This window comes from Mycolicibacterium sp. CBM1 (genome assembly GCF_054073305.1).
On record NZ_JBSXPP010000009.1, the window covers coordinates 115,343 to 173,013 of the forward strand.

Sequence of the window (57,671 nt, forward strand, 5' to 3'; positions counted from 1 at the left end):
ATCTGTACTACGGCTCCAAGGAGGAGCTGTTCGGTGCCTGCCTGAGCCGCGAACTGAGCCGCTTCATCGAGGCGGTGCGCGAGGACATCGACCTCAAGCAGAGCCCGCACGAGCTGTTGCGCAGCACCATCCTGTCGGTGTTGCGCTACATCGACGCCAACCGCGCGTCGTGGATCGTGCTCTACACCCAGGCGACCAGTTCACAGGCGTTCGCCCACACCGTGCGCGAGGGCCGCGAGAAGATCATCGACATGGTGGCCCGGCTGCTGGAGGCGGGCACCCGTCATCCCGAGCCGGACACCGACTTTCACATGATGGCGGTCGCGCTGGTGGGTGCCGGTGAGGCCGTCGCCGCCCAGGTCAGTGCCGGCGACGCCGACGTCGACGAGGCCGCCGACATGTTGATCAACCTGTTCTGGCGAGGCCTCAAGGGCGCACCGGCCGACAAGGAAGCCTCCCCGGCCAGCGCGCCGTGACGCGCGGTTACAGCCTGCGCATCGTCGCGGTCAGGTGCGGGTAACCCTTGGCCATGTTGCGCAGCACCAGATCCCAGCCGTCGGCCACCCGGTCGAGATAGAGCCCGGTGCTGGCCGGCAGCACCACCGGCTTGCCGAACTTCACCGCATACCGCACGGCGTCGGGCAGCTGGCCGTCGATATTGGCCAGAACCGCTGCTGCACTGAACATCCCGTGTGCGATCACAGTGGGGAAGCCGAACAGTTTGGCGCCCACCACATTGGTGTGGATGGGATTGTGGTCACCGCTGACCGAGGCGTAGCGACGGATCTGGCCCGGCGTGACGCGCAGGATCGCGTTGGGCGGCGGCAGTTTCGGCCGTTTGGGGGGCTCGGGTTTGGGCTCGCCGGACAACGCCGTGCGCTGCTGGTGCAGGAAGGTGGCGACCTGATGCCAAGCGAGGTCGTTGCCGACGCTGACCTCGGTGACCAAGTCGACCAGTAGGCCCTTGCGGTGCTCACGCAGATTCTCGGCGTGCACGGCGATGCCTACGGTATCGGTGACCGCGATCGGCCGGTAGCGGGTGATGGTGTTCTCCACGTGCACCGCGCCCATTGCCGGGAACGGGAAGTCGAACGAGGTCAGCAGCGCCATCACGGTCGGGAAGGTCAGCGCGAAGGGGTAGGTCAGCGGAACGGTGTCGCCGAACCGCAGTCCGGTGACCGCCGTGTACTCGGCGACATTGACCCGGTCGATCGCCAGGTCTTCGACGCTCAGCGTGCGGCTGGGCAGGCTGCCGCCGCGCGGGACGAACGGCAGCGTGCCGGCCACCGCGCGCAGCATGTTGCGCAGGCCGCTGGGTTGTCCGGTCATCTAGGCCCCCAGCATGGCTTGGCCGCACACCCGGATCACGTTGCCGGTCACCGCATTCGACGCTGGGCTGGCGAAGTAGGCGATGGTCTCGGCGACGTCGACGGGCTTGCCGCCCTGGTACAGCGAGTTCAGCCGGCGGCCCACCTCGCGGGTGGCCAGCGGAATGGCCGCCGTCATCGCGGTCTCGATGAAGCCGGGAGCGACGGCGTTGATGGTGATGCCCTTGTCCGCCAGTGCTGGAGCGAGCGCCTGGGTGATACCGATCATGCCGGCCTTGGTGGTCGCGTAGTTGGTCTGGCCGCGGTTGCCGGCGATCCCGGCCATCGACGACAATCCGATGATCCGCCCGCCGTGGCCGATGCTGCCGTTTGTGACGAGACCCTCGGTGAGGCGTTGCGGGGCAAGAAGATTGACGGCGATGACGGCGTCCCAACGGCCGTCGTCCATGTTGGCCAGCAGCTTGTCGCGGGTGATACCGGCGTTGTTGACCAGGATGTCGGCCGTGCCGCCGTGGTGCTCGCGCAGATGCTCGGTGATCGTGTCCACCGCGTCGGGCGCGGTGACGTCGAGCGGCAGGGCGGTGCCGCCCACCTTGGCGGCCGTCTCGCCCAACGCGTCACGGGCCTGTTCGACGTCGATAGCCACGACCTTGGCGCCATCGCGTGCGAACACCTCGGCGATGGTGGCGCCGATGCCGCGGGCAGCGCCCGTCACGATGGCGACCTTGCCGGCCAGCGGCTTGTCCCAGTCCGCGGGTGGGCTGGAGTCGTCGGCGCCGACGTAGAACACCTGCCCGTCGACATAGGCGGACTTGCCCGACAGAATGAAACGCATCGTCGACTCCAGGCCTGTGACAGCCGGTTTCGCTGCCGGGGACAGGTAGGCCAGCGCGACGGTGGCTCCGTGGCGCAACTCCTTGCCCAGGGAACGGGTGAACCCCTCGAGTGCGCGCTGGGCGATGCGCTCGTCGGTGGTGGCGGCCTCGTCGGGGGTGGTGCCTACGACGACGACCCGGGCTGAGGGGCCGAGGTTGCGCAGCAGCGGGGTGAAGAACTCGTAGAGCTCGCGCAGTCCAGCCGGTTCGGTGATGCCGGTGGCGTCGAAGACCAGCCCGCCGAACGAGTCGGCCCATCGTCCGCCGAGGTTGTCGGCGACGAGGGCGTAGTCCTCGGCTAGCGCCGCGCGAAGCGGCTCGACGACGCGGCCGGCGCCGCCGATCAGCAGGGAACCGGCCAGCGGCGGCTCACCGGGCCGGTAACGCCGCAGCGTTTCCGGCTGTGGGATGCCGAGTTGCTTGGCCAGCAACGATCCGGGGGCGGAGTTGACGATCTGGGAGAAGAGGTCGGACGCCACGAACGTGCCTTTCGGGTGTGCGGTTCGGGTGGATCGGGAACGAACTTACTCCAGAGTAAGGAGCGTGCGTAGTATGGGTTGGTATACCCATCTCACACCGACGACAAAGCGGAGATTGACGTGGCCTCTACCAGTTCATACAGCCGTCGGGTCGCCGTCCTGGGCGGCAACCGCATCCCGTTCGCGCGCTCGGACGGCGCCTACGCCGAAGCGTCGAACCAGGACATGTTCACCGCGGCCCTCGGCGGGCTCGTCGACCGCTTCGACCTGGCCGGCGAGCGGCTCGGGGCGGTGATCGGCGGCGCGGTGCTCAAGCACAGCCGCGATTTCAACCTGATGCGGGAGAGCGTGCTCGGCAGCCGGCTCTCGCCGTACACCCCGGCGATCGACCTGCAGCAGGCCTGCGGAACCGGCCTGCAGGCGGCCATCGCCGCGGCCGACGGGATCGCTGCGGGCCGTTACGAGGCCGCCGCCGCCGGCGGGGTCGACACCACCTCCGACGCCCCGATCGGGCTCGGCGACAACCTGCGCCGCACCTTGCTCGGGCTGCGCCGGGCCACATCGAACGCCGACCGGCTCAAGCTCGTCGGCAAGTTGCCCGCCTCGCTGGGCATCGAGATCCCCACCAACGGCGAGCCCCGCACCGGGCTGTCGATGGGTGAGCACGCCGCCATCACCGCCAAGGAGATGGGCATCAAGCGGGTCGAGCAGGATGAGTTGGCCGCGGCCAGCCACCGCAATATGGCCGCCGCCTACGATCGCGGTTTCTTCGACGACCTGGTGACCCCGTTCCTGGGGCTCTACCGCGACAGCAACCTGCGCGCCGACTCCAGCGCCGAGAAGCTGGCCAAGCTCAAGCCGGTGTTCGGCGTGCGCAACGGCGACGCCACGATGACCGCGGGCAACTCGACCCCGCTCACCGACGGCGCGTCGGTGGTGCTGCTGGCCAGCGAACAGTGGGCCGCGTCACACTCGATGACACCGCTGGCCTTCTTCGTCGATTCCGAGACCGCCGCCGTGGACTACGTCAACGGCCCGGACGGCCTGTTGATGGCGCCTACCTACGCGGTGCCGCGGCTGCTGGCCCGAAACGGCCTGTCGTTGCAGGACTTCGACTTCTACGAGATCCACGAGGCGTTCGCATCGGTGGTCCTGGCCCACCTGCAGGCCTGGGAGTCCGAGGAGTACTGCAAGGAGCGCCTAGGGCTCGACGCCGCCCTTGGCGCGATCGACCGCACCAAGCTCAATGTCAACGGCTCGTCGCTGGCCGCGGGTCACCCGTTCGCTGCCACCGGCGGACGGATCGTCGCGCAACTGGCCAAGCAGCTGGCCGAGAAGAAGCAGGAGACCGGGCAGCCGGTGCGTGGCCTGATCTCGATCTGCGCGGCCGGCGGCCAGGGTGTGACCGCCATCTTGGCGGCCTGAGCTGCGGTGAATGGGGAACGAAAAGAACTCCGAAAAATTTTCGCGGGGTTTGTAACGAAGCCGTACGGGTAATCGAAGAACTGGATAGCTCCGTGTTGCCGTCTGACCCCCCGACCCGACGGCAACACGGGGCATCCTCTTTGTTTACGTCTTATTGACGTGGATGAAGGACCGCCGCTGGAGAAGAGGGGAGTCCAGCGGCGGTCATTTTTTGCGGGTAGTTTTCGACGCTATTTCTTGCCGACGGGCTCGGTATCCACCAGGCCGGACTGCACCAGCGCCGCGTCGATGAATTGCTGCACCGGACGGGCTTGGAAGAACCCGGTGTGGCCGCCGCGGTACCAGCCGATGTTGGGGCGTCCCCAGTGCTCCCATAACTGCAGCACCTGCTCGCGCGGATGCACGATCCGATCGGCGACCCCGGCGTAGATGAAGCGGCCCGCCGGTGCGACCTTGGGTGTCAGCGCCAGCGGCGAGATCATCCGGCCGATCGGTTCGGCCAGCTCCAGCGTCCGGTGACGTGGATCGTTGACGTCCAGGCCGGCGTGCCGGCCCAGGATCGAGACCAGGTTGGCCGGTGGCACCCCGAGGATGGCGCACGTCAGATCGTCGTCCAGGCTCGCCACCAGCGCCGCGATGTAACCGCCCAGCGAGATGCTGTTCAGCCCGATCCGGGCGCCGGGTTGCTGGGTGCGGATCCAAGCCAGCACGCGTCGGATGTCCCAGACCGCCTGGGCGGTGGCGTGAACGTCGTCCATCACGTCTTCACCGGGGAACACCGCCCCTTTGGGCAGGTTGCGGGCCCGCGGGCCGTGCATCGGCAGCACCGGCAGCATCACGTTGAGGCCGAAGTCCTCGTGCAGATGCCAGGCCCGGAACAACGTCAGGTCCAGCCCCACCCGGCCCATCTCGGTGCCGTGTACGCACACCAGCCACGGCCGGGGCTCGTTGTGGCGCAACATCAATGCGTATTCGCGCCGGTTGCCGATGTAGCCCTGCCAGCGGTCACGTCCCGGCTCACCGGGGTGCGGCTGGTAGCCGCTGATGAACGACAGCCGTTCATGGGTGCGCCCGCGGCTGGTGTACGAGCGCAGGGCCACATCCGTGGGCACGGTGGGGGCGGTGAAGAAACCCGCCGGCGCGTCGAGCCAGCCTCGGGTGCGGTAGAGGTCGATGGCTTCGGCGACTTCGGCGTTGATCCGGTCGTAGACCGCGGCCTCGCTGAGCGGGCGCCGCCACCGCAGTCCCGCCAGCACGATCTCGTCTCGCAAGGCGTGGGTGGCCAACGACAGCGTGGGGCGTGCGACGGGCAGCTCGCTCCGGCCGCCGTCGAGGTAGGCCCCCCAGGACCGCGCGTAATAGCCGCCGGCCTTGGTCAAGGGACCCACAATATTGGCCAGCGGATTCGCCAGCGGGTGGCCCGTGCCCTCGTCTTTCGGGCTCACGGTGCTATCCTAACGTTCGCGTGCATTGCTGTTGGCTAGTGCCACAACTCCGAAGGTAGCGCAAATCGGGCACCTGAACAGGGTCGAAGGTCACACACCCGTCCTCTTATCGGAACCCATCACTATTTGCTCGGCACCTCTGAAGCGGGATTTATCCTGCTGCGTGAGGGGGGTGTCGGATGGGCTACAGCTGGTCAGGACCACCGCGGTGGCGCGCCGCGGCAATCGGGATCGTCACGTCAGCGTCGGCCGCTTTGGTCTCGGCTGTGACGGCCAGCGCCGCGACAACCGTTCTCTACGTCGGCGGCACGTCGGGCACTCTCGGTGAGTCGACTCCGGCCGCCGCCTTCGGCACCACCGCCGACCTGCTCGGCGGGGAGTTGGACGACGACACCGTCGCCGTTGTCGGCTATCCCGCCTCGCTGTGGCCGATCACCGGGCTGCACGACCCCACGCTGGGCGCGTCGATTGCCACCGGAGTGGCCGACGTCGAAGCCGCCGTCGCGGCCACTACGGGACCGCTGATGATCGTCGGGACCTCGCAGGGGTCGATGGTGGCCCAGCAGGTCGCCGCCGACCTCAACGACGATCTCAGCGTCCCCTCCAGCACTACTTTCGTCCTGATCGCGGACCCGAACTTCGGACTCTTCCTCGGCGATTACGGCATCAAGATCCCGATCCTCGACTACGTCCCGGAAGCGCTGACGGAGACGCGGTTCAACGTCGTCGTCGTGATCAACGAGTACGACGGGTTCGCCGACCCGATCACCCATCCCGAGAATCTGTTGACCGATCTCAATGCCCTGATGGGCATCGTCTACGTCCATCCGTACGCCCAGAACACCGATCTGTCGACGGTCCCGGCGAGTGACATCACGACCACCACCAACAGTGCGGGCGGCACCACGACCGTCTATCGGGTGCCGACGCAGGACCTGCCGCTCACGATGCCGCTGCGCCAGCTGGGGGTACCGGCCGCGGCGGTCGACGCCCTCGATGCGGTGCTGCGCCCGATCATCGACGCGGGGTACGCGGACAGTCCACCCGCCCCGACTCCTCGGGTGGCGGCCCTGTCGGCCGGTGTGTCCGTGCATCGCTCGACGCACGCGTCGACGCACGCGGTGGGCGCGGCCGCGTCTTCCGGTGCCGGGTCGGCCACCTCCACCAGCCGAAGATCCTGTGCCCGGGCCACGTCGAAGTCTCGCTCCCACGCGCCCGGCGGGATCGGTCGGTCAGCGAGATGAACAACGGCCCCGGAACCCAAAGGTCCCGGGGCCGTTGTTGATTCACAACTGGGCAGAAGGCTCAGAAGGCGGCTTCGTCGAGCTCCATGATGTCGTTGTCCAGCGTCTCGATCACCTGCCGGGTGCTGGTGAGCAGCGGCAGGAGATTCTTGGCGAAGAACGACGCCACGGCGATCTTGCCCTCGTAGAAGGACTTGTCGGCACCGGTGGCACCAGCGTCGAGAGCTGCGATCGCGACCGCGGCCTGGCGCTGCAGCAGCCAGCCGGCGACCAGGTCACCGACGCTGAGCAGGAAACGTACCGACGCCAGACCCACCTTGTAGATGTTCGCCGCGTCTTCCTGGGCGGACATCAGGTAGCCCGTCATCGAGGCGGCCATGGCCTGCACATCCTCGAGGGCCTTGGCGAGCAGCGCGCGCTCGGTCTTCAGCCGGCCGTTGCCGGACTCGTTCTTGATGAACTCGTCGATCTGACCGGCCACGTGCGCCAGCGCAACACCCTTGTCCCGCACGATCTTCCGGAAGAAGAAGTCCTGAGCCTGGATGGCGGTGGTGCCCTCGTAGAGGGAGTCGATCTTGGCGTCGCGGATGTACTGCTCGACCGGGTAGTCCTGCAGGAAGCCCGATCCACCGAAGGTCTGCAGGCTCTCGGTGAGCTTGGCATAGGCCTGTTCGGAGCCCCAGCCCTTGACGATCGGCAGCAGCAGGTCGTTTACCCTGGCGGCCAGGTCGGCGTCGACGTCGTGCACGGTCTTGGCCAGCTCGGCGTCCTGGTAGCTCGCGGTGTAGAGGTACAGCGCGCGGCCACCCTCGGCGTATGCCTTCTGTGTCATCAGGCTGCGCCGGACGTCGGGGTGGTGGGTGATGGTCACCCGGGGAGCGGCCTTGTCGGTCATCTGGGTCAGATCGGCACCCTGGACGCGCTCCTTGGCGTACTCCAGGGCGTTGAGGTAACCGGTCGACAGGGTCGAGATAGCCTTGGTGCCCACCATCATTCGGGCCTGCTCGATGACCTCGAACATCTGCGCGATGCCCTCGTGGACCTCGCCGACAAGCCAGCCCTTGGCCGGAACGCCGTGCTGGCCGAAGGTCAGCTCGCAGGTGGCCGAAACCTTCAGGCCCATCTTGTGTTCGACGTTGGTGACGAAGACGCCGTTACGCTCACGCGGCGCGCCGGTCTCGGTGTCGAAGAGGAACTTCGGCACGATGAACAGCGACAGGCCCTTGGTGCCCGGTCCGGCGCCCTCGGGGCGGGCCAGCACCAGATGCAGGATGTTCTCGAACAGATCATCGGAGTCGGCGGAGGTGATGAATCGCTTGACGCCGTCGATGTGCCACGACCCGTCGTCCTGCCGGACGGCCTTGGTCCGGCCGGCACCGACGTCGGAACCCGCATCGGGCTCGGTCAGCACCATGGTGGAGCCCCAGCCGCGCTCGGCGGCGAGGGTGGCCCATTTCTTCTGCTCCTCGGTACCGAGGTTGTGGGTGATCTGGGCGAATCCGGCACCGCCGCCGTACATCCAGACAGCGGGGTTGGCGCCCAGGACGTGCTCGTGCAGCGCCCACACCAGGATGCGGGGCATCGGCATACCGCCGAGCTCCTCGCTGACGCCTACTCGGTCCCAGCCGCCCTCGATGAAGGCCTGCACGGACTTCTTGAAGCTCTCGGGCAGGGTCACGGTGTGCGTCTCGGGGTCGAACACCGGCGGGTTGCGGTCGCCGTCGACGTAAGAGGCGGCCAGCGGCCCCTCCGCCAGACGGGCCGACTCGGTCAGCATCTCGCGCACGGTGTCCGCGTCGAACTCGCTGTATTCACCCTGGCCGAGCGCCTTGTCGACGCCGAGCACCTCGAACAGGTTGAACACCTGGTCGCGTACGTTGCTCTTGTAGTGGCTCACTATTCCTCCTCGACGAGAATGCCACTTTTGGGTTGGGTACTTGGCTCTAAGTTACCCACCAGTAACCCTGCCAACTATACCCACGGGTAACCCGAACGCAAGTCAGTGTGAGCAACTCGACCCACTGGTTGGGTTGGTGTGCCGCGCGGGCCTGTCCGCTTCGGTCTTTTCCCAGGCCAGCAGCGGTTACCGTCGCGGTATGCAACGGCGCGTCGCGGTATGGGGAACAGGCAACATGGGTGCGACGGCGATCAGGTCGCTGCTGGGATTCCCGGGCCTGACGCGGTCTTCGGTGATCACCTCGTCACCCGAGAAGGCGGGCCGCGACGCCGCCGCACTGGCCCGGCTGGACGAACCGACCGGTGTGGTCGCGACCACCGATGTGGCGGCGGCCCTGGCGGGGTGCGACGCCGTGGCCGAAGCGGCCCGCTGGGCCGACTGAGCGCGCCGCGGCACTACTCCTCGGCGGGTGCCGCCCCGCCGCCCGGCGTGGGCTGCGGCTCCGGCACCTGCTCCGCCGGTGCGGCATCCGCATCGGGCAGCTGCGAGACCAAGTGTTCGGCGAGTTCCCCGAGGGTCGGGTAGTCGAACACCGCGGTCGGACTGATGTCGAACTTGCCGCCGAACTGACCGAACAGCCGGTTGCGCAGTTCGACCGCCATCAGCGAGTCGGTACCCAGGTCGAGGAACCTGCTGGTCGCCGCGGGCGGTTGCGCCAATCGCAGAAAACCCTGCACCTCGCGTTGCAGGAATTCGGTGATGAAACCGGCCCGCTGCGCGACCGGGATCTCCTGCAGTTGCCGAAGCAACTCGCTGTCGCCGGTGGCCGCTGCGTCGGCGCGGGGCAACACGTTGTCCAGTAGCGGAGGCCTGATGCCGCCGAGCATCTTCGCGGTCCGCTGCCAGTTGGCCTTGAGGACCGTCGCCTGGGCGGTTCCGTGGCGGATTACCTCACCGACCGCAGCCAGCGCCGAGGTGGGCTCCAGCGGCATCATGCCCTGCGCGCTGAGGTTGGCCATCGCCGCCTGCGAGCTGGCCATGCCACCGCTGCCCCACGGACCGAAGTCGACGGCGGTCGCCGGCAGGCCCTGTGAGCGGCGCTGCGCGGCAAGCCCGTCCAGCAGGGCGTTGGCGGTGGCGTAGTTGGCCTGTGACGGCGAGCCCAGCACCGCCGATGCCGACGAGTACAGGATGAAGAAGTCCAGATCGTCATCCTGGGTCGAGCGATGCAGGTGGTGGCCGCCATAAGCCTTGGGCGCCAATGTCGTCCGGAAACGCTCCATGTCCTGCTGAGGTAGCAGCGCATCGTCGAGCACCCCGGCCAGGTGGACGACGCCGGCCAGAGGCGGCAGCTCTGAGCGGATCCGCCCGAGCAACTCGTCCACCCCCGACTCGGTGCCGACGTCGGCGGAGAACACGTGGACCCGGCAGTGGAAGCGTTCCATGATGGCGGCAATCGCCCGCTCGGCGTCGGCATCCGGGGCGCGGCGGCTGGTGAGCACGATGTCACCGGCGCCGAGCTGGGCCAGATACGACGCGGTGTGCAGACCCAGCGCACCCAAGCCGCCGGTCACCAGGTAACTGCGATCCGACCGCGGTGCAAGCGGTTTGGGCATCTGCACCACGATCTTGCCGATGTGCCGGGCCTGCTGCATGCGCCGGAACGCCGCCCTGGCCTCGGTCAGCGGGTAGACCTCGGCGGGTACCGGTGTCCACTCGCCGGTGGCCAGCCCCTCGGAGACCTCCGACATCAACCGCTGGATGTGATCGGGGTCGGTCATCATGGTCACGTCCAGCGCGACGATCTCGTAGTCGATATCGGGCCGCAGCGCCGCCATCTGCTCATGCGTCCAGATGTCGCGCTTGGCGATCTCGGCGAACCGGCCGCCCTTGGCCGTCGCCCGCACCGTGGCCTCGACGAACCCGTCGTTGGTCAAGGAGTTGAGCACCACATCAACACCTGCACCGCCCGTATCCGCCAGGATCTGATCGGCGAAATCGGTTGTGCGGGAGTCGTAAACGTGCTCGACGCCCATCGCGCGCAGAGTCGCACGCTTGTAGGTGCTCGCGGTGGCGAAGACCGTCGCGCCGTGGGCACGGGCCATCTGGACCGCGGCCAGCCCCACGCCGCCGCTGGCGGCGTGGATGAGGACCTTGTCCCCGGGCTTGAGCTTGGCCCAGTCGAATGCGAGGCGGACCGTGAGTGCGGCGGCCGGGATCGTTGCGGCGTCTACCGCGCTGATCCCGTCCGGCACCGTCGCCAATAGCGGCGCCGGCACGTTCAACCGGCTGGCGAACGCACCCTGCATGGACCCGAAGACCCGCTGGCCGACCTCGAATCGGGTGACCTCGGAACCGACTTCGGTGACCACACCGCACAGGTCGCCGCCGATCGGGCCGGGGTCGCCGGGATAGAGGCCGAGCACGTTGAGCACGTCGCGGAAGTTGAGGCCGGCGGCCTCGATCCGGACCTGCACCTCGTTCGGCTCCGGCGGCGTCACCTCGATCTCGGTCAGCCGCAGGTTGTCGATCGCGCCGCGTTCGGTCGGCGCCAGGGCGTAGTCGTCGCTGCGAGGCATCGGCAGCTGGCCGTTGCGGGCCCAGTGCAGCAGCCGCGGCACCAGGAAACGGCCCTGCCGCAGCGCCACTTCCGGCTCGGTGACCGCCTGGCCCAGCGCCCCCGCCAGCCAGCGCAGCGACTCCTCGGTGCCGTCACGGTCCACCAGCCGACAGCGCAGCGTCGGCTGCTCGGCGATCACGGTGCGACCCAGGCCCCACAGTGCCGTCTGCACGGGATCCACCGGTTCACCCGGCTCGGTCGCCACCGCACCCTCGGTGACGATCCACAGGCCCCCGGTCAGGCTCGGCTTGTCCTGGGCCAGCGCGGTGTGCACCGCGGCGAGCAGACTGGCGACCTCGGTCTCCAGGCGCGCCGCGAGGTCGTCGGTCGAGGTCTGCGCACCAGGGTGTCCGCCACTGCGCCAGACGATCCCGGTGACCGGCGCACCCTGTTCGGCGGCGTCGCTGAACGCCTGCTGCCAGGCCTCTGCGTCGGCCGCCGGGGCGAGGACGACCGCTCCCGGCACAGCGGCGGCCAGTTCACCAAACCCGGCGACCAGCCAGGTGCCGGTGGTGGCCGTGGTCTCGGTGTCCGCGTCGGTGGCACCGGTACCGGGGGCGGCGGACTCGTGCCAGCCCACCGTGTACAGCAGCCGCGTGGTGTCGCCGCCGAGTCCGCGTAGCAGTGCCTCGCGGGGCGCCCGTTTGACGGTGAACTCGCTGATACCGCCCAACCGGTGGCCGTCGCGGTCGACGAAATCGATGTCGAAGACCTGGGTTTCGCCTTCGACGCTGGCTTCTTGCCAGCGCGCCCGGCAGTAGAACCGCCGCGGCATCCGCTCGCGCAGCTCCACCTGGCCGTAGCGCAGCGGCAGGAACAGGTCGGAGACGCCGTGCTCGACGGCCAGCAGTGCCGGGAACGCGGGGAAGGCGACGCCGGTGCACAGGTCGAGTAGCACCGGGTGGATGGGCTCGTTGCCGAGGTGCTCGGCCAGTTCGTCGCCGACGCTGACGTCGCCGATGGCCTCGCCGTCGCCGACCCACAGCGACTTCAGCGATGTCGACCAGGTCGGGCCCCACGCGAGTTCCATGTCGTTGAACGTCTCGAAGAGCTGCTGCGGACGGGTCCGCTCCAAGCGTTCGATCGCCTCGTCGACCGGCTCGACGGCGCTGGCCGCCTCCGGTGTCGTGTCCTCGGTGTCCGCGCTGTCCTCGGCGCCGGTGAGCAGGCTGCCGTCGGCGTTCAGCGACCATTCCGCGTCGCGGACCCCGTAGGGCCGGCTGTGCACCTGGAACTTCCACCCACCCCCGGCCTCCAGCGGCCGCATCGTCAGCTGAACCTCACGAGAGGCCTTGTCCGGCAGGATGATCGGCTCGTAGAAGAAAACTTCCTTGACCCGCGCGGGCGCCTCGGCGGCCGCCAGCGCCATCGTGGCATACGTCGCGCCGGGAACGACCACCGTGCCGTAGATGACGTGATGGGCCAGCCAGGGCTGGGTCTTCACCGATAGAACGCTGGAGTGGACGGTGTCCCCGGACGCCAGATCCTTTGCACTGCCCAGTATCCCGGATGTCGAGATACCGCCGCCGCTCATCCCCGCCATCCCCGTGGTCTTGGGCCAGTAGCGCCTGCGCTGGAACGGGTAGGTGGGCAGTTCGAGGCGGTGGCCGCCGTCGTGGCCCCTGGCGGCGAAGTCCGGCCGGTGCCCGCTGATGTAGGCCGCGGCCAGCGCTTCGGTCATCTGCCGCTGTGCGTTGGCGCCCTTGCGCAACGACACGATCGCGCGTGGCGCCGCCGAGGTCTCCGGCCAGATCTGCAGGGCGGCAGCGGTCAGGATCGGCTGTGGCCCGATCTCCATGAGCACCGAGCAGCCCAGTGCGGCAACGGTGCGCACGCTCTCGGTGAACTGCACCGGCTGACGGGAATGCCGGCGCCAGTAGGCGGCGTCCAGCGGGGTGTCGGCGGTGATCACTGTGCCGGTGCGGTTGCAGACCAGCGGCAGCGCGGGCGCTGCGTACTCGAATTGCTGCGCGAATGACTCGAATTCGTCGAGAACGGGTTCCAGCAGCTCGGAATGGAAGGCGTGGCTGGTTTCCAGCCAGGTGCACCGGGTTCCGTCCTGGCTGCAGGCGGCGACGATCTCTTCGAGGTCCTCACCCGGGCCCGACAGCACGGTGTTGCGGCCGTTGTAGGCGCCGACGGAGACGCGGGGGAAGGTGTCCGCGGCCCGCTCGACGTACTCGGGATCGGCGAACACGGCCACCATCCGGCCGCCGGCGGGCAGGCTGCCGAACAACCGGCCACGCTCGGCGATCAGTCGCGCGCCGTCCTCCAGGCTGAACACACCGGCCACGCAGGCGGCGGCGTACTGGCCCACGCTGTGGCCTAGCACGGCGTCCGGCATCAGGCCCCACGACTGCCACAGCCGGGCCAGGCCCATTTCGACGGCGAAGATCGCCGGCTGGGCAAAGGAGGTGTGCCGCAACGTCTCTGCCGCTTCCCGGTCACTGGAGAGCAGCACATCGAGCAGTGGCCGCGGCAGCATCGGATCCACGGCCGCCGCGCACCGGCGCATGGTGTCGGCGAAGATCGGCTCGCTGTCGAATAGTTCACGCGCCATGCCCGGGTACTGGCTGCCCTGGCCGGGGAAGAACCATGCGGTGGTCGGTGGGTCGGTGCATTCGCCCTTGACCACGCCGGGCCGCAGCCGGTTGGCGGCCAGGTCCTCGAGCAGCATCCTGGCCTCGGGCACCGAGTTCGCCACGACGGCGCCACGGTGTTCGAAGTGGGAGCGGCCGGCCCCGGCGGTGAAGCAGACGTCGGTGAAGCAGGCGTCAGGGTGCTGTTCCAACCACGTCGAGTACCGCTGAGCCAGCGCCGCCAGGCCCTGCTGGGAGCGTGCCGAGAGCGCGAGCACGCCGAACGGCTCGCGCGCCGCCTCGACCGCCACCGCGGTCTCTGTCTGGGCCTCGACGTCGTCACCAGCGTCCTCGGCGGGCACCGGCTGCGGCGCCTCCTCGAGCAGGATGTGGGCGTTGGTGCCGGTGAACCCGAACGAGCTGACGCCGGCTCGCCGGGTTCGTCCGCCGGACGGCCACGGGGTGGGTTTGTCGACGACCGCGACCGACAGGGAATCCCAGGGGATGTGCGGAGAGGGATTGTGGAAGTGCAGGTTCTGCGGCAGTAGTTCGTGCTGCAGCGAGAGCACCACCTTGATCAGCCCGGCCACGCCGGCGGCTGATTCCAGGTGACCGATGTTGGTCTTGGCGGTTCCCATCAGCAGCGGCCGGTGCGGGTCGCGGCCCGCACCGTAGACGGCGGCCGCGGCCTGCACCTCGATCGGGTCACCCAGCGGAGTGCCGGTGCCGTGGGCCTCGAGGTAGTCGACGTCGGACCCGGTCAGGCCGGCGCGGACCAGCGCCGCGCTGATGAGGCGCTGTTGGGCGCCGCCGTTGGGCACCGTCAAGCCGCTGGACGCACCGTCCTGATTGACCGCGCTGCTGCGGATCACCGCGCAGATCCGGTCGCCGTCGCGCTGCGCGTCGGACAGGCGTTTGAGCACGAGTACGCCGCAGCCTTCGCCGCGCACGTAGCCGTCGGCGGCGGCATCGAAGGTCTTGCAGTGGCCGTCGGGGGCCAGCATCCGGGCCCGGGACGCGGCGACGATCGAGGCCGGACTCAGCAGCACGTTGACGCCACCGGCCAGGGCCATGTCGCAGTCGCCCGAGTGCAGGGCCTGACTGGCCTGGTGCAGGGCCACCAGCGAGGAGCTGCAAGCGGTGTCCACCGCCATCGCCGGCCCTTCCAGGCCGAGGGTGAACGCGACCCGCCCGGCGATCGCGTTGAGCGCGTTACCGGTGATGAAGTGGGCCTCGAGCTTGTCCACCGAGTCACCCGAGAGCAGATGGGAGTATTCGTTGGCGCCCACGCCGACGAAGACGCCCGTTCGGCTGCCCCGCAGCGATGCCGGGGCATACCCGGCCCGCTCCAAGCCTTCCCATGCGATCTCGAGCATCAGGCGCTGCTGCGGATCGATCCACACCGCTTCGCGCGGGGAGATGCCGAAGAACTCCGGGTCGAAGGTGTCGACGCTGTCCAGGTACCCGCCGCTGCGGGAGTAGATCTTGCCCGGCATCTGCTGGTCGGGGTCGTAGTACTCGTCGACGTCGAAGCGGTCCTCGGGGATCTCCCGGATGGCGTCCACCCCGTCGGCCAGCACGTGCCAGTACGCATCCGGGTCGGGCGAGCCGGGGAACCGGCAGGCCACCGCGATGATGGCGATCGGTTCGTCGGCCGCGGCAGTCGCCAGCGACGCCGGTGCTGCCACCGTCGCGCCGCCCGCCCGCTCGCTGAGCCGCAGCACGTCGGACAGCAGGTAGTCGGCCACGTCGGACAGCCGCGGATAGTCCATCGCCAGCGTCGCCGGCAGCTCCCTGCCGACGGCCTGCTCCAGGCGGCGGCGCAGCTCGACGGCCATCAGCGAGTCCATGCCCAGGTCGAAGAACCCGGCCTCTTCGCGGATCTCGGCGGCGTCGATCCGGGTGACCTCGGCGACGGTGTTGCGCAGGTACTCCAGCACGAGCTTCTTGCGCTGCTGCGCGGGAGCCGCGGTGAGCTGTTCGACCAGTCGGGTGGAGCCCGCCGGTCCCGAAGTTCCGGACACCGACTCCGGCACGGATTGGGGAACTTCACGGGCCACCTCGGCCAGCAGCGCGCGCCGACCGGCCTGCAGGTAGATCGGCAGGAAGCGGGCCCAGTCGATGCGGGCCACCACCGCCTGCGCCGGCCCGGCCGAGCCCGCGGACAGGGCGTCGGCCATGCCGGCCAGTGCGTCGGCGGGCGAGAGCGCGCTGACCCCGCGCCGGTCCAGCTGTGCCCGGGCGTCCGGGTCGGCCATCCCGGCCGACCAGGGCCCGAAGTTGACGCTGACCGCGGGAAGACCCTGCGCGCGCAGCCGCCAGGTCAGGCCGTCGAGGAAGGCGTTGGCCGCGCTGTAGGCGCTCTGGCCGTAGCTGCCCCACACCGCGGAGATCGATGAGGTGCACAGGAAGAAGTCCAGCTCCAGATCGGCGCTGGCTTCACTCAGATGCCAAGCGCCCCAGACCTTTCCGGAGAAAACCCGATCTAGCTCCGCGCTCTGCAGTGAACTCAGCGCGGTGGTGCTGTTCTCGCCTGCGGCGTGCACGATGCCCGCCAGGGGCGGCAGTTCGGCTCGCACCGTGGCCATCAGGCGCGCGACGTCGTGCGGATCGGCGATGTCGGCGGCGATCACCGTGACGGTGCAGCCGTGTTGGGTGCGCAGCGCGTCGATGCGTTGGCGGGTGTTGTCTCCCGGAACGCGCCGGCCGGTCAGCACCAGCTGCCGGGCGCCGTGCGCGGCCAGGTAGCCGGCGATCTCCAGGCCCAACGCGCCCAGCCCGCCGGTGACCAGGTAGGTCGCATCGCCGCGTAGCTCCAGTGCCGCGGCATTCGGCTGCCCGGTTCGCCGGACCAGCCGCGGCACGTGCACGGCGTGCTCGCGCAGGGCGATCTGGTCTTCACCGGGCACGGCCGCGACGACCTGCCGGACCAGCCGCGACCACTCCTCGGCGCCGGTGCCGGACAGGTCGGCCAGCCCACCCCACACCGGGGGGTATTCCAGTGCGGCAGAGCGGCAGAAGCCCCACAGGCTGGTCTGCTCCGGTGCGACGGTGTCGGTGTCGAGGACCCGCTGAGCGCCCGTGGTGACCACCCAGATCGGGGTGCGCAGCTCGGCCGCCATGGCGGCGCGGAACAAGCGCTGGGTGCCGCTGAGAATGCGGTGCTGCATGCGCAGCAGCGATTGCATCGACGGTGTTCCTGGCGCGCCGGCGAGGGCCCCGACATGCAGGATGCGCAGTGCTGGCTCGTCGCGCACCGCGGCGCGCAGTTCGGCGACCAGTCGCTCTTCGTCGGCGTCGGAGCCGGGCAGCGCCAGAATGCGGTGCCGGTGGCCGTGGGTGGTGAGAACCTCCGCCAGCGGGGTCAGGACGGCGTCGTCGTCGCCGATGAGCAGCCACGCCGCGCCTTCGCCGATTTCAGCGGGGGCGGCCCCGGTGGCGGGCGCGGACCCGGCGGAGCGGGTCTTAAGCCCTGTCTCCCAACGAATCTCGTAGCGGATGTCGGCGATCGATTGCGCACTCCGCTGCCGATTATGCTGGGCGGCAAGCTTGTTGAGCACGTCGGCTGTCGAGGCCGTCGCTGCGCTGCCGTCCGCGCCGTCGAGAAGGGCGGCGAGTTCCTCGATCCGGCCGTCCTCGAGCAGGCGGACGGCCTCGGTACGGATGGCGGTGTCCCGGCTCGACACCCGGCGGGTGGCGTCCTGGGCGTCGGAGAACCAGTACTGGCGGTGCTGGAACGGGTAGACCGGCAGGTCGATTCTGGCCGCCGGCTCGATGACCAGAGCGCCGAAGTCGGGCAGGTGCCCGGCGACGTAGGTCCCCGCTACTGCCTCGGCGATCTGGCGGTGGTCGGAGCCGATTCGGCGCAGCGACGGGATCGCCTTGGGGGCGGTGGCCGGGTCCGGCCAGGCGCGCAGGGCCGCGGCGGTCAGCACGGGTTGCGGGCCGACCTCGAGCAGCAGGCTGCAGCCGAGCTCGGCCAGCGTGGCGACACCCTCGGCGAACTGCACCGGCTGACGGGCGTGGCGCCGCCAGTAGGCGGCGTCGAGCCGGGCCGTCCGGCCCAGCGCTGCGCCGGTCCGGTTGCACACCAAAATCCTTTGTGGCGAACCGAATTCGAAGCCGTTCGCGTACGTCTCGAACTCGTCGAGGGCCGGATCCAGCAGCGCGGAGTGGAACGCGTGGCTGGTGTCGAGCCAATCGCAGCGCACCCCGTCGGCACTCAGCGCGGCCACTACCTGCTCAAGGTCCGCCGCAGGCCCGGACAGCACCGTGTTGGCCCCGTTGTAGGCGGCCACCGACAGGCTTGGGTACTCGTCGGTGCGGCGCTCGACCCGCTCCGGGTCGGCGAAGATCGCGCACATCCGTCCGCCGGCCGGCAGGTCGCCGAACAGCCGGCCCCGCTCGGCCAGCAGGCGCATGCCGTCCTCGATGCCGAACACCCCGGCGACGCAGGCCGCCGAGTACTGCCCGACGCTGTGGCCGAGCACCACGTCCGGTTCGAAGCCCCACGACTGCCACAGGCGAGCCAGGCCCATCTCCACGGCGAAGATCGCCGGCTGGGCGTGACGGGTCTGCTGCAGTGTCGCCGCGGCGTCGGCATCGGTGGACTCGTCGGCGAAAATCAGCTCCAGCAGCGGCTTTTCGAGCAGCCCGGCTACGGCCTGCTCGCAGCGCCGCAGGGTGTCGGCAAACACCGGTTCGGTCTCGAACAGCTCGCGGGCCATTCCGGCGTACTGGCTGCCCTGGCCGGGAAACAGCCAGGCGGTCTTCGGCGGGTCAGCGTTGTCGCCGCGCACCAGCCCGGGTGCCGGCAGGTCGTCGGCGAGCGCGCCGAGCAGCTCGCGCGCCGACTCCTTGGAGTTCACCACCAGGGCGGCCCGGTGCTCGAAGTGCGCCCGCGCCGTCCCGGCGGTCAGGCAGACGTCGGCCAGCGTGGCCTCGGGATGCTCGCCCAGCCAGCTGCGGTATTGCTCGGCGGTCTGCACCAGTGCGGCCGGGGTGCGCGCCGACAACGGCAGCACCATGAAGCGGCGGGGGTCGGGGGCGTCGGCCGGTGGGGTCGTGGGCACCGGCTGGGGCGCCTCTTCGAGGATGACGTGGGCGTTGGTGCCGGAGAACCCGAACGAACTCACGCCGGCGATGCGCGGCCGCTCGCCGCGCTCCCAGGCCATGGCCTCCTCGACGGCGCGCACCGGGATCCGGTCCCACGGAATGTGCGGGGACGGGTTCTTGAAGTTGAGGTGTTTGGGCAGTTCCGAGTGCTCGAGTGCCAGGACGACCTTGAGGACGCCGGCGACGCCCGCGGCGGCTTCGAGGTGCCCGATGTTCGTCTTCGCCGAACCGATCAGCAGCGGCTGGTCGGCGGCGCGGCCCTTGCCGAGCGCGGCGGCGGCGGCCTGGACCTCGATCGGGTCGCCCAGCGATGTTCCGGTGCCGTGCGCTTCCAGGTAGCCGATGTCGCCGGGGGTCAGCCCGGCCCGCTCCAGCGCCTCGGTGATGACCCGCTGCTGGGCGACCCCGTTGGGCACGGTCAGACCGCCCGACGCGCCGTCGGAGTTGACCGCGCTGCCGCGGATGACGGCCCGGATCCGGTCGCCGTCGCGGATCGCGTCCTCGAGACGCTTGACGACGATGACGCCGCAGCCCTCGCCGCGCACATAGCCGTCGGCGGCGGCGTCGAACGTCTTGCACCTGCCGTCGGGCGCCAGCATCCGCGACTGGGAGAAGGTGATCATGGTGGCCGGGCTGAGCAGCACGTTCGCTCCGCCGGCCAGCGCCAGGTCGCATTCACCCAGGCTCAGCGCCTGGCAAGCCTGATGGATGGCCACCAGCGACGAACTGCACGCCGTGTCGACAGTGACCGTCGGCCCCTGCAGGCCCAGCCGATAGCTGATCCGGCCTGCACCGGCCGCGGCCGACGTACCGATCGCCAGGTAGGCCTCGATCTCGGGGTAGGTCAGTTCGTCGGAGGCCATCCCGAGGTAGTCGTGGGTGGACAAACCGACGAACACACCGGTTCTGGTGTTGGCCAAAGCCGTTGGGGCCGTGCCAGAATGCTCGACGGCATGCCAGGCCGTCTCCAGCAGCAGGCGGTGCTGCGGGTCCATCAGGTTGGCCTCGCGGGCCGACACCCCGAAGAACGGCGCGTCGAAACCGGACACATCGTCGGTAAAGCCGGCGCGGCGGGTGACGACCTTGCCGGGTGCGGCGGGATCCGGGTCGAAGAACTCGTCGACGTCCCAGCGTTCGGCCGGCACCTCGGACACCGCGTCGCGACCATTGCGCAGCACATCCCAGTAACCGTCGGCATCCGCAGCGCCGGGCAGTCGCGCCGCGTAGCCGATGATCGCGAAACGGGGCGCTTGGTGCGTCGGGTGTTCGGTTTGTGCCATGAGGTTGTGCTCTCCGCGTGGGTGAGGTGTCAATGCCTTGCGGGAGACGGCGTCAGGCCCAGGATCATCGTGCGAACGGCCGCTGCGCGCTCTAATTCCCGACAGCCATGGCCGGCTCGCTTTTACCTGCGCCAGTATGGCATGCGCGTTGCTGCACGACGTTATTTCCCGGCGCTTGTCGGCGTCGCCGCAGGCTGGAGGTGGGGCGCGCGTCGAGGCGGCGGCGCTATGGTCGGGTGCAGCTGGTCGGGGTGTATCGGCGACCCCCACAGCAACAGGGGTTATGTTGATGTCTTCACCAGCGTGGCCGGACCCGCAGCCCCAGCCGTTCATCCCCGGGAGGAAATGTTGCGCATCGGGAAGATAACGATCGGAACAATCGACGACTGGACACCGCGGACGGGCGTAGTGACCTCCTGGCACCCGACGAATGCGGCTATGGACAAGGCGCGGCAAGCGCCGGTCAGTTCGGTTCCGGTCAGTTATATGCAGGCGCAGCACATTCGCGGCGTGTTCGAGCAGGACCGCGCCGGGTTGGACTATTCACGCCAAATTATTGCGACCTGTGAAGTCCCTGGTCAGTGCGATATTGCCGCCATGAATCACGCGCTCAACGCATATTTGCGTCGGCACGACACGTACCGGAGTTGGTTCGAGTACTCGGGTTCCGGAGAAATTATCCGGCACACCATCGCCAACCCTGCTGATATCGAATTCGAGCCGCGCGACTATGGCGAAATGGCCGTCGAGGACGCACGCAAGCATATTGTCGATATTCCGACCCCGCTGGAATGGGGTTGTTTTTCCTTCGGAATTGTCCAGGGCGAGGATCATTTCGATTTCTACGCCAGCATTGACCATGTTCATGGCGACGCCGCATTGATCGGAATCACCATGCTGGAAGCGCACGGCATGTATTCCTCGTTGCTCACATCCGGGCAGCCGATGGCTCTCCCCGACGCGGGCAGCTTCGACGATTTCTGCATCCAGGAGCGCGAATCCACGGCCGATCTCACGGCCGATTCCCCGGAGGTCCGCGCGTGGATAGAGTTTGCCGAGAATAACAACGGCACCCTGCCGGAGTTCCCGTTGCCGCTGGGCAACCCCCAGGAGCCGACGGTCGCCGACATGGTCGGCGAAATGGTGATGGATGCCGAGCAGACCGCGAGATTCGAGGCGGCCTGCACGGCGGCGGGGGCGCGCTTCGTCGGCGGGCTGTTCGCGGCCATTGCCATGGTCGAGCACGAGTTGACCGGCGCGGCAACCTATTACGGACTCACGCCCCGTGACACCCGCCGCACGTCGGACAATTTCATGACGCAGGGGTGGTTTACCGGGCTGGTGCCGATCACGGTGCCGATCGCGGCGGCGACGTTCGCGGAGGCCGCGTGGGCGGCGCAGACGTCGTTCGATTCCGGTCTTAGCCTGGCTCGCGTTCCCTATTACCGGGTGCTGGAATTGGCCCCCTGGCTGGAGAAGCCCCGGCCGAACTTTCCGGTCTCGAACTTCCTGCACGGCGGCGCGGCTCCGCTCAACGCCGTGCTGGCGGCCGCCGACATGGGATATTCGAACAATATCGGCATTTACTCCGACGGCCGATTCTCCTATCAGCTGACGATCTACATATTCCGGTACGACGCCGGTACGGCAATGTCGGTGATGTTTCCCGACAACCCGATCGCGCAGAAATCGGTCGCCCGCTACATCGGCGCGATGAAGTCTGTCTGTGGGCGGATCGCCGACGGCGGGCAGTGGTGACGGGTTGGTTCGGCACCAAGAAGGCCCCAGCGGATTGCGCGGCTTGATCAGGTGAAATCGAGCCGCGCGCCGAGGAGATTGCGAGGACCACAGGTGGGGGCGTTTTGCGACGGCTAGCCGATTTCGTGGTGCGGTGGCCCTGGGCGGTGATCGGAGCCTGGCTGGTGCTGGCTGTGGTGCTGCCGCTGAGCCTGCCGAGCCTGAACGACATGGCCCAGCGGCACCCGCTGTCCATGCTCCCCGGTGACGCCCCGTCCAGCGTCGCCGCCCGGCAGATGACCGAGGCGTTCCAGGAACCGGGCAGCGACGACCTGCTGCTGGTGGTCCTAACCGACGAGCGCGGCCTCACACCGGCCCACGAGGCCACCTACCGCAAGCTGGTCGGCGCATTGCGCGATGACCCGCACGACGTGGTGATGCTGCAGGATTTCGTCGGAACACCCGCACTGCGTTCGTTTTTGACGAGTAAGGACAACAAATCCTGGGTGTTGCCGGTGGGGCTGGCAGGGGCGCTGGGCACTCCGGAGTCCTACGCGGCCTATCAACGCGTCGCCGCGATCGTAAAACAGAACACCGCGGGAAGCCCGCTGGAGGTGCATCTGTCCGGTCCCGCGGCCACTGTCGCCGACCTGACCGTAGCCGGCCAGCGGGACCGCTTGCCGATCGAGATCGCGATCGCCGTGCTGGTGCTCGGGGTGCTGCTGCTGGTGTACCGCAATCCGGTGACGATGTTGCTGCCGCTGACCGGAATCGGGATATCCCTGGTGATCGCCCAGTCGGTGGTGGCGGGCCTGTCCGCGCTCACCGGACTGGGGGTGTCCAACCAGGCCATCATTCTGCTCAGCGCCATGATCGCCGGTGCCGGAACCGATTACGCGGTCTTCCTGATCAGCCGCTATCACGACTACGTGCGGCGCGGGGAAAGTTCCGGCGACGCCGTGCGGCTGGCCCTCGGCTCGGTAGGCAAGGTCATCACCGCCTCCGCCGCCACCATCGGGCTGACGTTCCTCGGGATCAGTTTCGCCCGGATGGGGGTCTTCTCCACCGTCGGTGTGTCCTCGGCGATCGGCGTCGGTGTGGCATTCCTGGCCGCCCTGACCCTGCTACCCGCGATCCTGGCCGTCGTGGGGCCGCGCGGCTGGATCACCCCGCGGCGCGAACTGACCGCCCGGTGGTGGCGGCGCTCGGGGATCCGCATAGTGCGTCGTCCCCGGGTCCACCTGGTAGCCAGCGTGTTGGTCTTGATCCTGCTGGCCAGCTGTGTGGGTCTGGCGCGCTACAACTACGACGACCGCAAGGCGGTCGGGCCCGGCGAACCCAGCTCGGTCGGGTACACGGCGCTGGAGCGCCACTTCGACCTCAACCAGTCCATCCCCTCCTATGTCCTGGTCCAGTCGCCGCGCAATCTGCGCACGCCGCAGGCGCTGGCCGATCTGGAGCAGATGGCCGAACGGATCACCCAGCTGCCGGACATCAAGATGGTCAGCGGCATTACCAGGCCGCTGGGCGTGGTGCCCCAGGAATTTCGTGCCACGTATCAGGCCGGCCTGGTCGGTGACCGGCTGGCCACCGGGTCGGCGATGATCGCCGACAACACCGACGACCTCAACCGGCTGGCCAAGGGCGCCAACACGCTGGCTACCGGTCTCGGTGACGTGCGCGGCCAGGTCAACCAGGTGGCGACCAGTATCCAGAGCATGGTCGACGCGTTCGCCGCGCTGCGCGGGCAGTACGGCGGCGACAAGCTGGTGCGCAACGTCGAGGTCGCGGCCAAGCTCGTCACCGCCATCAACGCCTTGGGCAACTCGATGGGGATCAGTTTCACCGCGGCCCGCGACACGCTGGCCTGGGTGGGGCCGGTGTTGATGGCCCTGCAGGGCAATGCGGTCTGCGACCTAGACCCGTCGTGCAGCGAGACCCGTGTGCACTTCCAGCGTCTGGAAGCCGCCCGCGCGGACGGCAGCCTGGACCAGATCAACGACCTGGCCGGCCAGCTGCAGTCGCTGCAGGACAAGCAGTCTCTCTCGGCGGCGTTGAACCAGCTGGGCAATGCGTTCACCCAACTCACCAAGGTGATGCACACCATGGGGCTGGACAGTCCCAGCGGAGCGCAGGCCACCCTGAGCAAGGTCCGGCGCAGCGCTGACAGCTCGGCCAGCGGCAGCAAGGAAGTAGCCCAGGGCGTCGGCCAGGTGGTCGACCAGATCCAGCTGATGCGGGGCGGCCTCGACCAGGCGGCGGCGTTCCTGTTGTCGATGAAGGAGAACGCCTCCGCGCCGGCGATGGCGGGGTTCAACATTCCCCCGGAAGTGCTGGCGCTGCCCGACTTCCAGGCCGCCGCGAAGATGTTCATCTCACCGGACGGCCACTCGGTGCGCTATCTGGTGCTCACCAAGCTCGACCCGTTCAGCCCGGCCGCGATGGACCAGGTCAACGCCATCAACGACGCCGCCCGCAGCGCCCAGCCGAACACCACCCTGGCGGACGCGACGATCTCGATGGGCGGCTATCCCGCTGCGTTGCGCGACACCCGGGATTACTACCAGAAGGACATCAGGTTCATCATCGCCGTCACCGTCATCGTGGTGCTGCTGACGTTGATGCTGCTGCTGCGCTCGGTGATCGCACCGTTGTATCTGGTTGGTTCTGTTGTGGTTTCGTACTTCGCGGCGCTGGGCATCGGTGTGCTGGTCTTCCAGTTCCTACTCGACCAACCCCTGCACTGGACGGTGCCGCCGTTGGCCTTCGTGGTGCTGGTCGCGGTCGGCGCCGACTACAACCTGCTGTTCGCGTCGCGCCTGCGGGACGAATCCCCGCATGGCATGCGTTACGGCATCATCCGGACCTTGTCGTCGACCGGCGGCGTCATCACTGCGGCCGGATTGATCTTCGCCGCCTCGATGTGGGGGCTGTTGTTCTCCAGCATCGGTACCGTGGTGCAGGCAGGCTTCGTCATCGGTGCCGGAATCCTGTTGGACACCTTCCTGGTCCGCACCGTCACGGTGCCTGCCATGGCTACGCTGGTCGGCAAGGCGAACTGGTGGCCGTCACGACTGAGAACGCAGGGGAGCGCCAAGGCATGAAGAAGCTACTCGCTGCGGTGACGACGGTCCTGACGTTGTGCGCCACCGGTGGGATCGCCGGCGCCGACGAGGCGCAACCGGACGGGCCGAACGCCGACGGGCCGATGAAGATCGGGACGCCGGGCAGGGGCTACGCGCTGGGCGGCGCGCACGTGCTGGGCATTCCCTACGACGAGTACATCCGCCGCACCGGCGCCGAGTGGTTCCCCGGCCTGGATCGCCAGATCGTCGACTATCCCGCCGGTCAGGTCCAAGGCCACGTGCTGGAGCGCATGTTCCCCGGCATCGGCCGGCTCGACGACAACTTCCCGGGCCTGGGCATCGACGGGCCCAGCATCGGGGAGTCGGTCGACGTCGGTGAGGGCAACGTCATCCAGGCGATCAACCAGGGTGGCCCCGGCACGGTGATGGGCCTGTCCGAGGGGGCCATGGTGCTCAATGCCGTTCAGGCGCGGCTGGCCAACGATCCGAACGCCCCGCCACCGAATCAGTTGTCCTTCGCGACCTTCGGAGACCCGATCGCGCCGCACGCGTTCGGCGAAGGCTTCCTTTCGCAGAACTTCCCGGTGGGCAGTGTGGTGCCCGCGCTGGATTACCGGATCCCAGAACCCGTTGAGAGTCAATACGACTCATACCGATTCGTGTCCGCCTACGACAGCATTGCCGACTGGCCGGACCGGCAGGACAACATCATGGCGGTCCTCAACGCCGTCGTCGGCCTGGCCACCGGCCACACCGCGGTGGCCTTCACCAATCCGAGCATGGTGCCGCCGCAGAACATCCGGACCACCGTCAACTCCAAGGGCGCCAAGACCACCACCTACCTGATCCCCGAGCAGCACCTACCGCTGGTGTTGCCGTTCAAGTACCTCGGTGTCGACGAAGGCACGCTCAATCAGCTGGACTCAGTGCTCAAACCCATGGTGGATGCCGGCTATTCGCGCAACGACGATCCGCTGACCGCCCCGGTGGAAGTGGATCCGGTGCACGGCTTCGATCCCGCTGAGGTCACCGCCCCCGCCACTCAGGCGGCCTTCGGCGGCGGAACCGATCCCATCTCACAGTTGATGGCGGGTTTCCAGTACGTGCTGGACCACGGTCCCAGCGCGCACTGAACTCACGCGGTCAGCAGGCCGGCGGCCAGCAGCACGGCGCCGACCACCGCCAGCAGCGCCGCGACCTCGTGGCGCCGTCGCGCCCGGACCCAGCCGTGCAGCGCGGTCATGGCCGCATACGTGCGCCGCGGGGCGACTAGGTAGGCCAGCAGCGGCAGTTCCACCAGTGCGAAGGCCACCACGTTGAACAGCAGCAGGGCCATGAGCTGCGTGCCGGGCGCGGCGCCCGCGGCCGCGATGACGGCCAGCACCGCCAGGTAGTCGACCGAGGGCAGCGCGATGCCGAGGCCGGCGGCGCCGGCCACCCACAGCGACTGGCCGTCGAGCAGCCTGCGCACCCGCGCCGGAACCGTGCGGTCCCGGCCCCTGGTGAGCGCCAGGATCGCCGCGGCGACCAACGCCAGCGCCCCGGTGACGATCTGCACCCGGGGCAGCGTGAAATGAGCCGAGGACGGGATCTGCGATCCGAGGGCGAACAACACCACGGCGCCCACCGTCAGACCCATCAGGAAACCGCCGCACAGGAACGCGGCGAGCTGCAGATGCGGGCGGGGACGGTTGAGCATCAGCACCGACATCCCGATGCGGAAAGGCTCCAGGCTGACCGCGGCCGCCATCACCAGCAGCGTGAGCCACATCGGGGCGATCAGCTACGCGTCCAACCGCACGAACGTGCCCTGGCGGTGCTGCTCGACGCAGGCCGCCCGGCGGATCTTGCCGCTGGTGGTCGTCGGGATCGAGCCGGGTGCCACCAGCACGATATCGGCGACCTGCAACCCGTGCGACCGCGAAATCGCTGCTACCACACCACTTTTCACCTCGGCAAGCTTGGTTGGTTCGGGCTGCTTGAGCTCGATGATGGTGACCAGTTCCTCGGTTTCTTCGCCGGGCACCGCGATCGCCGCTACCCGGCCGCGGGTGATCTTCTGGACGGTCGCCTCGATGTCCTCGGAGTAGTGGTTACGCCCCCGCACGATCAGCATGTCCTTGATGCGCCCGACGATGAACAGCTCGCCTTCGGAGATGAAGCCCCGATCACCGGTGCGCAGCCAACCGGTCTGGGGCAGTTCCGCGGACGACTCGGCCAGCGCCGCGTCGAACGCCGAACCGGTCTGCTCGGGTTTACGCCAATATCCTGCCGAGACGTTCTCGCCGTGCGTCCAGATCTCCCCGACGGTGCCGTCCGGGCACAGCTGCCGGGTTTCGGCGTCGACGATGCGGACCAGCGGCGACGCCGGGATCTTGTACCGCAGCAGCGGCGCCCCACCGGGTTTGCGGATCGCGGTGCCGACGGGCAACTCGTCGGCGTCGAACTCGACCACCTCGGGCACCTGGCCGGCACCGCCGCTGGCGACGTAGACGGTCGCTTCGGCCAGCCCGTAGGACGGCACCACCATCTCGGGGCGGAATCCGACCGCTGTCAGGCGTCGGGTGAACTTGACCAGGGTGTCCGGGTGGATTCGCTCGGCCCCGTTGATGATGCCGAGGATCCCGCTGAGATCGATCCCCGCGAGGTCCTCGTCGGTGGTGCGCCGGGCGGTGAGGTCGAAAGCGAAGTTGGGCGCGGCCGACCACGCCTTGGGCTGGCGTGCCATCGTGTGCAGCCAGCGAGCCGGGCGGGTCAGGAAGGCGATGGGGCTCAACAGGTCGGCCGGGTGGCCGCTGAAGATGGGTGCACCGATGCCCAGCATCAGGCCCATGTCGTGATAGAAGGGCAGCCACGAGACCAGTGCGGTCCCCGGCGGGAACGCGCCCCCGTACTGGGGCACGTATTCGGCCATCAGCTGTTCGTAGTTCGCCACCATGTTGCGGTGCGAGATCATCACGCCGGCCGGCAGCCGCGTCGAGCCCGAGGTGTACTGCAGATAGGCGATGTCGGGGCCGTCGGGCACCTCGGTGTCGACGGGGCGGTCGGCGTCGAGATCCAGGGTGTCGACGGCAATCGTGGCGATCACGGCGGCCCCGTCGTCGACGTACTGTGCCGCGACCTCGAAGACCGCGGAGGTGGTCAGCACCACTGTCGGCGAGGTGTCGGTGACGACGGCGCTGACCCGTTCGTCATGGGATCCCGGCACCGGGACCGACAGCGGGACGGCGATGAAGCCGGCCTGCATGGCGCCCAGGAACGCGACGATGTAGGGCAGCCCCTGGGGCGCCATGATCAGCGCGCGGTCGCCCGGCGCACCGTGCGCGCTGATTTCGTGCGCCAGGTTGAGGGTGCGCCGGTAGAGCTGCGACCAGGTCAGGCTCTCCGCCACACCGTCCCAGTCCCGCTCGTACTCGGTGAACGTGAAGGCGAGCTCGTCCGGTGTCAGCCTCGCACGGTCGCGGAGCACGGACAGGATTGACACGGTCGACATGGCGCAAGGCTACTCAAGGGTGAAATGGGCACGGGCCCGGACGTGTCCGCCCTGCGGAAGTGTTCGAATCACGCCGCGTCGTGCGGTGGCCGTGACGCGAGCTGGCATGCAAAGATGGTTCTGCCATGAGCAATACAGTGCTGAGCCCCGCCTCCCTACGTGAGGCGTTCGGCCATTTTCCGTCGGGCGTTATCGCGATCGCCGCTGAGGTCGGCGGTGTCCGGGTCGGCCTGGCCGCCAGCACGTTCGTCCCGGTGTCGCTGGACCCGCCGCTGGTCTCGTTCTGCGTGCAGAACACTTCGGAGACCTGGCCGAAGCTCCAGGATGCGCCCGCGTTGGGGATCAGCGTTCTGGGCGAGTCACACGACGTCGCGGCGCGCACGCTGGCCGCCAAGACCGGTGATCGCTTCGCCGGGCTGGAGACGCACTCGCATGAGAGTGGCGCGGTGTTCGTGCATGGCACCAGCGTCTGGCTGCAGACTTCGGTAGAACAGTCGGTGCCGGCGGGCGACCACACCATCGTCGTCCTGCGGGTCCATGACCTCACCGTGCACGACGTGCCGCCGATCGTGTTCCATCGCAGCACCTTCCGCAGGCTGGACGGTTAGCCCAGCCTGTCCACGGGTGCCCGCCTCAGGGCTTCTCGGCGAGTTGGTCGCGGTAGCGCGCAATCCGCTGCTCGAGCTCGGCCGCGTCGTCGGGCCGGCCCTCCTTGCGGGCCAGTTCGGCGCGGACGGTCAGCTCACGGATCGCGGTGCGAATGTCGTTGACGCTGGAATTGTTCCTCATGATCAGGGGCTACCCATTTCACCGCGCGACCAGACGCAAACTCCCCCGAACACTCGGCGTGTCGGGGGAGTTTGCGTCTGCTCGGCGAGCTACTTGCGCCGGAACAGCTTGTTGCCGAGCCAAACCACCGGGTCGTACTTGCGGTCGACCACGCGTTCCTTCATCGGGATCAGCGCGTTGTCGGTGATCTTGATGTGCTCGGGGCACACCTCGGTGCAGCACTTGGTGATGTTGCAGTAACCCAGCCCGAAGTCCTCCTGGGCCATGTCCTTGCGGTCCAGGGTGTCCAGCGGGTGCATGTCGAGTTCGGCAACGCGCATCAGGTAGCGCGGGCCGGCGAACTCCTGCTTGTTCTCCTCGTGGTCGCGGACCACGTGGCAGACGTTCTGGCATAGGAAGCACTCGATGCACTTACGGAACTCCTGCGAGCGCTCCACGTCGACCTGAGCCATCCGGTACTCGCCGGGCTGCAGGTCCTTCGGGGGTGCGAATGCCGGGATCTCGCGGGCCTTCTCGTAGTTGAACGAGACGTCGGTGACGAGGTCACGGATCACCGGGAAGGTGCGCAGCGGGGTGATCGTGATGGTGTCGGTCTCGGCGAACGTCGACATCCGCGTCATGCACATCAGCCGCGGACGGCCGTTGATCTCCGCCGAGCACGAGCCGCACTTGCCCGCCTTGCAGTTCCAGCGCACCGCCAGATCGGGAGCCTGCTCGGCCTGCAGCCGATGGATGATGTCGAGGACGACCTCGCCCTCGTTGACGTCGACCGAGAAATCGTGCAGGCCACCGCCCTCGTCGTCGCCCCGCCAGACCTTCAGCTTCGCCTCGTAGGTGGTCACTGGGTCCTCCGTCCCGGATGCTGGGCCAGCTCCTCGTCGGTGAAGTACTTGGACAGTTCCTCGATGTCGAACACCTCGAGCAGATCCGGCCGCATCGGCGGCTGCACTTCCTTGGTGACCGTCACGTCGGGGACGACCCCGTCGGCGGCGTCGCCGCTCGTCCGGCACGCCAGCAGCGTGCGGCGCCACTCGGCTTCCATCGCCGGGAAGTCGTCGCGGGTGTGCCCGCCACGGCTCTCGGTCCGGGCCAGCGCGGCCTTGGCCACGCACTCGCTGACCAGCAGCATGTTGCGCATGTCGATGGCCAGGTGCCAGCCGGGGTTGAACTCCCGCTTGCCGTCGGACTCGATGTTGCGGTAGCGGACCTTGAACTCCTCGATCTTGGCCAGCGCCTGCTGGATCTCCTCCGCGGTGCGGATGATGCCCACGAGGTCGTTCATCGTCTGCTGTAGATCGGCGTGCAGCGTGTAGGGGTTCTCCGGTTTGGCTTGTCCTTGGGGACCCTTGAACGGCTGTAGGGCCAGCTCGGCGGCGGCCTCCAAGGCCTTTTCGGACACCGTCGGCCGGCTGGGCAGCGCCCGAACATAGTCGGCCGCACCGAGTCCGGCGCGGCGGCCGAACACCAGCAGGTCGGACAGCGAGTTGCCGCCGAGCCGGTTGGAGCCGTGCATACCGCCGGAGCACTCACCGGCGGCGAACAGGCCCGGCGTCGCGGCCGCGCCGGTGTCCGGGTCGACCTCGATCCCGCCCATGACGTAGTGGCAGGTCGGGCCGACCTCCATCTCGTCCTTGGTGATGTCGACCTCTGCCAGCTCCATGAACTGGTGGTACATCGACGGCAGGCGCTTCTTGATCTCTTCGGGCGTCATCCGGGTGGCGATGTCGAGGTAGACGCCACCGTGCGGGGTGCCGCGGCCGGCCTTCACCTCGGAGTTGATCGCGCGGGCGACCTCGTCGCGGGGCAGCAGGTCCGGGGTGCGCCGTGCCGAGTCGTTGTCCTTGAGCCACTGGTCGGCTTCTTCTTCGGTCTCGGCGTACTGACCCTTGAAGACCGCGGGGATGTAGTCGAACATGAAGCGCTTGCCCTCGGAGTTCTTCAGGACTCCGCCGTCGCCGCGCACACCCTCGGTGACCAGGATGCCCTTGACCGACAGCGGCCAGACCATTCCGGTTGGGTGGAACTGGATGAACTCCATGTTGATCAGCGCCGAGCCGGCCCGCAGTGCCAGCGCGTGACCGTCGCCGGTGTACTCCCACGAGTTCGACGAGACTTTGAACGACTTGCCGATACCGCCGGTGGCCAGCACCACGGCCGGCGCCTCGAACAGGATGAACTTGCCGGTCTCGCGCCAGTACCCGAAGGCGCCCGCCACCCTCTTCTCGTCCCCGTCCCCGTCCAAAATCAGGTCGGTGATCGCGCACTCGTGGAAGATCTTGATCCGGGCCTCGTAGTCGCCGAGTTCGGCTTTGTCCTCCTGCTGCAGCGAGACGATCTTCTGCTGCAGGGTGCGGATGATCTCCAGGCCGGTGCGGTCACCGACGTGTGCCAGCCGCGGGTAGGTGTGTCCGCCAAAGTTGCGCTGGCTGATTCGGCCGTCCTTGGTGCGGTCGAACAGCGCGCCGTAGGTCTCCAGCTCCCACACCCGGTCGGGGGCCTCCTGCGCGTGCAGCTCGGCCATCCGCCAGTTGTTGAGGAACTTGCCGCCGCGCATGGTGTCACCGAAGTGCACCTGCCAGCTGTCCTTGGTGTTCACGTTGCGCATCGCCGCGGCGCAACCGCCCTCGGCCATGACGGTGTGGGCCTTGCCGAACAACGACTTACAGACCACGGCGACCTTCAGGCCCCGCTCGCGGGCTTCGATGACCGCGCGCAGACCCGAGCCGCCGGCACCGATCACGACCACGTCGTAGGAGTGCCGTTCGACCTCAACCGTCATTAAGACCTCGCTCAAAATCTAGTGTGGAGTTGCTTGTCAGCCAATGAATCTCAGGTCAGAGATGGTGCCACTGGCCACGAGCATGACGTAGAAGTCGGTGAACATCAGGCTGCCCAGGGTGATCCACGCGAACAGCTTGTGGCGGGTGTTGATCCTGCTGATCTGCGTCCACAGCCAGTAGCGCACCGGGTGCTTGGAGAAGTGCTTGAGCCGGCCGCCCGCGACGTGGCGGCAGGAGTGGCAGGACAGCGTGTAGATCCACAGCAGCACCACGTTGGCGACGAGGATGATGTTGCCCAGGCCGAATCCGAAGCCGCCGGGCCCGTCCTCGGAGTGGAAGGCGACGATCGCGTCGTAGGTGTTGATCAGCGAGATGATGCCGGCGATGTAGAAGAAGTACCGGTGGCTGTTCTGGATGATCAGCGGAAGTCGGGTTTCCCCAGTGTATTTCGCGTGCGGCTCGGCCACGGCACACGCCGTGGGGGCCTGCCACACCGAGCGGTAGTAGGCGCCGCGGTAGTAGTAGCAGGTGAGCCGGAACAGCAGCAGGAACGGCAGCGACAGCAGTGCGTACGGCAGCAGGGACAGCAGGCCCGTGCTCGGCAGGATTTGCGGCCAGAAGTCGCTGGCCTCGCCGCACGCTTTGCTCAGGCACGGTGAGTAGAACGGCGTCAGGTAGTGGTACTGCGGGACGAAGAAGTAGTCCCGCTGGAACGCCCGCACCGTCGCGTAGATGATGAACGCCGCGAAGCCGAGGTCGGTGACGATCGGTGACTTCAGCCAGTTGTCGGTCCGCAGGGTGCGCTGCGGTATCTGGGCACGGCCGGGTGAGAAGACGCCGGTCGCCGGGCGGTTACCCGCAGGTGCGCTCATCTACTGTGATCCCCTTCGCATTGGCTCATCGGAGGGTACCCAGATCACGGCACCCGGCAGAAATGGGGTAGACGCCGATTAGCGCCGGTTGTGACCGCCGACACCCTCGTCGTCGACGTCGCGCCAGAAGGCTGTGTCGTACGGGGTGTCGGGGATCGGGATCTTGTCACCGGCCACCACGGCGGTTTGCTGGGTTAGGGCAAGCTCATCTGCGTCGATGTCGAGAAGCTCCACGTCATTCAGGATGCGTTCGGCATCGTTGACGATTCGGCGCATTGCGGGGTTGTCGCCGTACCTGGCCTTCAGAGACGCGACGCAGCGCCGCATTCCGCCGATCAGGTGGTGAAGTTCGGTCAATTCCGTGGTGGTGGACAACGGACCTCCTTGGGCTGAAGGTGTCATGGATCACAGTACGACAACCGATGCTAGCCACATTTGGAACGCAACGTGAGACAGGTCACTTCGGGAAGGCGCGTGGCGGCTGCGTTGCAAAGACGCGAACCCAGCCATGCCGGACACATACCGACATATACGACGGACACGAAGGAGACGTGACATGGTCGCGGTGCCGGAGTCCGACGACCCGGCATCGTTCGGACCGCTGGGGGTCGCACGGATCAGCTTCGGCCCGTTCTGGCAGCGGGCACTGTCGGTGCGGGCGAACGAGATCCTGAACCGCTGGCGGTAGCGGCCCGGCCGGTCCGGGTGTTCATGAGTGCGCCTCGCCCATTCGGGCGATCTGGCTCGCCATGAATTCCAACGTCTGGGGAACGGTCTTGAAGGGCATCGCTGGGTCGAGGTCGTGGTAGATCGCGGCCACGATGGTCGGTAGCGTCATTGCCGCGTCGGGGAAGTCGGCTACATCGATGCGGGCCGCCGCTTCGTCGGCGGGCACGCCGTTGTCGAACATCGCCCCGGCCCGCTCGTGGAGATAGGTCCAGAAGTGTCTGCCTAGATCAACGGCCGCGTTGATCTCGTCGCCGCGCAGCACCGGGCCGTGGCCGGCGACAACGACATCGGCGGCGAGTCCCCGAATCCGCTCCAGGGCCGTGATCCAGTTCTCGACAGAGCCCGACCAGACAACTTTGACGATGTCGCGCGTGAGCAAGTCCCCGGCGAACAGCACCCGTTGGTGGGGCAGGAAGGCGACCGCGTCGCCGACGGTGTGGGCGGGTCCGAGTTCGTGCAGTTCGACGTCGACACTGCCGACTCGCAGCGCCTTCTCGCCGTTGAATACCGTGTCGGCCCCGCGGACCCGCACTGAATGGAAATCGAATGGTTGTCCCATCGCAGCCAGCGGATGCAGCGGTGAGTCGGGGTGTGCACTGTCGTCGAAGGCTGTTGCGGTCAGATCGGCTTGCTCTTGGGTCATCAGCGCGCTGGCCGCAGTAGTCGCGACGACCTCCGCGTCGCTGGGAAAGAGCTGATTGCCGAAGATGTGGTCACCGTCGCTGTGGGTGTTGAATATGTAACGAACACGGGAGGATTCGGTTAGCGGCGCGCTCACGTCGATGAACTCCTGGGCGTGGCGCGGATCGTAGAGGGTGTCGATCACCAGCGCTTCGCCGTCGCTGACCACCAGTCCCGCGTTCGACAACCCGAAGCCGGTGCTGCCGGATATGAAGGCGTGTACGCCCGCACCGAGGTCCGCCAGGCCCTTCGTGAAGACTCCAGACGAGTGCTGCGCCATCCTCCTACCTCTCAGGTTCTATACCAAGCGTTCTGACGAAAAGGGAGGTCATGACGTAATGGCCGGCCAGCAGCGTGATGTCGGCGACCTCTTCGTGGGAAAAGTACTGCTGTACCGTCGCCGGCTCGGGTGCTGGCCCCTGTACCGCGCCGACGATGTGGTCGACGAAGACAACGAGCGCGTCCAGTTCGGCGCGCCCGACGGTGGGAGATCCGGCGACCACTTTCTCGATGATCTCCTCGGGTACACCGCAGGCGCGGGCCAGGGGAATGTGGTGGTGAAGTTCGTACGGGCAATGGGTTGTGGCGCCGACGCGAAGGATGATCACCTCGCGCAGGTCCGCGGACAGCCGGCTGTCGTGAAACGACCGCCCGAGCGCCAGGTACGCAGCCGCGCTGGAACGGGTCAACAGCAGTCCCCTGGTGAGGTCGAGCGGCAGCAGGTCATACAGTGCCCGCTGCTCCGGGGAAAGGGCATCGACCGCCGGCAGGGGAGTGCTCATCGATCTATGCTGATCGGCGGGTCGACGAGGATCTGCACGCGCACACCGCAGGTCTACCAGCACCGGCGGTGTCCCGCTGTGATACGGGCCAGGCCTACTACAGCTGCATGGTCGACCTGGTGGTCACTAGGCCTGCGCGGGCAACGCCGCCGTGTCGGAGTCGGCCGACGGCGGTGTCGGCCGTGACTTGCGGAAGTGGTTGTCACCGCGGGGTAGACGACCTGTGGCCACCAGAACCAGCGCCCGGGCATCGTCGCGATGGACGGCATCAGCAGCGAGCGCACGATGAAGGTGTCGATCAGCAGGCCGATGGCGATCGTGGAGCCCATCTGGGTCAGCACGATCAGCATGCGCCCATCATGCCGGCCATTGTCGCGGCGAAGACCAGCCCGGCCGAGGTCACCACGCCACCGGTGCCGGCCATGGACCGGATGATGCCCGTCTTCAACCCGGCATGGATCTCGCCCTTGAACCGGGAGACCAGCAGTAGGTTGTAGTCCGAGCCCACCGCCAACAGGATGGTGACCGACATCAACATGACCAGCCACTGCACCTGAATCCCGAACAGGTCCTGCCACAGCAGCACCGAGATGCCGAACGAAGCGGCGATCGAGCTGCCCGCCGTGGTGACGATCACCAGTGCGGCGACCACGCTTCGCGTGAGGATCAGCATGATCATGAAGACCAGCGTCAGCGACGACATCTTCAACGCCTCTTGCGCGGCTTTGCGTTCTGACTCAACCCTGGCGATGCCTTCCACCGTCGCCGGGTCGCCCCCATGGGTGATGAACATGCGGGTCGACCTGCCGTCGGGGGAGAAGAACATCTTCAGTCCGCGTTCGAAGTCGGGATTCTGGAAGGCTTCCGGCGGGCTGGCCGGCTTATATAGATCTACCTATCTATCGGTGCGGGGACCGCTACCAGTCCATCGGTGCGGGGACCGCTACCAGGGGTCGCCGTCGCGCCAGTCGCAGGACAGCTCCGCAGCCGGATCGACGTCGACGTCGACGGGCAGCACGAAGATCGCGCCGTCGTCCTGCGCGGTTCGGGTCAGGCCGGATGGGGTCAACACCGAGGTCGGCCCCTGCCAGGGCAGCCACCCGCGCGGACGGTAGATCTTCTCGCCTGCGGCGGTCGCGCTAAGAGCACCAATTTGGTAGGCGCCGCGGATCACCTGCTCGATCGAATCCATGACGGCGTGGGCGAGCCCCTGGCCGCGCCAGTCCTCGCGGACGGCGACGGCTTCGACATAGCCGCAACGCAGGGCCACCCCGCGGTGGAGGAGGCGGCGCTGGACCACAGCGGCGTGGGCGATCAGCGCGCCGCGGTGTGCGATCACGGCATGCATCCCGCCGAGCGCGTGCTCCCAGTCGGCCGCGGTGAACTCGGCCGCGCCGCCGAAGGCCGCCGTGAGCATCTCCCGCGCATCCACGCGGGTTTCGGCATCGAGATCACTGGTGTGGATCAGGCGAGCGGTGTGAACCTGCGCATGCACATCTCAGCTCTACCAGCCCGCGGCGCTCGGCGCTGCGATACGTGGCCGCGACCAGTGCAGCCGCACCGTCTGGCCGGGTCGGGCCTGGGCCACCTTGTCGGCGTCGGTGACCACCCCGATCACCGGGTAGCCGCCGGTGACGGGATGATCGGGCCCGAGGATGACCGGCAGACCGTTGGGGGGCACCTGGATCGCGCCGCGGACGGCGCCTTCGCTGGGCAATTGGCGCTCGGTCCAGCGGTGGGTGAGCGGCGGGCCCATCAGCCGCATCCCGACGCGGTCGCTGCGATCGGTGGCCACCCAGTCGGTGTGCACCAGCGCGTCGGCATCGGCGAACCAGTCGTCGCGCGGGCCCGGCACCACCCGCAGCTCCACCACGCCGTCGGTGATCGCGGCGACCGGTGCCTGGTCGACGTCGGGGTACCGGCCGGAATGTGCGCCGACGGGCAGCAGGTCGCCGGCGCGCAACGGCCGGGGACCGATCGCCGACATCACGTCGTAGCTGCGCGAGCCGAGGACGGGGTCGACGGCGATACCGCCGCGCACGGCGAGATAGCTGCGCAGCCCGGTACGGGGCACACCCAGCTCGATCGTCTCACCGTCGCGGACGCGATGAATACTATTGGTGCCGAACGGCATTCCTCCGACAGTCGGGTCGGCGTCGGCGCCCGTCACGGCGATGTCGACGTCGCCGCCACGCACCCGCGCCGCGAAGCCGCCCAGGGTGACTTCCACGGTGGCGCGGTCGTCGGGGTTGGCCACCAGCCGGTTGGCCAGCCGGTGCGCACGACGGTCGGCAGCCCCGGAGCGGGTCACCCCGACGTGGGCCAGACCGGGGCGACCGAGATCCTCGAGCAGCGCAAGCGGCCCCGTGCGCAGCACTTCCAACGCGATCACGGTGGCCTCCTCAGACGGCCCGAAACCGCACCCACATGCCCGGTGACAGCAGCGCGGGCGACGGACGCTCGATGTCCCACAGCACCGCATCGGTGCGCCCGATCAACTGCCATCCGCCCGGGGACTGGCGCGGGTAGACGCCACTGAACTCACCGGCCAGACCCACCGACCCGGCCGGCACCGCGGTGCGCGGATCAGCGCGCCGTGGTACCCGCAACCGCGGGTCGCCACCGATCAGATAGGCGAATCCCGGTGCGAAGCCGCCGAATCCGACTCGCCACGGGGTACCGGTGTGCGCCGCGACGACACCTTCGGCGTCCAGTCGTGTGAGCCGGGCGACGTCAGCCAGGTCGGCACCGTCGTAGACCACGTCGATCACCACATCAGCCTGGCCGCCCGCCGGCGGCCGGTCGGCGGCCGGCGGGCGCAACCGGCCGAGCTGTCGACGGGTGGAAGCCAGGTATTCCGGGCTGAGCAGGGTGCACAGCACGGTGCGCGCCGCCGGGACGACATCGAGCACACCGGGCAACTGCGCGTCGCGCACCGCGCCGGCGATTGCCAGAACCTCCTCGGTCGACTCGCATTCGAGCAACAGCGCCTGATCGCCGTAGTCCCGGATCGTGGTGAGCACCATAGGATCTGTGGCCTTCCTCTGCCGCAGTGGCCTTACCGACGTCAGACCATCGCGGTGTAGGTCGGTTCGCGGCGCTTGATGACGGCGATCACCCGGTAGGTGACGGGCAGCATGACCACCTCCACGGCGGTCTTGTAGACCCAGCCGAGTGCGGTGTAGGTGGCGAAGTCGCCGAAGGTGGTGATGCCGATAGCGCCGGCGGCGATGCTGCAGAACACCAGGGTGTCGCCGAGCTGACCGGCGAACGTCGACCCGACCAGGCGCGCCCAGAGGTGCTTCTCCTTGGTGCGTTCCTTGATCTTGACCACGGTCCAGGCGTTGATGGTCTGGCCGACTACGAACCCGGCCAGGCCCGCGACGATCAGCTGGGTGTAGGCGTGGACGATGTTCTCGAAATGTTCCTGGTTGGTGTAGAAGTCGGCTGCCGGCAGGTAGATGGTCACCCAGAAGGCAAGCGCCGCAAGACCGTTCATGGCGAAGCCGAGGATGATCGCCCGCCGTGCGGCGGCGAACCCGTACACCTCGGAGAGCACGTCACCGATCACGTAGGTCAGGGGGAACACGATGAAACCGCCGTCGGTGATGATCGGCCCGAACGCGACACCCTTGGTAGCCGTGACGTTGGAGATGATGACCAGGGCGGTGAAGACGGCGACGAGGACCGGATAATAATGCGAGCCGACCAGGGCGAATCCGGGGGTCGGGTGGTCTTCGCGAGCGGTGGTCCTACTGGTCGTCACGAGTGCTATCCAAGCACGACCGATCAGCGCAGCGCGCGCGAGAGCAGCGGGGGCAGTTGGTCGGCCACCACCGGATAGGACAGCGGCGAGGCGAAGGCGATCGCCCCGGCGAGGTCCTTGCCGGTGAAAATGTTTCGGTTCTCCTTGGTGGCACTCAGCGCGGCGACGGCGGGATCGGCCAGCAGCGCCGCCTGCTCGGCGTCGCTCTCGGTGGACCAGATCAGCACGTCGGCGCCGGACAGGGCGTCGCCGAGCTTGTCGCGGGGGATGGCCGCCCGGTGGTCGTCGACGGCGTAGTCCTTGATGCCGTCGGCGATGGCCAGGCCCATGCCGGTGAGGAATTCGGTGCGCCAGCCGGGCAGTGTCGCGGTCAGCGTGTTGTCGAAGAACGTGCCGCCCAACAGAACGGCCTTGCGGTCCTTGAATTGCGGGTTGTTCTTGGCCACGTCGGCGAATTTGTCGTCGACAGCGGAGATGAGCTGCTTGATCGCCCTGGCCTGAAACACCGCTGTCCCGACGGCGGTGGCCTGGTCCTTCCACGGTTCGAAGAAGGCGTCGCCGCCGGATTGCGCGATCGTGGGGGCGATGGCCGACAGCTGCTTGTAGGTGTCGGTGTCCAGGCCGGCGTTGACGGCGACGATGAGGTCGGGCTTGAGTGCGGCGATCTGGTCGACCGCGATGCCGTTGTCCAGGTTCAGCACTACCGGGGTCGCCGACCCGAGTTTGGGCTGGGCCCAGGGCCACACCGCGAACGGCTGGTCGCCGAACCAGTTGGTGACGGCCACTGGGACGACGCCGACGGCCAGCAGGTCGTCCTGCTCGGTAAACCCTGCGCTCACCACCCGCTTGGGCGGTGCGGGGATGGTCGTCTCGCCGAAGATGTGCTTGATGGTCACCGATTTCGGGGTGGCTTGGCTGTCCGAGCCGCCCGGGGAGCAGGCCGCGGCCAGCAGCGCTCCGGCCGCACCGGCGGCGCCCAAGAACCCACGCCTGGTCCAGTGCGTGCTCACGGCGCGAGATTAGCTCACTTCAGATGTAAACCCGACTCCAATACGTCCATCGCTTGGTCGACGTTGTCGAGCGAGAACGGTCCACGGTTGCCCAGCGCTGTCACCGCACCGATGACCGAGCAGGCGAACACGCGGATGCCCAGATCGTGCGGGCTGCGATGCAGCCGGCGTGCCGAAGAGCCGAAACGCCTCCCGGCGGATGGCTTCCCGCGTTCTGACTTTCTTGCGTTCCCGAAGGCCGGGGGAACGCCGGAGCTCCGGCATGCGCGGATTCTGCCTAGGACGTGCGCCATGCGCTTGCCGGCGCGTCAATTTCTTGTCAGGACAGCAGCAGCGACACTCCCAGCCCGAGCATGGTGGCAGCGATCAGCCCGTCGAGCACCCGCCACGTGAGCGGGCTGGCGAACAGTCCGGCGAGCCGGCGTGCGCCGAAGCCCAGGCCGAAGAACCACACCACGCTCGCGGTCACGGCGCCGATCCCGAACAACCACCGGCTGTCGGTGTGTTGGTTTGCCAGCGTTCCCAGCAACACGACGGTGTCGAGGTAGACGTGCGGGTTGAGGAAGGTCATGGCCAGGCAGGTCAGTAGCACCGAGACCAACCGCGCCGAACCGTTTTGTGCCGGAGTCATCGCAGACGGGGTGAGGGCGCGCCGCGCGGCAAGTGCTCCGTAGCCGAAGAGGAAGACCGCACCGCCGAGTTTCGCCACCGCGACGGTCTGGGGGTGCGCGGTGATCAGGGCGCCGACCCCGGCGATACCCGCCGAGATGAGCAGTAGGTCGGAGATCGCGCACACGCTGACCACGGCCAGGACGTGCTCTCCCCGGATGCCCTGGCGCAGCACGAACGCGTTCTGGGCGCCGATCGCTGCGATGAGGGTGAAGGAGGTCAGGAATCCGACCAGGAGCGGGGAGGTCATGACGACGACGTTAGGCACCCGCGTCAGGCCAGTACAGCTAAAGAATCTTCACCACAATTAGTGAGACTTAATCGGTGCGGCCGGGCCAGCCGTTCATCAATTCGGGACCGGCAGCTTGTGGATGATTCTGAGATATTCGGTCACGATGTCCTCGACGATGTCGGCTGCCGGCTGCACCCGGTCGACCAGGCCCGCGGATTGCCCAGCCTCGACCTTGCCGCCATAGATGTCCCCGTCCAAGGCGGCCATCTTCAACGACGCTGCGCTGAAGACACCACGGCGATCGTCGATGGAGCTGCCCTGCGCCTCGAGTGCCTCCATGCGGTCGGTGAATTCGTTGCGGAGCGCGCGGATCACGCCGAGTCCGATTCCGACAGTACGAGTGTCGGACACGTCGGCATCGATGACGGCCTGACGGTAGGCGGGGTGGACATTCGATTCGTCGCTGGCGATGAAGCGAGTTCCAAACTGAGCTGCATCTGCGCCGAGGGTGAGCGCGGCTGCCAGTCCTGCGCCGTCGACGAAACCGCCGGAGGCAATGATCGGGAATTCCGGGAGGGCCCTTCTGACCGCCCGCAGCATCACCAGACTGGAGACGAGTTGCGGTGGCGGGTGGCCGCCAGCCTCCCCGCCCACGACGATCAACCCGTCCACTCCGGCCGCAGCCGCCTTCTCGGCGTGCTCGACGCTCGCGACGACGTGAAGACACCGCGAACCGACGTCGCGCATGCGCTCGAGGTATGTCTTCGGCCCGCCTTGGGAGCCGACGAACACCGGCACCGGCCGTGTCTGGAGGAGATCGAGGACGTCGCCGATATTCGGTCGCGACAGTGGAACGTTCACCGCGTAGGGGCCCCGTGCATCGCGCGCCAGCTCTGCCAGGGCGCGGTCGAGGTCTGCGGGACGCATTGGTCCGGCCGCGAGACTGCCCAGCCCGCCGGCGTTCGTTACCGCAAGAGGCAGAGCCGAAGTCGACGATGCCCATGACATCGCCGCCTGCACGATCGGTACTCGGATGCCGAGCAGCTCAGTGATGCGGGTGGAGATCTTCACCGTCGAGGTGCTCATCGGGCGTCGCCGGAGAGGTATGCGTTGGCCACCCGGGCGGCCGCCGCCTTCTGCACCTTGCCACTCGCGGTCATCCCAATCTCCTCGAAGTCGTCGACGAAGACGACGTGCCGGGGAACCTTGAAGCCCGCCATCGTGGCTTTCGACCACTCGATCACGGATTGCTCACTGAGCTCGGCTCCATGACCGACAGCGACGAATGCGAACGGTACTTCGATGAGCCGCATATCCGGCACGCCGACGACGACGGCTTGTTTGATGGCGGGATGCGAGTGCAGCAGGTCCTCCACCTCGGCGGGCGAAACGTTCTCGCCTCCAACCCGGATGATCTCCTTGGCTCGGCCGACGAAACGCAATCGGCCGTCGTCGTCGAGGATGCCGAGGTCGCCGGTGTGCAGCCAGCCGTCGGCATCTAAGGCCGCAGCGGTCTGTTCGGGCATGGCGAAGTATCCCAGCATGACATTCCAGCCGGAAACCAGTATTTCGCCCACTTCGCCCGCGGGAAGCTCGTTGCCGTTGGCCGGGTCCACGATGCGGACGCGCACACCGGGTTCGGGCGCCATCGAACCACTGACTCGTAGTTCTTCGGGTTCCCACCATGCGGATTGGGCCACGTTTGGTGCCGCCTCGGACAGTCCGTATCCGACGACGGCTTCCTTGGCGCCGAGATCGTCGATCACCTTCTTGACGACGGCGGGCGAGGCCGCCAGCCATGCCCCCCGCAGGCTCAGTCGACGCTCCGCCAGTGACGGATGTCCCAGCAGCATCAACGCCATCGTGTCATTACCCGAAAAGTGGGTGCAGGACTCGGCTTCCATGTGAGCTAGGGCGGCACCGGGTTCGAATCTGTCCATGGTGATCAGGGTCGCAGCGTGTTGTAGCGACGACAGCAATGACAACGTGGTTCCCGCGACGTGGAAGAACGGTCGGGCGCTGTGGTAGCGGTCGCCGGCGCGCAATCCCATCCGGCCGCCGGAGAAGAACGCATCGGCGCAGAGGCTGCGATGGCTTAGTAACACCCCCTTGGGAAACGCGGTGGTGCCGGAGGTGTATTGAATCAGCGCTACGTCGTCGGGCGAGGCGGTGCGTAGCGCGGGTGTGCCGTTCCCGGCTCGGAGGAAGTCGGCGAAACTGTCTGCGGCGGGCGGAACGTCGTTGCCGAGCACGACGATGCGTGAGAGGTCCGGCAGCGCACCGTCGACAGCGACGCGGTTGCGTTCGTCGATGGCGGGCAGTATCTGCCGTAGCACCGCGATGAAGTCGATGTTGAGGAATTTGTCGGCGACGAACAAGAGTCGCGATTTGGATTGCCGCAGAGCATATTCCAACTCGCTCGCTCGGAACCTCGTATTGATGGGAACGGCCACGGCGCCGATTGAGGTAATGGCGAGGAAGAGGGTGGCCCAGGGGATGCCGTTGCCCAGACAGATCGCAACGTGATCGCCCTTCTCGACGCCCGCCGCCAGCAGTGCACTAGCGGCTTCGTCGACGGCATTGTGTAACTCGCGGAAGGAGATACGTGCATCGGCCGTGACGAGGGCTTCATTGTCTGGGACGATAGTGCTGGCCCGGTCCAGGGTCGACCAGGTGGTCAATGGGCACAGCCCGTCGAGGTTCATGCCGACCGCTCGGAGGGGTTCGCCGTAGTCGTGCCGTCGTCGAGGGCGGATTCTCCGTCTGCGAATCGTGCCACGCCAGCGCGCCACCCGCCGGCAGCCAGGTTTTGTTCGATGGCAGCCATCTCGATGCGGATTCCCATCCCCAGCGTGGTCTCTTCGCCCAAGTCTACGGCTCTCTTGGTCAGCGCCATCGCGTCCGGCGGTGCCTTTGCGATCGTGGCCGCCATCGCCATACCTGCTGAGAGCAACTCCGTGCTCGGTACTACGGCCACGACGAGACCCAGTTGGTTGGCCTCTTCGGCGGACAGGGCGCGATTGGTGAACAAGAGCTCCTTGGCCCTTCGTTTGCCGATCGCCCTTTGCAGGCGCTGGGTAGCGCCCACCGTTCCCCAGTGCGCCTCGGGAAACCGGAACGACGTGCCGGCCGCAGCGAGAGCGAAGTCGGCGGCCATGGTGATCTCTCCGCCGGAGCCAATGACAGCGCCATGCACCAGCGCGACAACGGGTTTGGAGCATCTTTCGATGGCTTCGTAGGCTGCGAACGAGGCGATTCGGCGTCGTCGCACCCACGTGCTGTCGCGTCCCACGCGCTCCTTGAGGTCGGCTCCGGCGCAAAACGACGAGCCAGCACCGACGATGAGCACGACGCGTACGGTGTCGTCGGAGTCGATGTCTTCGAACACCGCGCGCAAGGCGAGGCAGAGATCTAGGTTGACGGCGTTGCGCGCGGCCGGCCGGTTGAGGGTCACCGTGGCGACGCCGTCGTCGACCGAGACGGTAACGGGGTCGGCAGTAGTGGCTTCAGTCATGGCTCACACAACCTTCAGTCGCTGGAGTTCGGCGATGCGTTCGGCGGACAGGCCCAGGTCTGAGGCCAGGACGTGCTCGGTGTCAGCGCCGAGCAGCGGGGCGGGCAGGACGTCGGGTTCGTCCCATCCGCCGAAGCGCAACGGATTCCTCAAGGCGCGGACATCGCCCTCGGTGGGGTGCTTGAAGGTCTGGACGACCTGGCGCGCGACGGTGTGTGGATCCTCCAGCGCCTCGCGGACACTGCGAATGCGGCCGACCGGCACCCCGGCCTCCTTGAGGGTCGCAACGACGTCGTCGGCATTCCTGGTGGCGATCAACGTCGTGAGTTCTGCCATGATGCGGTCGCGTTGGCGAATTCTGCCGGCGTTGTCGGACAGTGCGGGATCGGCACCCAGGTCGGTAAGTGATAGGGCCGCGCACAGCGGAGTCCAGTGTTGGTCGCTGCAGCTGATGTGGAGGTAGCGACCGTCAGCGGCCCGGAAGGCTGCCGATGGGACCCGTCCGGGATGTTCGGTGCCCGTCCGTTGCGGGTCGTCATCCAGTGCGAAAATTCGCGCAGCTGTCAGTGCGTGCAAACTGAGCTGGACGTCCATCATGGAAACATCGACGTAGCAACCGGTTCCATGGAGAGCTTTGCCCATCAGGCCAGTGAGCACCGCGATGACGACCCAGAGCCCGCTTGTGAGGTCCGATACGGGGATTCCGGTCTTGGCGGGTGGTCCGTCGGGGTGGCCTGTCATGGCCATGATCCCGGAGAGCGCCTGAAAGATGGTGTCGTAGCCCTTCTCTCGCCGATCAGGACCGGTCTGACCGAAGCCGGTCGTCGACACGTACACTAGGTCGGTTCGGTCGCATGCCAACCGGTCGTATCCCAGCCCAAGGCCGTCCATCACGCCGGGCAGGAAGTTCTCGATTACCACGTCAGCACCGGCCACGAGATCACGCGCGATCTGCTGACCGTCGGGATTCTTCAAATCGAGGGTGATCGACTCCTTGCCCCTGTTGAATGCAAAGAAGTAGCCGCTCTCTCCGCCGGGGTGGTGTGGCTCGAAATGCCGTGTTTCGTCGCCGGTTTCGGGTCGCTCCACCTTGATGATGCGAGCTCCGAGTTCAGCTAAGATCTGAGTTGCCGACGGTGCGGCGAGCACTCGTGAGAAGTCGATCACGGTGATACCGGTCAACGGTTTCATGACGTCTCCCGAAAGCCGCGCATCAGGGCGTTGACGTCGCGTCCCGCGCGCATCGCCGCATCCCAGGGGAGGTCGGCGACCCGGTAGAAGAGTTCCTTTACGGCGCCGATGGCGCGCGGATTCAATTGCGCCCAGGCGCTGGCGATCTCGATGCCGCGCGCCAGCGCGGAAGCCGGCGGGCAGACCTCGTTGATCAGCCCGTAGCTCAAGGCTTGTTTGGCGTCGAGGAATCTGCCAGTCGAGATCATCTCGAAGGCAAGCTTGCGGCCGAGGTGACGCTGGAGGCCTGTCATGACTAGAGCGGGCACGATGGAGTGCTTGACCTCGGGATAGCCGAATTTGAGGTCGTCGGCGGCGATGACCATGTCGCAGGCCAAGGCCAACCCTGCTCCACCGCCGACGGCAGCTCCCTGGACCACCGCGACGACGGGTTTGGACAGCCGCTGCGGCAGCATCTGGGTCTGGGCGGTGAGTTCGGCGCGCTGTGACACCAGGTCGCCGTTTTCTGGTGTGAGCGTGCCGAATTCGCTCAAGTCCGCGCCCGCGCAGAAGGCGCGCCCGGCTCCGGCCAGCACGACTGAGCGCACCGCCGGATCGGCGTCTGCGGCAAGGAGGGCATCGCGCAGTGCCGTCGTGAGTGCGGTATCGAGAGCGTTCAACTTGTCGGGGCGGTGGAGCGTGATCACCCTGACCGCACCGATGTCGTCGGTCAGCAGCACCTTCTGGGTCGGCGCATCAGACATGGCTAACCTCCTGCTCGGCCGCGGTGATCGTCGAGAAGCCTGCGCGGGCAACCATGCTGTGTAGCGGGCGGTTCAACGCGGTTTCGGCGAGCTTCGAGGCGACCATCAATGCGTCGAGGTCGAGCCCGGTCTTTAGGCCCATGGCCTCGACGAGGTTGACGAGGTCCTCGGTGCACACGTTGCCGGTAAGGCCTTGGCCGTAGTGGATATCGGCGGGGTGACCGCCGACTCCACCCAGGGCGCTGTCGAAGTGGCGGATGCCGGCATCCAGCGCCGCGACTACGTTCGCCAGTCCGGTGCCCCTGGTGTTGTGGAAGTGCGCGATGATCGGTAGGCCCGGGTTCTCGCGCTGCAGCCGGTTGAATAGGGACCGCACCGTACGCGGCGTGGCCAGTCCGGTGGTATCCCCGATTGACACGTAGTTCACCCCGAGTTCGACGAGGCGGGCCACGTCTGCGGCCACCGAACCCGGATCTACTGCGCCCTCGAACGGGCACCCGAAGGCCACCGACACGACACCGACCAGCGCGAAGCGGCTCTGGGCCAGCGAGATCATCTCGGCGATCTTGGTCCACTGGTCGGCGCGGGACGCGTTCAGATTTCGTCGACTGTGGGATTCCGAGGCGGAGAGCAGCAGGCTGATCTCGTCCGGACCGATCCCAGCCTCCTGGTCGTCGATTGCCCGCAGGACGGCCTGCTGGTTGGGGCAGGTGTTCTTGTAGGACACTCCCTTGCGTCTGGTGAGCCCCGCCATCAACGTGCTGACGTCGGCCAGCGCCGGTACCCGACGGGGATTGGAGTAGCTGCTGGCTTCGATTCGGACGAAACCGGCATCGGCGACCGCGTCCAGGACTGCCAGTTTCGTCGCGGTGGGCACGAAAATCGGTTCGTGCTGCAGGCCGTCGCGGGCGAAGCATTCACATAACGTCACGACGTCGGTCAAGGGAATCCCTTTCACGTGGATTGCTCCGATGCTTCGTTGCGTCAATCAACAGATGATGTATGCCATAAAGCCGATAGCTGGTTATTCAGTCCCGACATGATGGCACACATATGTTGACAAAATCAACAGAGCAGCGACACAATTGGGGCGCGTTAGGAAGTTTCAATCCCTAGTAGAAGGAGGGCTGTCGTGCCCACCCTCAGCGGTCCCGTCACCACCGGTACGTCCTCCGCAATCGCCACCGTTCTGATCGACGGTTCATGGGAGACGGGCGCCGCTGTCTCGGAAGTGAGGAACCCCGCGACGGGTGAGGTCATCGGCTTCGCCACCGATGCGGGACCCGACGACGCCCGACGTGCGTTGGACGCCGCGGCGTCGGCGTTTCCCGTCTGGCGCGAACATCCGGTCGAGACGCGGTCGACGATCCTGCGGGCGGCTGCGGCGCAGATCCGGCATGAGGCGGAGCAGCTGAGCGAGCTGATGACCCGCGAGAACGGCAAGCCGATCGCGGAATCACGCGTAGAGATCGCCAACTGCGCTCGCATCCTGGAGTGGAGTGGAGAAGAGGCACGCCGCGCTTACGGCCGGGTGCTGCCGCCAGCGGCGCATGGTCCGTCAATGGTGATGACGGCCCCGGTTGGTCCTACTCTCGCCATCTCGCCGTGGAACTTCCCGGGCAGCATGTTCGTGCGCAAGCTGGCGCTGTCTCTGGCGGCAGGCTGCACGGTGGTTGCCAAGCCCGCCGACCTCACGCCGTTGATCGCGGTGGCGCTGACCAGGATCATCGCCGAGGCAGGTGTGCCCGCCGGCGCGCTCAACCTGATCACGACAACGCGACCGGGGGAGGTGACCGCGCCGCTTCTGGCAGATCCCCGCCTGCGCAAGATCAGCTTCACCGGATCGACCCGGGTCGGATTGACACTGGCCGGTCCGCACAGCGGCCGACTGCCCCGAGTCTCGCTCGAGCTTGGCGGTCACTCCCCGGCGATCGTGCTGGCCGACGCCGATGTCTCGGTCGCGGCGGCGGGAATCGTCGCTGCGAAGTTCGCCAACGCCGGCCAGAGCTGCACGGCCATCAACCGGGTCTATGCCCCCCGCGAATCAGTCGCCGCACTGACCGCCGAGATCGTCGCCCGGGTCGCGAAACTGCGCCTTGGCAACGGCCTCGACCCCGAGACGTCGGTCGGACCCCTGATCAACGAGGCCGCGCTCGAGAAGACGCGGCGCCACGTCGACGACGCTGTGGCGCGGGGTGCCACCGTGCATGCGGGCGGGGGAGTGTGGCAGTCCGACGACCCCACCCTGCACGGATACTTCTTCGAGCCCACCGTGCTGACCGACGTTCCGCCTGATGCGGCGATCAGCCGCGAGGAAACCTTCGGTCCGGTGCTGCCGATCTTCGCCTACGACGACCGCGATGAGGCCATTGTGGCCGCCAACGACTTGGAGTTCGGCTTGGCCGCTTACATTTTCGGCCGGGATCTGCAGGCAGTGTGGCGTACGTTCGAGGCGCTGGACTTCGGCGTCATCGGCGTGAACGATCCGTTCCCGGTGCGCCCGGAACTTCCCTTCGGTGGCACCAAGAACAGCGGCCAGGAACGCGAAGGCGGCAGCGAGGGCATCTCCGCCTACCTGGAGACCAAGTCAGTGTCCATCCGCTTCGCCTAGCCCACTCCCGACAGACCTTGCGCACTCGAAAGGTTGCCCGATGACCCTGCACGACACAATCTCCGGTATCGACAACCGGGCCGCGGCACTTGCGGCGCGGGACAAGGCATGCATCATTCATCCGCACACCACGATTGGTTCGCCCGCCGAGCCGATGATCATCAGCAGAGGTCGCGGCGCGCTGCTTTGGGATGTTGAGGGCCGTGAGTATGTCGACGGCACGGGCGGGCTGTGGCAGTGCCCGGTCGGCCACGGGCGCCCCGAATTGGCCGACGCCGCAGCCGAACAGATTCGGACGCTGGAGTTTTACTCGTCGTTCGGTGACTACTCGAACGAACCGTCGATCGCGCTCGCCGAGAAATTGCTGTCGATCGCGCCGGCATCGATGCGCAGGGTGTTCTTCACCAACGGCGGCTCCGAGGGCATCGAAACGGCGATCAAGCTCGTCCGCCTGGCCAACCATCACGCCGGGCGTCCCGAGCGCACCGTCATCCTCGCCCGTCAAGGTGGATACCACGGCATGGGTGGTGCATCGCTGGCAGTCACGGGGATGGAGCGCCTGACGCAGGGCTACGGGCCGCTGGTTCCCGACGTCGAATGGCTCTCCAAGCCGCATGCTCTCGAGCATGGCGTCGACGCCACCGACATTCTGATCGAGGAGCTCAAGCGTCGGATTCAGGAGATTGGTGCCCACCGGATAGCGGCGATGATCGGCGAACCGATCTTGGGCGTCGGCGGAATGGTGCCCCCGCCGGAGGGCTATTGGGCGCGCGTGCAGGACGTCCTGCGCCAGCACGACATCCTGCTGATCGCCGATGAGATCGTGACTGCCTTCGGCCGCACAGGCCGGTGGTTCGCCAGTACGTACTACGGGATCGATCCGGACGTAATCGTCACGGCAAAGGGTCTTTCCAGTGGGTACGTTCCGATGGGTGCGGTACTCGTCGGGCAACGGATGCTCGACCTGGCGACCGGTGCGCTCTTCCTTCACGGATTTACCTACAACGGCCATCCCGTCGGCGCGGCCGTGGCTCTGGAGAACCTCGCGATCATCGAGCGCGAGGACCTGATCGCTCGAGGTGTGCGCGTCGGCCGCGCGCTCTTCGAGGCGCTCAAGCCGCTGGAGGAACTGGAGCACGTGGTGGAGGTGCGCGGTGTGGGAACGCTCGTTGGCATCCAGTTGGCCATGGCCGACACCTCGGCCGTGCAATACGGCGCACGAGCAAACGGTGTCATCGTGCGGGCTTCCGGCAGCAACATCGTGCTTTCGCCACCGCTGGTGATCACAGACGAGGAGCTGCAACGCCTGGTGGTCGTGCTCAGCGAACAGGTACGGCTCGTGGGTATCCCGACCACTCCGTGACCCCCGCACGGCGGACGCGCTAGTGGCTGTTCCCCGGAATCGAGCCAGCCGTTGTGTCGATCAACTCCGATAGCTCATTTTAAACACTAACGACATGTTGACTTAGTCAATAGCTTCGACTATTTCGCGGCAGTCTCTTCTTCCTCCATGAAGAAGGCCAGCCGCGTCAGGGTGTCGAGCGCGCGGGTCAGCGCGATCTGGTCACGGCTGCCGAGGTGACGCCGTATTCGACGGTCACGCTCGTTGGCCAGGTCCAGCAGCCTGGCGTAGACCCGTTGGCCCTCGGGGCTGAGGCTCAGCTCGGTCGTGCGCCCCGGGCCGTAGTCACGATCGATCAAACCCCGCTCGACCAGGCCTTTTACAACTCTGCTCATCTGCGCCTTGTCCAAGGCCGATCGCCGAGCCAGCTTGTTCAACGTCAAACTTCCGCGTTCTCCGAGAAGCGCGAGAACCCGCCATTCGCCCAGGCTGACGTCGCATTCGCGGCGATAGGTGAGCGCCGCGCTACGGGATAGCGAATTGGCAACACGAGAGAGCCGATACGAGGTCAAGTCGCTGATGGTGACCCGACCGTCCGTGCGCGGTTCGTCATCGCCGCCATCTGATCGAGGGGGCAGCGGCATCGGGGAGTCATCGCCGTGCAAGTCCTGGCCTGCTGGAACCGTCATGGCTCGATCATAGGAGCCGGGTCCCGATTCAGTGATGATCTACGCAATGTAAATTCTGCGTTTTCTTTGACCATTGGTGTAGACATCATCAACACCTAGGAGCAGAATGTGAGCCAGCGCGCATTCAGCGCACCACGCCATCCATGCCGGTCTCGACATCAGACCGGTCCCCAACCCAGTGATCGAGGCACCATGGCCCGCAACAAAGTACTTGGCGCGCTCGCAGTCTTGTCTGCGAACGTCGTATTCGTCTCAGGGTGCGCGGTCAGTGGCACCAGCGGGCCGACCGCAGGGTCCGCAGACGGATCGATAACGTTCGCCGGCACTGGCGGAGCGACTCAGGACTGGCAGGCGAAGGCCTGGCAGAAGCCGTTCACCGCGGCCACGAAGGTGGGTTTCGTCAACGACGCCCTCGATGAGGCGAAGCTCAAGGCGATGGTTGATGCTCAGAACGTGTCGTGGGACGTGGTGGACCTCAGCTCCGGTCCGACCTACCAGTACTGCGGTAAGTACCTGGAGAAGCTGGACTTCTCGGTGGTCGACAAGTCGCTGTATCCCGCCGATGCCGTGAACGACTGCGGCGTTCCGGCGTTCTACTACACGCAGATGTTCCTCTACAACACCAAGCAGTTCGGTTCGCGCCCGCCGACCAGTGCTGCCGACTTCTTCGACACCAAGACCTTCCCAGGGAAACGGATGGTACCGCCGGAGATCAGTGTGGGATTGCTGGAGTTCGCATTGCTTGCCGACGGTGTCCCCAAGGACAAGCTCTACCCGCTCGACGTGGACCGGGCGCTGGCCAAGCTGGGCACCATCAAGGGCGATCTGGTCTTCGCCGATACCTACGGGCAGATGCAACAGGCCTTGGTCGGTGAGCAGGTGGCGATGGCATTGTCGCTGACCTCGCGCACGGTGCTGTCCATTCGTGAGGGCGCACCCTACGACGTGGTCTGGGACGACGTCATCGTCAACTGGGACACCCTTGCTGTGCCAAAGGGCGCACCGAACGTGGCCGACACCATGAAGTTCATCGCTTCGGTGCAAAAGCCCACGCCGCAGACCGATTTCGCCAGCCTGGCCTCGGTGATACCTACCGATACCAGCGTCACACCTAAGTATGACGCCGTCCAACAGAAGCTCGATCCCTTTGCGGCGCAGCACAAGGACTCGCTGGTCTACTCCAACATGGAATGGTGGGGTCAGAACCTCGACGCGGTCACCGCGAAGTTCACCGCCTGGAAGGTCGGCTGAGTGCCGTGACGTCACAGCTGCTACCCGCGACGGTCTCAGCACCCGACGGTCCCAAGGCAGCGCCCCCGGTGGTTGCTACAAGGGAATCGCGTCGGGCTCGACAGTTGTTGATCCTGCTGCCTGCCGTCGGGTTGCTGATCGCCTTCTTCTTCTACCCGTTGGCCAACATCGTCTGCCTCAGCTTCACCGAGCCTTCGGTCGGCCTGAGCAACTACGTGGCGCTGTTCACCGACGGAGTGACCGTCACGGTGCTGGTGCGGACCTTGTCCACCTCCGCGCTCATCGCCCTCATCACCGTGCTGATCGCCTATCCGTACAGCTATGTCATGACGCGCGTATCGCCAAGAGCGCGAGGCATTCTCACGATCCTGGTGCTCATTCCCTTCTGGACGTCGATCATGGCGCGCAACTTTGCCTGGTACCTGATCGAGCAGCGCGACGGCGTCATCGACCAAGCGCTGTCCCTGTTCGGGATCCACGGAGTGGTGTTGCTCGGGACGCTGCCCGGCGTGGCGATCGCGATGGTCCAGGTCATGCTCCCCTTCGCCGTGCTTCCGCTCTACACGTCGCTCGCTACCATCGACACGAGACTGATGGACGCGGCCGGCAGTTGCGGGGCGTCCAAGGCAAGGGCGTTCCTGACGGTGTACCTGCCCCTGTCTCGGCCCGGTCTGCTGTCCGCGTTCTCGCTCGTACTGATCCTGTCTCTCGGCTTCTACATCACGCCGGCGATCCTGGGCTCGCCGCAGCAATCCTTGATCTCCCAGCTCATCGCCACCCGCGTCACTAAGCTCCTGGACTTCGGTGCAGGTGGCGCGCTGGGGATGGTGCTGCTCGCCACGACCCTGCTAGTCCTCGGCCTCGTCGCCCTGATCGGGAGGCCCACGAAGGGAGGCTCACGTGGCTAGCCCCCAGCGCCGCGAGCGATCCATCGGCTGGGCGTTGAAGATCTGGGTCGCAGTGGTGATCGTCGTGCTCCTGGCGCCGACACTGATAGTCATCCCGGTCAGTTTCGGGGCTTCCAACTCCTTCGTCTTCCCACCGGATGACTGGTCACTGAAGTGGTACGCAGAGTTCTTTAGCAACCGAAGGTGGACGTCGTCGCTGCTGAATTCGGTGCAGATCGCGCTGCTCGCGGCGCTGCTGGCAACGGTCTTGGGAATAGGTGCCGCGCTGGGCCTCGACCGCGGTCGATTCCGCGGAAAGGCGGCGTTCCGTTCGGGTTTCATGGCACCTCAGATCGTTCCGAGCATCGTCACCGCGGTAGCGATCTACGTCGCGTTCTTTCGGCTGCATCTGAACGGAACCATCCTGGGGTTCGTCGTCGCCCACACGGTGATCGCCATACCCTTCGTGGTCATCTGCGTCACGACGAGCCTGGCGGGCTTCGATCGAACGGTGGAGATGGCGTCTGCCAGCCTGGGAGCCCCGCCGTGGACCACGTTCCGACGGATCACCTTCCCGCTGTTGCTTCCCGGCATCGCATCCGGGTTCGTCTTCGCGTTCGTGACGTCATTCGAAGAGGTGGTGATCGCGATCTTCCTGCAAACGCCGAAGCTTCGCACTCTGCCGGTGCAGATGTACGAGAGCATCACCCTCCAGATCGATCCGACCATCGCCGCGGCCTCCAGCATGATCGTCGTCGTGACGACTGGAGTGCTGCTGGCCTGGCAATTGGCGCCCCGCCGCCGGAAAGAGGTCGTACGATGACCAACTCGACCAAGGCGACCAAGCAGCCGAACGGCATCAGCCTGCGGAACGTCTCGAAGGTGTACCCCGACACTCAGCGACCAGCCGTCGACGCGGTCTCCCTCGACATCGCCGACGGCGAATTCATGACGTTTCTCGGGCCCAGCGGGTCGGGTAAGACGACGACGCTATCGATGATCGCTGGCTTCACTGCGAATACAGGTGGATCGATCCTGCTGGGCGGCAAAGACATCAGTCGTCGCAAGCCACACCAGCGCAATCTCGGTGTCGTCTTCCAGCAGTACGCCCTGTTCCCCCACATGACGGCACGACAGAACATCGCCTACCCGCTGCGGCAACGGAAGTTGCCCAAGGCCGAGATCGCCACAAAGGTGGATGCCGCGCTCGAGCTCGTCAGTCTCGGCGCACTCGGCGAACGTCTGCCCAGCCAGCTCTCCGGTGGCCAGCAGCAACGCGTCGCTCTGGCGCGCGCCGTCGTGTACGAGCCGGACGCGCTCCTCTTGGACGAGCCACTGGGCGCGCTCGACAAGAAGTTGCGCGACGGACTCCAGCGCCAGATCGCACGTATACACCAGGAACTCGGCATAACCTTCATCTTCGTCACTCATGACCAGGAGGAGGCTCTCACCCTGTCCGACCGTATCGCGGTCTTCAACGAAGGCGTGATCGAACAGGTGGGATCTCCAACCGAACTCTACGAACGGCCCGCCACACTGTTCGTTGCCGAGTTCCTGGGCGAATCCAATGTCTTTCATGGTGAGGTGTCGCCCGGTGGCCGGATTGACTGCGGTTCCTTCTCAGCAGGCATCAGCCTCGCGGAGCGCGATGCAGGCTCCGGTCCACGAGCAGCGCTCGTGGTGCGGCCGGAGCGGTTGGAACTGTTACTGCACCCTGACGGAGTACCGCTGGGTCATTCGATGACAACGGCAGTCGTCACCGACATCAGGTACCGGGGGGACTGCTACCGTATCGGCCTCGACTACGGCGACGGCCGGACGGGATCGTCGATGCAGTTGGTAGGGCACTCGGCCGTTCCCAACATCGGACAGTCGGTGACGGTGACATGGGCGCCCCAGCATCAAACGGTGGTGCCCGTCCCCACGCATGTCGACTCGCGATGATCGACAAGGTGATCGACACGCGTGCAACGCCGTGGCCGACATGCGCGACGGTGCGAGTATCGCGCGCCTCCTAGGTCGGGGAGAACCTGGGTCGGGGAGAACCCACCGTTGAGTTGACGCCGCACGCACGCTGGACGAGCGGTTGCGCGCGGGAGGACGCGGTCTCCGTGCCTGCTTCACGCCGACCGGCGTAGGCACGTTGGTCGCCGAAGGGCGGCTTCCTTGGCGCTAGACACCCGAGGGCACGGTGGAACAGGCCAGACACGAGCACATCGAAAATCTCACCAACAGGGTTCGGCAGGCGCCCCCATGAGCTGGGCCCGTGCCGAGACCGGCAGCCCACGCCGCGCGGAACTCAACAGTGGCGACCCCGTCATCCTCGGGATCGGCCGGTCGCCGTACGAGCTGGATGCGATGCAGGTGGCGAGCAACGGCGACCTGGCCACCTGGACGGCGCCAAGGCCGATGGTGAAGTGCGCCGGTGGAGCGAAGGACTTGGTCAGCGGAGCTGACGGGTCATCGTCGCGACCAAGCACCCCACCAATGTCGTTGCAGCCACATTGCTTCCGAGGTGCTCGCTGCCCCTGGAGGGCTGCGGCGAGCGTTGACGATGTCGCCGTCGCCAAGGCCGCTCCGGTATTCACGGAAGGCCACCGCGACGTGACCGTCACCGCGCGAGCTTCTCGGCGGGAACCGTACAGCCGACCAAGGTGTTGCATAGCGCAACACAGCTGAAGCGATATGTTGCATAGCGCAACATCGCGCGCCGGCCTATCCGCGCCGGATCAGCTGTGAGACGTTGGTCTTAAAAGCGCATCAAAAGCCATTGCTATCAGCAGCAGTAGTTCCCAGGCCGGTGGGAATCGACCCTGTCTTGACATCGCCGAGCCGTGACCCCGCACCGCCCGTCAGCTGTTGACAATAACAACGTCAGAATCCACACTGGACACTGTCATCCACCTCTCCCATGGGGATCGCGTCAGCACCTCGACCGGCCCAGCACTGTCACCCACGGGGGACGTCCCAGTTTCACGGAGCACAAACAGGAGGATTCGTGGCAAGCGAACACCAGGACGTACTCGACCGGTGGTCGCGGATCGAGTGTGGCCCTCCGATCCTCGACCAGGGCGACGCCCTGGAATTCCTCACCGAGTTCTTCGGTTCGAATCGACCGATCGACCCGGCCACCTTGACAAGGGTGCCCGGAGAGACGGACGCCAACTATAGGTTTCACGTCGGTTCGACGCCCTACCTCCTCAAGGTGTCGCACGAATCCGACAGGAATGGCGTCGGACTGCAACACGAGGTACTGCGCTACCTGACCACAGCTGGATTGCCCTTCGCGACACCGCGCGTGGTGAGCACGCCGTCCGGTGGCGACTCGGTGAACGCAACCGTCGGAGGCCAAGAAGTGATCGCGCGGGTGTTCACCTGGCTGCCCGGCCGGCCGCTTGGCGAAGTCAGTCACATGTCTGACGAGTTGATCGACGACGTCGGCGCCGCAGCCGGGGCGCTGGCAGCGGCATTGGCTCGGTTCGGCGAGCTATCAGCTGAGCGCGAAACCCGCACGCATTACTGGGATCTCGACGCCGGCGTAGCCGTCCTGCGGTCTCGCCGAGATGACAACCCGGACTGGACGCGGCTATTCGATCAGGTGATCGAGGCAGCCGCACCGTGGCAACGCAGTGGCGTCTTGCCGAGGGCGCTCGTGCACAATGATCTCAATGCTTTCAACCTTCTGATCGACACCAGTCGTCACCGGACGCGGGTGTCGGCCGTGATCGACTTTGGCGACGCGGTCGTTACCAGTCGTATCAACGACCTGGCCATCCTGATTGCCTCGATCTGCCGTAACAGCACCGACTTCGTCTCCAGGGCAGCACGACTCGTCGCGGCCTATCATCGCTTCATCGCCCTCGACGACGCGGAGCTTCGTGCACTCCTTCCGCTGATCACGCTACGGACCGCCACCGTCTTGGCGACTACCGCGCAGCATGCGGCAAGCGATCCGCGCCACCGGTCCTCGGTGAGCATGGAGTGGTTGGAGTCGCTCCATCAACTCGATGGGGACGTGGTCACCGCCATGTTCCGGTCAGCGTGTGGACTGCCGGCACCTGTGGCGACCGGCGAGGCGCTTCAACTCCTCGACCGAACCGCTGTCAAGTTCCTTCCGATCGTCGAAGGCGTTGTCGCCGTTTTCGATCGGAGTGTCCGCAGCGACCACTATGACGGCATCGACCTCCTGGACCCTCAAGCGATGATCGCGGCGGAACCCGCCCCTGGGACCACCTCGACGATCATGGTTGGACGCTACGGCGAACCTCGGCTCGGGCTCGGAGGAGTGCGGCGCCATGGTCAGGAGTCCAAGAACATCTGCCTCGCGCTCGACGTGGCCGCGCCCGCGGGGACGACGGTAAGGGCTCCGTTGGATGGCACCGCCACCGTCACCGACGAAGGTGACGTCATCGTCGACCACCGTGACTCGGGCGTACCGGTGTGGACGCGCTACCGCGGTATCGAAAACGCGGTGTCGGGCCGGCTCCGCCGAGGCGACTCCGTAGGGCAAACCTCGAATTCCGCACCGTT

General features: G+C 67.0%; 41 protein-coding genes and 4 pseudogenes (2 of these 45 running past the window's edge). 17 read left to right on the forward strand and 28 right to left on the reverse strand.

Annotated features, from left to right (window positions below; all coding sequences use genetic code 11):
• On the forward strand, positions 1 to 476 hold the 3' portion of the coding sequence (locus ACXDF8_RS14235; protein ID WP_457223908.1) for a TetR/AcrR family transcriptional regulator. Its footprint begins 148 nt before the window's first position; the window shows 476 of its 624 coding nt (coding positions 149-624); the start codon falls outside the window, past its left edge; it ends in the stop codon at positions 474 to 476.
• 7 nt (positions 477 to 483) lie between these two features.
• Here ACXDF8_RS14235 and ACXDF8_RS14240 read toward each other — a convergent pair whose 3' ends face one another.
• Positions 484 to 1,329, reverse strand: coding sequence for a MaoC/PaaZ C-terminal domain-containing protein (locus ACXDF8_RS14240; RefSeq protein WP_457223909.1), 846 nt, complete (start codon positions 1,327 to 1,329; stop codon positions 484 to 486).
• On the reverse strand, positions 1,330 to 2,682 hold the full coding sequence (locus ACXDF8_RS14245; RefSeq protein WP_457223910.1) for a 3-oxoacyl-ACP reductase: 1,353 nt from the start codon (positions 2,680 to 2,682) through the stop codon (positions 1,330 to 1,332).
• Positions 2,683 to 2,802: 120 nt separating this feature from the next.
• On the opposite strand from ACXDF8_RS14245, the gene ACXDF8_RS14250 reads away from it, so the two are divergent.
• Positions 2,803 to 4,107, forward strand: a complete 1,305-nt coding sequence (locus tag ACXDF8_RS14250; protein WP_457223911.1) for an acetyl-CoA C-acetyltransferase — start codon at positions 2,803 to 2,805, stop codon at positions 4,105 to 4,107.
• Positions 4,108 to 4,337: 230 nt separating this feature from the next.
• On the opposite strand, the gene ACXDF8_RS14255 is transcribed toward ACXDF8_RS14250, so the two are convergent.
• Entirely contained in the window at positions 4,338 to 5,552 is a 1,215-nt protein-coding gene (locus ACXDF8_RS14255; RefSeq protein WP_457223912.1) for an alpha/beta hydrolase family protein, read from the reverse strand.
• Between the two features lie 266 nt (positions 5,553 to 5,818).
• On the opposite strand from ACXDF8_RS14255, the gene ACXDF8_RS14260 reads away from it, so the two are divergent.
• Positions 5,819 to 6,796 (forward strand): PE-PPE domain-containing protein, encoded by a 978-nt coding sequence (locus tag ACXDF8_RS14260; protein WP_457223913.1) that lies wholly within the window; start codon positions 5,819 to 5,821, stop codon positions 6,794 to 6,796.
• Positions 6,797 to 6,857: 61 nt separating this feature from the next.
• On the opposite strand, the gene ACXDF8_RS14265 is transcribed toward ACXDF8_RS14260, so the two are convergent.
• Positions 6,858 to 8,693: an acyl-CoA dehydrogenase gene (locus ACXDF8_RS14265; RefSeq protein ID WP_457223914.1), complete on the reverse strand. Its 1,836-nt coding sequence runs from the start codon at positions 8,691 to 8,693 to the stop codon at positions 6,858 to 6,860.
• A gap of 199 nt (positions 8,694 to 8,892) precedes the next feature.
• Here ACXDF8_RS14265 and ACXDF8_RS14270 point away from each other — a divergent pair.
• A pseudogene (locus tag ACXDF8_RS14270) lies at positions 8,893 to 9,120 on the forward strand (dihydrodipicolinate reductase); the annotation flags it as partial.
• Between the two features lie 28 nt (positions 9,121 to 9,148).
• Here the strand turns inward: ACXDF8_RS14270 and ACXDF8_RS14275 are convergent.
• On the reverse strand, positions 9,149 to 20,287 hold the full coding sequence (locus ACXDF8_RS14275) for an SDR family NAD(P)-dependent oxidoreductase (RefSeq protein ID WP_457223915.1): 11,139 nt from the start codon (positions 20,285 to 20,287) through the stop codon (positions 9,149 to 9,151).
• 348 nt (positions 20,288 to 20,635) lie between these two features.
• Between ACXDF8_RS14275 and ACXDF8_RS14280 the strand changes: the two genes are divergently transcribed.
• The 3 genes from ACXDF8_RS14280 to pe all read left to right on the forward strand — a co-directional run bounded on the left by ACXDF8_RS14280 (position 20,636) and on the right by pe (position 26,243).
• The gene (locus ACXDF8_RS14280) at positions 20,636 to 22,045 is read left to right on the forward strand and encodes a condensation domain-containing protein (protein ID WP_457223971.1); all 1,410 of its coding nucleotides are present in this window, start codon (positions 20,636 to 20,638) and stop codon (positions 22,043 to 22,045) included.
• Between the two features lie 104 nt (positions 22,046 to 22,149).
• Positions 22,150 to 25,128, forward strand: a complete 2,979-nt coding sequence (locus ACXDF8_RS14285; protein ID WP_457223916.1) for an MMPL/RND family transporter — start codon at positions 22,150 to 22,152, stop codon at positions 25,126 to 25,128.
• Positions 25,125 to 26,243 (forward strand): acyltransferase PE, encoded by a 1,119-nt coding sequence (gene pe / locus ACXDF8_RS14290; protein ID WP_457223972.1) that lies wholly within the window; start codon positions 25,125 to 25,127, stop codon positions 26,241 to 26,243. The genes ACXDF8_RS14285 and pe overlap by 4 nt, the downstream gene beginning before the upstream one ends.
• A 2-nt stretch (positions 26,244 to 26,245) precedes the next feature.
• Here pe and ACXDF8_RS14295 read toward each other — a convergent pair whose 3' ends face one another.
• Complete coding sequence (locus ACXDF8_RS14295) at positions 26,246 to 26,881, reverse strand: GAP family protein (protein WP_457223917.1); 636 nt, start codon at positions 26,879 to 26,881, stop codon at positions 26,246 to 26,248.
• 12 nt (positions 26,882 to 26,893) lie between these two features.
• The gene (locus ACXDF8_RS14300) at positions 26,894 to 28,603 is read right to left on the reverse strand and encodes an AMP-binding protein (protein ID WP_457223918.1); all 1,710 of its coding nucleotides are present in this window, start codon (positions 28,601 to 28,603) and stop codon (positions 26,894 to 26,896) included.
• 125 nt (positions 28,604 to 28,728) lie between these two features.
• Between ACXDF8_RS14300 and ACXDF8_RS14305 the strand changes: the two genes are divergently transcribed.
• Positions 28,729 to 29,211 (forward strand): flavin reductase family protein, encoded by a 483-nt coding sequence (locus ACXDF8_RS14305; RefSeq protein ID WP_457223919.1) that lies wholly within the window; start codon positions 28,729 to 28,731, stop codon positions 29,209 to 29,211.
• Positions 29,212 to 29,236: 25 nt separating this feature from the next.
• Here ACXDF8_RS14305 and ACXDF8_RS14310 read toward each other — a convergent pair whose 3' ends face one another.
• The 5 genes from ACXDF8_RS14310 to ACXDF8_RS14330 form a co-directional block, all read right to left on the reverse strand.
• Entirely contained in the window at positions 29,237 to 29,392 is a 156-nt protein-coding gene (locus ACXDF8_RS14310; protein ID WP_457223920.1) for a hypothetical protein, read from the reverse strand.
• 89 nt (positions 29,393 to 29,481) lie between these two features.
• On the reverse strand, positions 29,482 to 30,234 hold the full coding sequence (locus tag ACXDF8_RS14315) for a succinate dehydrogenase/fumarate reductase iron-sulfur subunit (protein WP_457223921.1): 753 nt from the start codon (positions 30,232 to 30,234) through the stop codon (positions 29,482 to 29,484).
• On the reverse strand, positions 30,231 to 32,171 hold the full coding sequence (locus ACXDF8_RS14320) for a fumarate reductase/succinate dehydrogenase flavoprotein subunit (RefSeq protein ID WP_457223922.1): 1,941 nt from the start codon (positions 32,169 to 32,171) through the stop codon (positions 30,231 to 30,233). Before ACXDF8_RS14320 ends, ACXDF8_RS14315 begins: the two co-directional genes overlap by 4 nt.
• A 36-nt stretch (positions 32,172 to 32,207) precedes the next feature.
• Entirely contained in the window at positions 32,208 to 33,044 is an 837-nt protein-coding gene (locus ACXDF8_RS14325; RefSeq protein WP_457223923.1) for a succinate dehydrogenase subunit SdhC, read from the reverse strand.
• A 78-nt stretch (positions 33,045 to 33,122) separates the two neighbouring features.
• Positions 33,123 to 33,419 carry an Rv0250c family protein gene (locus tag ACXDF8_RS14330; protein ID WP_457223924.1) on the reverse strand — a complete coding sequence of 99 codons (297 nt, stop codon included), beginning with the start codon at positions 33,417 to 33,419 and terminating at the stop codon, positions 33,123 to 33,125.
• Positions 33,420 to 33,603: 184 nt separating this feature from the next.
• Here ACXDF8_RS14330 and ACXDF8_RS14335 point away from each other — a divergent pair.
• Positions 33,604 to 33,732: pseudogene (locus tag ACXDF8_RS14335) on the forward strand (isocitrate lyase/phosphoenolpyruvate mutase family protein); the annotation flags it as partial.
• A gap of 21 nt (positions 33,733 to 33,753) precedes the next feature.
• Here ACXDF8_RS14335 and ACXDF8_RS14340 read toward each other — a convergent pair.
• The 15 genes and pseudogenes from ACXDF8_RS14340 to ACXDF8_RS14410 all read right to left on the reverse strand — a co-directional run bounded on the left by ACXDF8_RS14340 (position 33,754) and on the right by ACXDF8_RS14410 (position 47,319).
• Positions 33,754 to 34,734 carry an MBL fold metallo-hydrolase gene (locus ACXDF8_RS14340; RefSeq protein WP_457223925.1) on the reverse strand — a complete coding sequence of 327 codons (981 nt, stop codon included), beginning with the start codon at positions 34,732 to 34,734 and terminating at the stop codon, positions 33,754 to 33,756.
• Positions 34,735 to 34,738: 4 nt separating this feature from the next.
• Complete coding sequence (locus tag ACXDF8_RS14345; RefSeq protein WP_457223926.1) at positions 34,739 to 35,236, reverse strand: carboxymuconolactone decarboxylase family protein; 498 nt, start codon at positions 35,234 to 35,236, stop codon at positions 34,739 to 34,741.
• Between the two features lie 126 nt (positions 35,237 to 35,362).
• A pseudogene (locus ACXDF8_RS14350) lies at positions 35,363 to 36,107 on the reverse strand (MMPL family transporter); the annotation flags it as partial.
• A 72-nt stretch (positions 36,108 to 36,179) separates the two neighbouring features.
• A complete protein-coding gene (locus ACXDF8_RS14355) occupies positions 36,180 to 36,731 on the reverse strand; it encodes a GNAT family N-acetyltransferase (protein ID WP_457223927.1) in 552 nt (183 codons plus the stop codon).
• 9 nt (positions 36,732 to 36,740) lie between these two features.
• The gene (locus tag ACXDF8_RS14360) at positions 36,741 to 37,628 is read right to left on the reverse strand and encodes a 5-oxoprolinase/urea amidolyase family protein (RefSeq protein ID WP_457223928.1); all 888 of its coding nucleotides are present in this window, start codon (positions 37,626 to 37,628) and stop codon (positions 36,741 to 36,743) included.
• A gap of 10 nt (positions 37,629 to 37,638) precedes the next feature.
• The gene (locus tag ACXDF8_RS14365; protein WP_457223929.1) at positions 37,639 to 38,262 is read right to left on the reverse strand and encodes a 5-oxoprolinase subunit B family protein; all 624 of its coding nucleotides are present in this window, start codon (positions 38,260 to 38,262) and stop codon (positions 37,639 to 37,641) included.
• A 41-nt stretch (positions 38,263 to 38,303) separates the two neighbouring features.
• Positions 38,304 to 39,002 carry a queuosine precursor transporter gene (locus ACXDF8_RS14370; RefSeq protein WP_457223930.1) on the reverse strand — a complete coding sequence of 233 codons (699 nt, stop codon included), beginning with the start codon at positions 39,000 to 39,002 and terminating at the stop codon, positions 38,304 to 38,306.
• 23 nt (positions 39,003 to 39,025) lie between these two features.
• Positions 39,026 to 40,012 carry an ABC transporter substrate-binding protein gene (locus tag ACXDF8_RS14375; RefSeq protein WP_457223931.1) on the reverse strand — a complete coding sequence of 329 codons (987 nt, stop codon included), beginning with the start codon at positions 40,010 to 40,012 and terminating at the stop codon, positions 39,026 to 39,028.
• A 319-nt stretch (positions 40,013 to 40,331) separates the two neighbouring features.
• On the reverse strand, positions 40,332 to 40,931 hold the full coding sequence (locus tag ACXDF8_RS14380; protein ID WP_457223932.1) for a LysE/ArgO family amino acid transporter: 600 nt from the start codon (positions 40,929 to 40,931) through the stop codon (positions 40,332 to 40,334).
• Positions 40,932 to 41,027: 96 nt separating this feature from the next.
• Positions 41,028 to 41,999, reverse strand: a complete 972-nt coding sequence (locus ACXDF8_RS14385) for an NAD(P)H-dependent flavin oxidoreductase (protein ID WP_457223933.1) — start codon at positions 41,997 to 41,999, stop codon at positions 41,028 to 41,030.
• A complete protein-coding gene (locus ACXDF8_RS14390) occupies positions 41,996 to 43,618 on the reverse strand; it encodes an AMP-binding protein (RefSeq protein ID WP_457223934.1) in 1,623 nt (540 codons plus the stop codon). Before ACXDF8_RS14390 ends, ACXDF8_RS14385 begins: the two co-directional genes overlap by 4 nt.
• The gene (locus tag ACXDF8_RS14395; protein ID WP_457223935.1) at positions 43,615 to 44,427 is read right to left on the reverse strand and encodes an enoyl-CoA hydratase/isomerase family protein; all 813 of its coding nucleotides are present in this window, start codon (positions 44,425 to 44,427) and stop codon (positions 43,615 to 43,617) included. The genes ACXDF8_RS14390 and ACXDF8_RS14395 overlap by 4 nt, the downstream gene beginning before the upstream one ends.
• A 3-nt stretch (positions 44,428 to 44,430) precedes the next feature.
• Positions 44,431 to 45,618: a CaiB/BaiF CoA transferase family protein gene (locus ACXDF8_RS14400; RefSeq protein ID WP_457223936.1), complete on the reverse strand. Its 1,188-nt coding sequence runs from the start codon at positions 45,616 to 45,618 to the stop codon at positions 44,431 to 44,433.
• Positions 45,615 to 46,337 carry an enoyl-CoA hydratase/isomerase family protein gene (locus ACXDF8_RS14405; protein WP_457223937.1) on the reverse strand — a complete coding sequence of 241 codons (723 nt, stop codon included), beginning with the start codon at positions 46,335 to 46,337 and terminating at the stop codon, positions 45,615 to 45,617. The genes ACXDF8_RS14400 and ACXDF8_RS14405 overlap by 4 nt, the downstream gene beginning before the upstream one ends.
• 16 nt (positions 46,338 to 46,353) lie before the next feature.
• Entirely contained in the window at positions 46,354 to 47,319 is a 966-nt protein-coding gene (locus ACXDF8_RS14410) for a hydroxymethylglutaryl-CoA lyase (RefSeq protein WP_457223938.1), read from the reverse strand.
• 174 nt (positions 47,320 to 47,493) lie between these two features.
• Between ACXDF8_RS14410 and ACXDF8_RS14415 the strand changes: the two genes are divergently transcribed.
• Entirely contained in the window at positions 47,494 to 48,972 is a 1,479-nt protein-coding gene (locus tag ACXDF8_RS14415) for an NAD-dependent succinate-semialdehyde dehydrogenase (RefSeq protein ID WP_457223939.1), read from the forward strand.
• A gap of 40 nt (positions 48,973 to 49,012) precedes the next feature.
• The gene (locus ACXDF8_RS14420) at positions 49,013 to 50,335 is read left to right on the forward strand and encodes an aminotransferase family protein (protein ID WP_457223940.1); all 1,323 of its coding nucleotides are present in this window, start codon (positions 49,013 to 49,015) and stop codon (positions 50,333 to 50,335) included.
• Positions 50,336 to 50,454: 119 nt separating this feature from the next.
• On the opposite strand, the gene ACXDF8_RS14425 is transcribed toward ACXDF8_RS14420, so the two are convergent.
• Positions 50,455 to 51,003 (reverse strand): MarR family winged helix-turn-helix transcriptional regulator, encoded by a 549-nt coding sequence (locus ACXDF8_RS14425; RefSeq protein WP_457223941.1) that lies wholly within the window; start codon positions 51,001 to 51,003, stop codon positions 50,455 to 50,457.
• Between the two features lie 228 nt (positions 51,004 to 51,231).
• On the opposite strand from ACXDF8_RS14425, the gene ACXDF8_RS14430 reads away from it, so the two are divergent.
• The 6 genes and pseudogenes from ACXDF8_RS14430 to ACXDF8_RS14455 all read left to right on the forward strand — a co-directional run.
• Positions 51,232 to 52,254, forward strand: a complete 1,023-nt coding sequence (locus ACXDF8_RS14430) for an extracellular solute-binding protein (protein WP_457223942.1) — start codon at positions 51,232 to 51,234, stop codon at positions 52,252 to 52,254.
• 104 nt (positions 52,255 to 52,358) lie between these two features.
• Entirely contained in the window at positions 52,359 to 53,162 is an 804-nt protein-coding gene (locus ACXDF8_RS14435; protein WP_457223943.1) for an ABC transporter permease, read from the forward strand.
• Complete coding sequence (locus ACXDF8_RS14440) at positions 53,155 to 53,964, forward strand: ABC transporter permease (RefSeq protein WP_457223944.1); 810 nt, start codon at positions 53,155 to 53,157, stop codon at positions 53,962 to 53,964. Before ACXDF8_RS14435 ends, ACXDF8_RS14440 begins: the two co-directional genes overlap by 8 nt.
• Positions 53,961 to 55,085 (forward strand): ABC transporter ATP-binding protein, encoded by a 1,125-nt coding sequence (locus tag ACXDF8_RS14445; RefSeq protein WP_457223945.1) that lies wholly within the window; start codon positions 53,961 to 53,963, stop codon positions 55,083 to 55,085. The genes ACXDF8_RS14440 and ACXDF8_RS14445 overlap by 4 nt, the downstream gene beginning before the upstream one ends.
• A gap of 74 nt (positions 55,086 to 55,159) precedes the next feature.
• Positions 55,160 to 55,314 (forward strand): annotated as a pseudogene (locus ACXDF8_RS14450) (CoA-transferase); the annotation flags it as partial.
• A gap of 825 nt (positions 55,315 to 56,139) precedes the next feature.
• On the forward strand, positions 56,140 to 57,671 hold the 5' portion of the coding sequence (locus ACXDF8_RS14455; protein WP_457223946.1) for an aminotransferase class III-fold pyridoxal phosphate-dependent enzyme. Its footprint extends 1,432 nt past the window's final position; the window shows 1,532 of its 2,964 coding nt (coding positions 1-1,532); its start codon is at positions 56,140 to 56,142; its stop codon lies beyond the right edge, outside the window.

Bases quoted from the DNA above. Each gene is read 5' to 3' on its own strand.
- ACXDF8_RS14240 (WP_457223909.1), bottom strand. From the start codon at position 1,329: ATGACCGGACAACCCAGCGGCCTGCGCAACATGCTGCGCGCGGTGGCC.
- ACXDF8_RS14275 (WP_457223915.1), bottom strand. From the start codon at position 20,287: ATGGCACAAACCGAACACCCGACGCACCAAGCGCCCCGTTTCGCGATC.
- pe (WP_457223972.1), top strand. From the start codon at position 25,125: ATGAAGAAGCTACTCGCTGCGGTGACGACGGTCCTGACGTTGTGCGCC.
- ACXDF8_RS14295 (WP_457223917.1), bottom strand. From the start codon at position 26,881: ATGTGGCTCACGCTGCTGGTGATGGCGGCCGCGGTCAGCCTGGAGCCT.
- ACXDF8_RS14300 (WP_457223918.1), bottom strand. From the start codon at position 28,603: ATGTCGACCGTGTCAATCCTGTCCGTGCTCCGCGACCGTGCGAGGCTG.
- ACXDF8_RS14305 (WP_457223919.1), top strand. From the start codon at position 28,729: ATGAGCAATACAGTGCTGAGCCCCGCCTCCCTACGTGAGGCGTTCGGC.
- ACXDF8_RS14310 (WP_457223920.1), bottom strand. From the start codon at position 29,392: ATGAGGAACAATTCCAGCGTCAACGACATTCGCACCGCGATCCGTGAG.
- ACXDF8_RS14320 (WP_457223922.1), bottom strand. From the start codon at position 32,171: ATGACGGTTGAGGTCGAACGGCACTCCTACGACGTGGTCGTGATCGGT.
- ACXDF8_RS14325 (WP_457223923.1), bottom strand. From the start codon at position 33,044: ATGAGCGCACCTGCGGGTAACCGCCCGGCGACCGGCGTCTTCTCACCC.
- ACXDF8_RS14340 (WP_457223925.1), bottom strand. From the start codon at position 34,734: ATGGCGCAGCACTCGTCTGGAGTCTTCACGAAGGGCCTGGCGGACCTC.
- ACXDF8_RS14345 (WP_457223926.1), bottom strand. From the start codon at position 35,236: ATGAGCACTCCCCTGCCGGCGGTCGATGCCCTTTCCCCGGAGCAGCGG.
- ACXDF8_RS14365 (WP_457223929.1), bottom strand. From the start codon at position 38,262: ATGGTGCTCACCACGATCCGGGACTACGGCGATCAGGCGCTGTTGCTC.
- ACXDF8_RS14380 (WP_457223932.1), bottom strand. From the start codon at position 40,931: ATGACCTCCCCGCTCCTGGTCGGATTCCTGACCTCCTTCACCCTCATC.
- ACXDF8_RS14385 (WP_457223933.1), bottom strand. From the start codon at position 41,999: ATGAGCACCTCGACGGTGAAGATCTCCACCCGCATCACTGAGCTGCTC.
- ACXDF8_RS14390 (WP_457223934.1), bottom strand. From the start codon at position 43,618: ATGAACCTCGACGGGCTGTGCCCATTGACCACCTGGTCGACCCTGGAC.
- ACXDF8_RS14395 (WP_457223935.1), bottom strand. From the start codon at position 44,427: ATGACTGAAGCCACTACTGCCGACCCCGTTACCGTCTCGGTCGACGAC.
- ACXDF8_RS14400 (WP_457223936.1), bottom strand. From the start codon at position 45,618: ATGAAACCGTTGACCGGTATCACCGTGATCGACTTCTCACGAGTGCTC.
- ACXDF8_RS14420 (WP_457223940.1), top strand. From the start codon at position 49,013: ATGACCCTGCACGACACAATCTCCGGTATCGACAACCGGGCCGCGGCA.
- ACXDF8_RS14425 (WP_457223941.1), bottom strand. From the start codon at position 51,003: ATGACGGTTCCAGCAGGCCAGGACTTGCACGGCGATGACTCCCCGATG.
- ACXDF8_RS14445 (WP_457223945.1), top strand. From the start codon at position 53,961: ATGACCAACTCGACCAAGGCGACCAAGCAGCCGAACGGCATCAGCCTG.